Consider the following 57,671-nt stretch of genomic DNA (forward strand, 5'->3'; position numbering starts at 1 on the left):
TTCGCATTTTATTGTACAGATCCTATAATCGAGCGGAGAAGGAGGGATTTGAACCCTCGCGCCGCTTTCACGACCTGCACCCTTTCCAGGGGTGTCCCTTCGGCCAGCTTGGGTACTTCTCCGAATTGTACATCGCTCAGATCTCTCTGCCCAGGATGTATCTGTATAGGTTGTTGCGAACATCTCTGCCGCATCCGTCAAACGCAGGTCAGCACCGGATGTTCGAGCGGAGAGAGTGGGATTCGAACCCACGCGCCCTTTCGGACAAACGGTTTTCAAGACCGCCTCGTTATGACCACTTCGATATCTCTCCATTGATTTTCAAAATCGCTCGAGGAATCGAACGCAAAAATTATTATACATATCTCCCCCTGTTGTGTCAATACAAATTTTATCTTTTTTTATTTATTTCTTCCGGACACTCTTCTCTCGTTCGTAAATGAGATCCAGGCCGCATCCCGAAGCCCTGTTGTCCCGCTCTTACGCTCCGGAATGCAGCCTGGCAGTTCTTCCTGCATACAGTCAGCTATCCATTACCCTGCTGCTCCTGCTGCTTCTCCCATGCCCTTATACTATCTATTTTGCCGTCTTATAGGTACGGTATGAGAACATCGCTTCTGACAGTTTCACTTTGCTGCTGCGTCTGGCAGCTAATTCAAATGTAACCTGGTCATTTGCTTTGTCATACTCTGTAAAGATCGGACGGCTGCCCTGCCGTAAGTCCTTATAGTTGACATCAGAAATCGTTCCCTCTGGTACATAAGCTCCAATGGTATCAATGACGCCATGCAGGCCCCATCCGATGACTACTGAATTCGCGTTAAAATAATCCACGCTGCCGCAGTGGCTGGCAATATGGTACTTCTCTGTCTTCTTATTCAGATCCGTCCCGTTAATCACATCGCTGATCTGTACGGTTTTTGTCTTTTCCTGGATTTCCGCGCGGAACACACGTGTTAAAGTAGGAATCTCTGATTTCACAGCCAGGAACGGGGCGGTGCCTGTCTCATTGTCAAATACGCTGATCACCGGATTGCCGCTGATTCTGCCGTCCGCTTTTTTATTGCTGTACCGTGCGTAATGCTGGCCGAAGGTCAGGGCCTGGAAGGTTTTTCCATTATCATCGGCGCGGGTTCTCGTATAGGCATCGTATCCCTTCAGTGTGCTGGCTTTTCCGCCCAGTATCCAGTCAATCTTTCCGCTCTTTGCGTCAAACTGGTAGACCGCGGACTGATCCCGCATGGAAACCAGAAGTTTATCTATGCTTCCATCCGGATGCAGCGTATAATCCACACTGTTGACATGCACATAATCCTGCCATCCGTCCGCATAGGAGGATATGGTATCCTGTCCGACGGCTACCTCTGTCCCTTCTGCTGTGCTTCCGGCATAGTCCATCTTCTCTACTGCTGATTCATACAGAAGGGGATAGTCTGTCGTATTCAGTTCCCGTACCACTTTGCCATCCCTGACTTCCTGGATGATTCCTGCCCAGACGTAAGCTTTTTTCGCTCCCTCCAGACCTTTCACGGTATCCGGAAGATTGTTTACCAGCATCTTGGTATAACTCAGGGTGAGATAATGTCCCTTTCCCAGCATCACAAATTCGTGCTGATCCAGATACCCCTCGCCATGGGTATGATTGCGTTCTGCATTGGCATGCAGAGTCACCTGGTCAATTTCCCTGTAATTTTCATCCATTACCACATACATTCCGCTGCTGAATCCGCCGTTAGCATTTCTGAATTTTGTATTCAGCTCCGCAAAATAGCTGAAATTCTTTCCCTGCTGCTGCGGCGCAAAATTTTCCACCTGGTGTTCGCCGGCGCAGAGGAGATTTCTGTAATAGATCAGTTCCCCTTTGGTATTGACACGCAGCAGATAGTGATCCACCGCAAACGTGTACACCCCGGCGTTTTTCTCTGCCACGGCCTGCTTGACAACCGACAGCTCCGGCATGGTTTCCGGCATCGTGTGGATCCGATAAACAGCTCCATCCTCCATCGTCACTTTCAGGATCTGATCTGCCGTTTTGCCGGCATCCAGGGTATCTGGCACAAAGCTGCCCTTTTTCACTGCTTCTGTCACATCTGCAGTTTTCTCTTCTGTGGTTTTCTCTCCTTTGATGCTTTCCACACGGGAAATTTTTTCCCCCTCATCCGGTGTCAGTTTCAGGACATTGCCCGCAACATACGCATTCAGATAATAATCCGTCTGATTGCTCTGATCTGCAGAACCAATGATCTCGACCCCGGTAGCGCCCTTTTCATCTGCGGCCTGCACTTCGATGGCTGCCGCCTTCGGAACCAGGCTCAGCGCATTCTTCTGTGCTTTAATGCTCTTCTGATAGTTAAAATATACATCCGAGTAATCGATTACCTCATGGCTTTCCGGCTTTTTGACCGTGTCAGAAGATCCTGCCGGTTTGTTTCCCGCAGACGGTTTATCTGCCGGCTGATTCCCCTTGGACGGTTTTTTTGCCGGTGTTTTCGTTTTTACCTGTACCTTGATACGGGCCTTTACTTTTTTCTGTTTCGCCAGATATACGGTCACCACTGCCTTGCCGCTTCTGGTCCCGCCGGTCACTGCCTTGCCGCTTGTTTTGTTTATTTTCAGTATCTTCGTGTTGCTGCTTTTATAGTATACCTTTGCCTTCCTGCCCTTGTACTTTGCGACTGCGCGAAAACGAATCGTTTTCTTTTTTCCCTTTACCTGCGTAATGGTGTAAGTACCGGTTTTTCCGCTGTTTACTTTTTTCGGCGCGGTAATCTTCACATAGGTACTCTTCTTTCCCGCCGCATGCGCCTGCGCTGGCAGGATTCCCATTCCCATGGACATGCAAAGGGAGGCTGACAGCACGGCCGCACCTGCCCGTTTCATATTTTTTCTGTTCTGCATCATATCCCGTCCTCTCTCATTTTCTCCTGCAGATCTCCTGTGCACACCTGTCCGCGCAGGAGATTTTCTATTTTTTTGCACAAAAAAAGTGTAGCAATCGCTACACTCTTTGTAAAATATTCATTTATTATCTGAATCATAACCGGCGGTTATCTTCTATGTGTCGGAAACACCTTATCAGATTTCATGTTTCCCGTGCATATTGCTGCAGAATATCCTCCACCAGAGACGGGGAATGCTTCCACAGCGCTACGATCGGCATCACGCCCCCTGTTTCCGCCGCAAGACAAATTCCGGCCTCTGTCAGCTCTACCCGTCGGTTTTCCCGATGAAACAGCGGGACGCCCAGTTCCTTCTCCAGCAAGGCAATCTGCTTGCTCAGCGCAGGCTGGGATACATATAAGGTACGGGCTGCCGCTGTAAAATTAAGGCACTTCGCCGCCTCCAGAAAATACTCCACCTGTGTCAGATTCATACTTATCTTTCTCCCAGCTTCAAATTAGGGACCGCATTCAGATCCAGACCGCTGCGCGTGCCTGCCAGATATTCGTAATACCCCGCAGCCCCGATCATCGCTGCATTATCCGTACACAGAACAGGGGAGGGATGATAAAAGCGGATTCCGTTTTCCTCACAGGCGGCGCGCATGCCTTCCCGCAGTGCCGTATTGGAGGCCACGCCTCCCGCAATCGCAAGTTTTTCCGCGCCGAATTCTCTGGCGCCCCGGATGGCATGTTCAATCAGCACATCCACAACTGCCTTCTGAAAAGAGGCCGCGATGTCTTCCGGCACAATCTCCTGTTTTTTCATTCTGCATCCGTTAATATAATTCAAAACCGCTGATTTCACGCCGCTGAAGCTGAAATCATAGGGGCTGTCATTGACTTTCGCCCTGGGAAACGGAATGGCCTCCGCATTGCCCTGTCTGGCGGCTTTTTCAATTTTCGGGCCGCCAGGGTACCCCAGTCCGATGGCACGGGCCACTTTGTCAAATGCCTCTCCGGCCGCGTCATCCCTTGTGCGCCCCAGCACACGATAGACGCCGTAGTCCTCCACCTGTACCAGATGCGTATGCCCGCCGGAAACCACCAGACACAAGAAAGGGGGTTCCAGATCTTTATTTTCTATGTAATTCGCGCTGATATGCCCTTCAATATGATGAACCCCGACCAGGGGGATCTGTCTGGCATAACTGATGGCCTTGGCTTCTGCCACTCCCACCAGGAGGGCCCCCACAAGGCCGGGTCCGTAGGTCACCGCAATCCCGTCTATGTCATCCAGTGTCATTCCCGCCTGTTTTAAGGCTTCGCGGATCACCGGATTCATATGTTCGATATGCTTTCTGGAAGCAATCTCCGGCACAACGCCGCCGTACAGCGTGTGAAGGGCGATCTGTGAAGAGATCACATTCGAACGGACGTCCCGTCCGTTTACCACAACTGCCGCTGCCGTCTCGTCACAGGAACTTTCGATTGCCAGTATTTTTATTTCTTTTTCAGTCATTTTTCTCTTCTCCTGCCGGTTTCTGCTCCGCGGCGCAGGATTCCGGGCCCTTCGGATCCTGATCATCTGTAAAGTCCAGTTCGATCATCCGGCCGTCTTTTCCTGCTTCCGCTTTGGGAAAAATCTTCCGCACTTCGCCCATATAACGCTCTTCATGCACCAGGGACGGAGAATAATGGGTCAGCCACAAAGCCTTCACGTCTGCGTCCCTGGCAATCCTGGCCGCTTCATAAAAGGTCATATGCCGGTACTGTTTTGCTTTAGCCAGTTTTTCTTTCTCTGCATACATTCCTTCCAGAATAGCCAGATCCGCTTCTTTTGCGTGTTCCGCAATGGCCCTGGTCGGACGGGTATCGGTACAGTAAATCAAATGGATCCCCTTCCGCTGCGCTCCCAGCACCATATCCGGTGTAAGGGTTCTTCCATCTTCGGTGGCAATCGTTTCCCCATGCTGCAGCCGGTTCCAGTAGCGCTGTTCGATCTGCTGGGCCTTTGCCCGCTCCACATCAAACCGCCCTTTCCGGTCAATGTCAATCGTGTAGCCATAGCATACCACGTTATGTTTTACCCGGAAAGCAGTGATCCGATATCCATTGACTGCAATGGTTTCCTCCGGCTGGCTCAATTCATGAAATTTGATCTCAAACGGAAGTTCCGGCGCAATTACGCGCAGCGCGCTGACCACCCGCTCCAGTCCCTTCGGGCCGATCATCAGAAGGGGTTTGTGCCGTTCCGCATTTCCCAGGGTCAGCAAAAGCCCCGGCAGTCCGCCGATATGGTCCGCATGATAATGGGTAAAGCAAATGACATCCAGCGGATGCACACTCCAGCCGGCCTCTTTCACAGCCACCTGTGTCCCTTCCCCGCAGTCAATCAGAAGACTGCTTCCATTGTAGCGCGTCATCAGCGCGGTCAGCTTCCTGTGGGGCAGCGGCATCATTCCGCCGGTTCCCAGTAAACATACATCTAACATTCCAGTTCCTCCAGACAGCAGCACATCACCCGGGCGTCTTCCCGGGGATTTCGATAGAAATTCTTTCGGCATCCGCATACAGAAAACCCTGTTTTTTCATAAACGGCCTGTGCCGCCGTGTTTGATTCCCGCACTTCCAGATAAATGCTGCGGATCCCGCGGCGGGCCGCCTGTTTCTGGATTTCACGGATCAGCATTCTTCCAATACCTCTGCGGCGAAAGTCTTCCCGGACCGCGACATTTGTGATTTCACCTTCGTCCGCCGCTGTATACAGTCCGCAGTAGCCTGCCAGTCTTCCTTCTGCTTCCGCTGCGCAGAAAATCGTATTTTCGGACCGCATACCCTCCAGAAATCCCTGTTCGCTCCAGGGCATGGAAAAACAGGCGGCTTCCAGTTCCGCTGCCTGCGCCGCGTCGCTTTCTCTCATTCCGCGCAGAATCACTTCCGGTTCTGCAGAGACATTCGTATTATTTCTTTCCTGCATTCAGCTTCTCCCTGCGTTCCCGCTCGGCCTGTGACAGCCGGAGATAATCCGGCTTATGTTCATCCGCATCCATCATCCGTCCCTCACCGGCATATACCACTGCCAGCGCGCCCAGGGCCGCCGCCCGCTGCTTATTCAGATGGGCCGGCGCAAAGGAATAGGGCACGCGGCAGTTTTCTTTCAGATACGAGGAAAAAACTGCTGTCCCGTCTCCCAGAAATACGGTTTTCCGTCCGCGGGCATTAATATCCGACACAATTTCATCGATACCGACGGCACACTGGGGCCGCAGCGTCTGCATCACACCTTCCCGGAATTCGTACAGTCCGGTATAAGTCTGCTGCCGTCTGGCATCCATCAGCGGACAGATCATATCTCCGCAGCCCCACAGATTGTAAGCCAGCCCGTCCACAGTGGGTACCGCGATAATCGGCTTGTCCAGAGCCAGGGCCAGGCCTTTTGCTGTAGCGGATCCGATCCGGAGTCCGGTAAAAGATCCCGGTCCCCCTGCCACCGCGATGGCATCCAGACTGTTCAGATCCAGTTCCACCATGCGCGCCGCCTCATCCAGCATGGGAAGCAGCGTCTGCGAATGTGTTTTTTTGTAATTCATGGTGAATTCCACCAGCAGACTGTCATCTTCCACGACAGCCACACTGGCCACCAGACCCGAACTGTCAAGCGCAAGTATTTTCATAACTGCTATTTTCCTCCTCTTTCTGCAGATGAACAGAATCCGGTCTCCGGATTCCCGCAAGTCTCCATCGTAATCCGCCGGAAATCAAATCCCCGTTCCAGATCTTTTTCTATGGTTACAGACAGATACTGCTCCGGCAAAAGCTCCCGGATCAGTTCCGCCCACTCGATAATTGTGACGCCGTTTCCGTAAAAATAATCTTCATAGCCGATTTCTTCCATTTCCTCAATATCCCCGATGCGATATACATCAAAGTGGTAAAACGGAAGGCGTCCGGATTCATAGACCTGAACAATGGTAAAGGTCGGGCTGTTCACCGGTTCGGTAATTCCAAGACCCTTTGCCAGTCCCTGGGTAAAAACAGTTTTTCCGGTTCCCAGATCGCCGTTTAATGTAATCACCATGCCCGGCCATGCTTCTTTTCCGATCTTCTCTCCCAGGGCAAATGTTTCTTCCGGCCCAAATGTTTCGATCACCTGAGGATCTTTCCCTGTCTTCATATCTACTCCTGATTCTGCCCCTTCATTGTCAGGGCAATCTGCTTCTTCTTTTCATCGACAGAAAGCACTTCCACTTCCACAATATCACCCACAGATACCACATCCAGCGGATGCCGGATATACCGGTCACTCATTTGGGAAATGTGCACGAGTCCGTCCTGATGCACGCCGATATCCACAAATGCGCCAAAGTCCACCACATTGCGCACGGTGCCGGTCAGTTTCATTCCCGGTCTCAGATCCCTCATCTCCAGGACATCTGTCCTTAATATGGGCTTGGGCATGGATTCTCTGGGATCTCTTCCCGGTTTCCTTAATTCCTCCAGGATATCTTCCAGTGTCGGCATGCCGATTCCCGCGGCTGCGGCCAGCCGCTTTTTGTCCTGTTTTTCCACATGCAGCCGGGGCAGCGCTCCCTTTTTCAGATCCTCTTTTTCGTATCCCAGCGCCCGGAGCACCGACTCTGCGGCGCCATAGCTCTCCGGATGCACGCTGGTGGCATCCAGCGGATTCTTCCCGTTTCGGATTCTGAGGAATCCGGCACACTGCTCGAAGGCCTTCGGTCCCAGTTTCGGAACGTTCAGCAGTTCCCTGCGGCTGTAAAATCTTCCGTTGGTATCCCGATAGGCCACAATGTTCGCGGCGGTGGTTTTCGTCAGGCCGGAAACATACTGCAGCAGCGCGGCGGAAGCAGTATTCAAATCCACGCCCACCCGGTTGACGCAATCCTCCACCACCTGCTCCAGCGCATGGCTGAGCTTTTTCTGGTTCATATCATGCTGATACTGTCCCACACCAATGGATTCCGGCGTAATTTTCACCAGTTCCGCCAGGGGATCCTGGAGTCTGCGGGCAATCGAGGCAGCGCTGCGCTGTCCTACATCAAATTCCGGAAATTCCTCTGTGGCCAGTCTGCTGGCTGAATACACCGAAGCTCCGGCTTCATTGACAATCACATAGGAAACCGGCTGTTTCAGTTCTTTTATAAAGTCCGCAATAATGGCTTCTGACTCCCGGGATGCCGTACCGTTGCCCAGTGAAATCAATGTCACCCCATAGTTTTCAATCAGCCGGCGAAGCACTCTTTTAGCTTCCTCTGTTTTATTCTGCGGCGCGGTCGGGTAGATTACCGCTGTATCCAGAATTTTGCCGGTGGCATCCGCAACTGCCAGTTTGCATCCGGTACGGAACGCCGGGTCCCAGCCCAGCACCATCTGTCCGGCAATCGGCGGCTGCATCAGAAGCTGGCCCAGATTTTTACCGAATACACGAATGGCCCCTTCTTCTGCCCGGTCTGTCAGCTCCTTCCGCAGTTCGCGTTCGATGGCAGGCGCAGTCAGCCGATGATAGCTGTCTGCTATGACTTTCTGCAGAAACCGCGCGGATTCCGTCTGTCCTGTTTTGATGATCTGACGATTCAGATAGGTAAGAATCTCCTCTTCCGGCGCGTCGATATGTACGGTCAGATACTTTTCTTTTTCCCCCCGGTTCAGCGCCAGGATCCGATGTCCCGCCACCCTGGCTATGGGTTCCGCAAAGGAATAATAGCGTTCATAGACAGATGAGGCGTCAGAGTCTCTGGCATCCGAACGCAGGATTCCTTTGCGATAGGTTTTTTCCCGGATCCAGGCGCGGAATTCGGCCCGTTCTGAAATATCCTCAGCCAGAATATCCCCGGCCCCTGCAAGGGCTGTTTCCACATCCGGCACTTCTTTTTTCTGATTAATATAGCAGCGGGCTTCCGCTTCCGGCGAATCTCCCTTTTTCTGCCGCAGGATCTGATCCGCCAGCGGCTGCAGCCCCCGCTCCCGGGCGGCAGATGCCCGGGTTTTCCGTTTCGGGCGATACGGACGGTACAGATCCTCTGCCGCTGCCAGAGTCTCTGCCGCGAATATTTTCTTTTCTAACTCCGGCGTCAGTTTTCCCTGTTCCCGAATACTGTCCGCGATCTGCTGCTGTCTCGTCTCCAGATTGCGCAGATACTGCAGACGATCAGACAAATCCCGCAGGACTTCATCATTCAGACTGCCGGTTTTCTCTTTTCGATAGCGGGCAATAAACGGAACCGTGTTTCCCGCATCCATGAGTTCCACGGCCGCACGGGCCTGTTCCGGACGAATCTTCAGTTCCCGGGCAAGTATTCGAATGATATCCATACGATGCTTCTCTCCTTCTGTTTGCACAGCGGCCTGCGTCAAATGACGCAGCTGCTGTGCAGCCACTCTCTGCAAGACAACTATTGTATCATAATGTTGTTATTTTTTCACCTGCATGTTATGATTACACCGCTGAACATCTGAATACGCAGTAACCGGATGGCAGTAGTTCAACAGATACAGAATGGACAGTTCCGCATCTCCGCTCTTTTCTGGACTTCGGGACTGCAGATACTGGAGGTTCTATGAAACATTTTACATACAGACAGCAAAACACCGGCGACTGGAATCATCCGGATGATTTCAGCCGTCAGAACAGAACCGATCCTTACGGGCCGGAAGGCAGACGCGGCAGTGATCCTGAACTTCCCTACCGCAGCCGTCCGCCGGTAAATGCCATGACCGCTGCTTCTGTGGTCTGCGGCGTATTGGCACTGGTCACCTGTTATCTGGTCTTCACCGCCTTTCTGTTCGGATCTCTGGCTGTTCTGTTTGCCGTTCTGGGAAAAGGAAAAAACCGCCGGATGCCGCGGGCCGCGCGCATCGGACAGATTCTTGGCATTGTTTCCATTGCTGTGGGCGGTATTCTGTCCGCCATTTCGGTCTCTTTTGTCATTTCCCGTTTTGGCGGTATCGACAAAGCCATTGACCGCTATACCTATTATATCGAAAAATACGCCAATGATAACACCAAGAGCGGGCAGGATCTCTATAATGAGATCTACCAGGATATCTATGGCAAAAAAAATTCAGATTCTTCCGCGGACAGTAAATCTTCCGACCAGGAAACTGGCGGAAACAGCGGCAGCAAAGACAGTAATAATAATAATAATAATAATAGCAATAACGATAATAAAAACCGCAATGGTTCCTATTACGGTGATTCAAATCGGAGCGGAAACTACTACGGCGACAGCTCAGACGGCGGCAGCAGCTCCGGCAACAGCAATGATTATTACGGCAATGCTCGGGGATCCGCAGCATAAAGGAGGCACTCCATGCATAAAAAAATATCTGAAATCAAAGCAGTGTCCAGAGAAAATCTCCTGGGCAGCTACGGCACTCTCATTGGCGCCTATATCCTTGTCTCACTGATTGTAATGATCTGCTCTTCCCCATTTACGCCCATGCTTCGCCGGGCTTTTACGGACGGCTCCGTCTTCAGCGGAATCATCGGCTTTGTCGGCCTGATTGTTGTGGCAGTCATCGGTTCCCTGTTCTCCTGCGGCATCCTGTATATGCATTTAAAGATCGCCCGCCGGCAGCCCCTTGCCTTTCCGGATCTTTTCTTTCCGTTCCGCAGACGCCCGGACAAATTCATCGGAGTGTCTGTTCTGATGATCCTGATCAGCTTCGCATGCCTCCTTCCGGGCATCATCTGCTCCATGGCTGGCGCTGCCTTGTCCAGCTTCTCCCTGTCCGTCATCGGCGCCGTGCTGTCTGTCATCGGAAGCATTGTTCTGATCATCCTGATGCTGGCGCTGGCCCTGACCAACTATCTTCTGATTGACAGCATTGATACCATCCATGTTCTCCAGGCATTCCGGGACAGCAGAAAACTGATGCGGCACAACAAAGCACGTCTTTTTGGCCTGTGCCTTTCCTACATCGGCTGGATGCTTCTGTCTCTGCTGAGCTTCGGCCTTGCCACACTGTGGGTTTCCCAGTATTATCAGCAGAGCCTGGTCATCTTTTATGAAGACCTGACTTCCCCCGTCTGCGAGGCGGAGCCTTATGACGGACAATGAATAAACAAAAAATCCGCCAGCGGAACAAGGGTAGATAAACATCCGGATGCGCTGGGCATCATTAACATTCCATTGGGTTTTTAACTAGTAATCAATAGTCGGACGGCAGTTCTGCCGTCCGACTCAATATCGCTTCATAAAAGTTCATAATTTACAACATTCCCCATACGTTTCCGGTATAAAAAGTACAGTCAAATCACTAGATACTTCAATAGTTTCCCCTTTTTCCAAACCACATTTGAAGCATAATCTACGTACATTCCGGTTTTTGGATCTCTATCCATATTAGCCTCTGCAATGCAATTACCATCATTTCGATTACTTAATACATATCCACCATGCCCGGACACATATTTTATACAATATTTTCCAGCTTTAAGATCCTTACCAACTTTATAATACCCAGGTTTTAATTTAGTGCCAGCACTTTTATTATAGATATCTGCGATTACACGAAGAATCGATGAAACGGAACTGAATGAACGATAGACAGGTCGCCAATCCCAGCGTGTTAGTGCTCTGTTTCGGCGCTATGCAGACGAATCCGATACTCCAAATTGTGCGCATAACAAAAATCCGTCGGCAGATCAAGGTTACATTCCCCAGATGCACTGGGTTCCTTGACATGCCAACGGATTTTTTGTTCGACAGTAACCAAAGGCAGGAGTTCCGTGAGGAATGTACAGTAAACATTTTGCTCGCGCATTGCAATACGATTGCGTATGAATTACGGGATTCTCCATCAGGCAATATTGTATATGGAGAAGAAATCCAAGAGATCGCCTGTGCCCCCGCCCGCTGATTCTGCCCTTCCGCCCTACATACATAATGCCAAATCGGTCATTATCTCTCCGGCCTATATAGATTTTAACTGTTTCTCAGTTCACACGAATCATCTGAATAATCCCGTCAATCCGGCCTGCCGCCTCTGCGTAAGTCGCGCCGTCCATGATACCGGTCACAAAAGCCTGCTCGCCTTCGATCCCTTCTGCCTTGACATAGGTCACATTGCCAAACGCATCTTCAATGGCTTCCGGATCCGCAGTGGTACGTACAAAGTACGCGCATGCCATCTTTTTCTCACTGACAAGGGTCAGATTCTCCGGATCCCACTGGATCGGGGTATGTTCTTCCATATGACGGGCCGCGTCGATAATATCAGCGACCACTGCGCTTGCTGTGGGAAGCGCGCCGGCGCCGGCGCCGTAAAACATGGTTTCCCCTACCATATTGCCCCGCACAAAGACTGCGTTAAACACATCATTGACCATACTCAGGGGATGATCCGCGCCGATCAGGAAAGGAGCCACCATGACACAGTAGCTGTCCCCGGCCTTTCTGCTGGTGGCCAGCAGTTTGATCCGCCGGTTCATGGCTGCCGCGTATTTCATGTCAGCGGCCGTAATCGACGTAATGCCCTCTGTATGGATATCTGTGTAATTCACCTGCCGTCCGGCTGCCAGCGAAGTTAGAATCGCTATCTTTCTGCAGGCATCATAGCCCTCAATATCTGCTGTGGGATCTGCTTCCGCGTAGCCTTTTTCCTGGGCTTCCTTCAGTACATCCGCGAATTCCGATCCTTCTTCCGACATCTTCGTGAGCATATAGTTGGTGGTACCGTTCAGAATCCCGGTGATTTCCAGGATATCTTCCGAACTGAGGCTGGTATTTAACGGCCGCAGAATCGGTATTCCGCCGCCCACACTGGCTTCAAAAAAGACGTTCACCCGGTGTGACGCGCCCAGGGCAATCAGTTCGGCGCCGTATTCCGCGATCAGCGCCTTATTGGACGTGACAAAATGCTTTCCGGCTTCAATTGCCTGCCGGGCAAAGGTATGCGCCGGCTCCACGCCACCCATGGCTTCCACTACGATGCGGATCTCCGGATCCTGCAGAATCACGCTGTAGTCATGAATGATACGGTCTGCATTCTCGTCGTCCGGAAAATCCCGCAGATCCAGAATGTATTTGATTCCTATCTCCTCGCCAGCCTTGCGGGCAATGATTCCCCGGTTGGTCTTCAGCACTGCTGCCACACCGGATCCGATGGTTCCATACCCTAATACCGCAATATTGATCATACTTTTACTCCCTTGATAATATTTTGATGTAATGTATTCCCTGCTTGGACTCAATCGTTTCGATCAGTCCGGAAATATCTCCTGTCTGATCAGTGACTTCCACGCTGAGGGTTAATGACGCAATTCCGTTCACCGGAATACTCTGATGAATGGTCAGAATGTTCGCGTGACAGTCTGCCACCTCTTTCAGTACCGCCGAAAGCAACCCGGTCTCGTCATCCAGCTGAATGACCATGGTGATGGTTCTTCCCTTGGCATTGTCGTGAAACGGAAAAATATCATCTTTGTATTTATAAAAAGAGCTCCTGCTGATCCCAACGGCCTGAACCGCTTCATTTACGGATGACACTTTGCCGGAGTCCAGCAGGTGCTTGGCTTTTACAACCTGCAGAAGCACTTCCGGCACTGCTTTTTTTCGCAGTACATAATACTTCGCCTGTTCACTCATGGAATCCCTCTTTGTCTTTCATAGAAATACAATTGTTTTCGCGACAGAGATATATTAGCATAATAAAATCCGGTATGCAATACAGCATACCGGGTTTTTCACGCACACAAAGTCCTTACAGATCCAGATACGGCTTCAGCTGTTCCAGAAGCATGTCCGCAGATTCTTCAATATCAGACTGACTGGTATCTATGATGATCTCCGGGGACTGAGGCACTTCGTATACTGCCGAAATACCGGTAAAATTCGGGATCTCTCCCTGCCTTGCCTTTTTGTACAGACCTTTCACATCCCGGCATTCACAGACTTCCAGCGATGTGCTGACGTAGATTTCAATAAAATCATCTGCCCCCACAATCTCCCGGGCTCTCTGCCGGTCCCGCTCATAGGGAGAGACAAAGGACGCGATCACTATGAGTCCCGCGTCATTCATCAGTTTGGCGGCCTCCGCCACACGCCGGATATTTTCAATGCGGTCCGCCTCTTTAAACCCTAAATTATTATTCAGGCCCTGGCGCACATTATCCCCATCCAGCGTCATAACATGTCTGCCCATGGCAAACAGACGCTTTTCGATCTCATTGGCCAGTGTAGATTTTCCGGAACCGGACAGACCGGTGAGCCAGATGGTCTTTGCCTTCTGATTTTTCTGATTTTCCCGCAGTTCACGGGTAATTGTCATATCATAGGGCACAATATTTCCGGCGCGGCGCAGGGAATGCTGAATGACACCGCATGCCGAGGTCATATGTGTGATCCGGTCAATCAGAATCATCCCGCCGAGACTTGCGTTGTGTTCGAAAGAATCAAACACCAGATCCCTTGCGGCAGAAATATCACAAACCGCGATTTCATTTTTGCGGATCACATCCGCCGGAATCTGCTGTCCGGTATTCACATCAATCCGGTATTTGATCCGCATCACTGTGGCGACTGTCTTCTGGGTTCCAAGCTTCAGCAGGTAATTTCTGCCGTTGACCAGCGGTCTGTCATCCATCCAGAGAATTTCCGCTTCGAAAAGATTGGAGACGACGGCGCCGGCGTCCTTTGTCAGCACACAGCCTCTGGACACATCAATTTCCCGGTCCAGCCGGATGGTAACCGGCCTGCCGGCTTCCGCCCCGGATACTTTCCGGTCGCCCACATAAACCGCGGCAATCTGTGCCGTTTCCCCGGAGGGCAGCACTGTGATCCGATCCCCTTCCGCGGCGGTTCCTGTCTCCACTTCTCCCTGGAATCCGCGGAAGGTATGATCCGGCCGGCACACAAGCTGCACCGGCATGGTAAATCCCTGTTCCGCCTCTCCTTTTTCCACATCCACTGTCTCCAGATAAGACAAAAGCGGCATGCCCCGATACCAGGGCATGGCAGCGGAAGTACGGGTAATATTGTCCCCTGCGGTGGCGGAAACCGGAATAATCGCCACGGAATCATAGTCAAATTCCGCCAGCAGAATCCGAATCTCTTTTTTTATTCTGTCGAATACGGATTTGTCATATCCCACCAGATCCATCTTGTTTACCGCAAATACAAAATGGCGGATTCCCATCAGCGCGCAGATCCTGGTATGGCGCCTGGTCTGTACCAGGACGCCCTTGGACGCATCCACCAGAATCACCGCCAGATCGGCATAGGAGGCTCCCACCGCCATATTACGGGTGTATTCTTCATGCCCCGGCGTATCTGCCACGATAAAGGAACGCTTTTCCGTGGAAAAATAACGGTATGCCACATCAATGGTAATCCCCTGCTCCCGCTCTGCCATAAGGCCGTCCAGAAGAAGCGAGTAATCCACCTCACCTCCCCGGGATCCGATCCTGGAATCCAGCACCAGCGCCTTTTCCTGATCTGCGAACAACAGCTTGGCATCATACAGCATATGTCCGATCAAAGTAGATTTTCCATCATCCACACTGCCGCAGCTGATGAATTTTAGTAGCCCTTTCATATGGAGTAACCTCTCTTTTTCTCCTTTGTGCGAAAACACATCTGTCAGACAGTCTGACTGCCGTTTTTGGACAATGCCTGCCACTTCAGATAAGCATTGATAAACGGATCCAGGTTGCCGTCCATCACGCTGCTGACATTTCCGGTTTCTTCACCGGTTCTTAAATCTTTGACCATGGTATAGGGCTGCATCACATAGGACCGGATCTGGTTGCCCCAGCCGATGTCTGTGACTTCGCCCCGGATATCTGCCTGTTTTGCCGCATTTTTCTCCTGCTCCAGAAGATACAGCTTGGACTTGAGCATCTGCATGGCCTTGTCTTTGTTCATATGCTGCGACCGCTCATTCTGGCACTGCACGACAATTCCCGTAGGCAGATGCGTGATCCGAATGGCGGATGAGGTCTTGTTGATATGCTGTCCGCCGGCGCCGGAGGAACGGTAGGTATCCACACGGATATCCTCGTCTCTGATCTCAATATCGATTTCCTGGTCGATCTCCGGCATGACATCGCAGGAGGCGAAGGAGGTCTGGCGTTTGCCCGCAGCGTTAAAAGGCGAAATACGCACCAGACGGTGCACACCACGTTCGGACTTCAGCAGGCCGAAGGCATTTTCTCCATTCACCTGAAAGGTCACGGATTTGATGCCGGCTTCATCACCATCCAGATAATCCAGGACTTCCACCTGGAATCCCTTGGATTCCGCCCATCTGGTATACATACGGTACAGCATGCTGACCCAGTCACAGGCTTCTGTCCCGCCGGCGCCGGAATGCAGTGTGACAATGGCGTTGTTCCGGTCGTATTCTCCGGAAAGCAGCGTCTTGACTTTGGTTTCCTCCATGGTCTGTTTGAGGTCTTCCGCCATGGCTTCCAGTTCCGGAATCACCGAAGGGTCATTTTCTTCGTTTCCCATTTCGATCATGACCTCCATGTCTTCCATGAGGCCTTTCAGCTTCTGATACACCGCGATGTCATCTTTTTTTGATTTTAATTCCTGTGTTTTTTTGGAGGATTCTTCCGGATCATTCCAGAAGTCGGGCGCCTCCATCTCCCGTTCTAATTCTTCGATACGCTTTTCCTTGTTAGCGAGGTCAAAGTGAATCCCTTACTTCCTGCAGTGGAGTCCGGTACGCGTTCAATACTGCTTTGAACTTATCTAATTCAACCACAAAAATCACTTCCTTTTTTCATTCAAAATTATTTTTTGCTGCATCTATCCGTGAAATCAGCTGGTTATCGGCTGTATGCTGATTTCAAAAAGCCCTTTCGGGCTGTGCCGACGTTTTTTCAGATTTTCCTTACGAAATCTCCTACACCTCTTCGTGACCTTTTTCTTTGATCACCCGGATCACGTCATCTACATATTTTTCGCAGATGTCCTCTGTCTTCGCTTCCACCATGACCCGGATCACCGGTTCGGTTCCGCTTTCCCTTACCAGAATGCGCCCGGTGTCGCCCAGTGTATCGCTGACTTTCGCCACGGCTGCCTGCACGTCCGGATCGTTCTGTGCCTCCGGTTTGCTTTTGACGCGGATATTTTTCAGCACCTGGGGATAAATCATCACCGGTTCTGCCAGTTTGCTCAGCGGCTGTTTGGAAGCCAGCATGGCCTCCATCATTTTGATGGATGTCAGGATGCCGTCCCCGGTTGTGGCATATTTGCTGAAAATAATATGTCCGGACTGTTCGCCGCCGATCCGGTGTCCGTTTTTCACCATGCACTCGTAGACATATTTATCCCCGACTGCAGTCTTCTCATAAGCGATTCCCGCTTCATCAAAGGCTTTGTAAAGGCCGAAATTGGACATTACGGTAGTTACTACGGTGTTGTTGAGGAGTTTGCCTCTTTTTTTCATATAACAGCCGTAAATATACAGGATCAGATCCCCGTTGATGACATTGCCTTTCTCATCCACCGCAATACAGCGGTCCGCGTCTCCATCATAGGCAAACCCCACATCCAGATGATTGTCTTTTACATATTTCTGTAAAACTTCAATATGTGTGGATCCGGCGTTGCGGTTGATGTTGGTGCCGTCCGGCTCGTTGTTGATCACATAAGTCTTCGCCCCGAGGGCATCAAATACATGTTTGGCAATCTGCCAGGCGCTGCCGTTGGCACAGTCCAGGCCGACCCGGATGTTTTTGTAAGAAAAGGTTGCCAGGGAAATCAGGTATCCCACGTACCGGTTGCGGCCGGAGGAATAATCCACTGTGCGTCCGATTTCGTCCCGGACCGCAAACGGGATCTCTGTCATGGTTTCCCCGAACAGCTCCACCTTGCCGTCAATGTAATCCTCAATGTAGGAAATGGTGGTTTCGTCCATTTTCTCGCCATTGCTGTTGATCAGCTTGATGCCGTTGTCATAATAGGGATTGTGGCTGGCGGAAATCATAATCCCGCAGTCAAAGTCCTCTGTCCTGGTCACATAGGACACCGAAGGTGTCGTTGTCACATGCAGCAGATACGCATCCGCGCCGGATGCCGTCAGGCCGGATGCCAGGGCATATTCAAACATGTAGCTGGATCTTCTGGTATCCTTGCCGATCACTACGGTGCACTTTTTGTCCACGGCGCGGCCGTAATACCAGCCCAGAAAACGCCCGACTTTATAGGCATGCTCCACGGTCAGCGTCTTGTTCGCCTCGCCCCGGAAGCCGTCTGTTCCAAAATATCTTCCCATAATACTCTGTATTCTCCTTTGCTATTCGTCCCAGATCATCACCGTTTTGCCGATCAGTTTGTGGATATCCGTTTCAAAAGCAGCCACAATATCCTTCACATCCCGGACATGGACCTGACTGCCTACAATATTTTCCAGATAGGATAAAATGACCGGATCGGTCTGATACAGCTTCAGCAGGCCGGCGAAATCTTCCCGTCCGCTCCGGCTGCTGCCGAAGATATGCAGTCCCTTTTCCAGCACCATCCGTGTATTCACAGGTGCCAGCTCCTCTGTCACGCCCATAATGGCAATCGTCCCTTCCGGACGGATGTAATCGATGATCTGGTTGATCGCCTTGGGGGCACCGCTGCCGCCAGCGCACTCGAAGGCATGGTCCGTCAGAAAATCTTCCGGAATCTGATCCGTCATATACGTTTCATCCGCAAAGCTGAAATCATTCAGTTTGTATTCATTCCGCCCGAAAACAACAATCCTGGAATCCGGAAATGTGTGCTTCAGCAGCAGCGCGGTAATGTATCCCAGATTGCCGTCTCCCCACACAGAGATTGTGTCCCTGCGCGGATGGGAGAATCTGGCGAACCGGCAGATCGTATGATAGCTGACGCTTACCAGCTCTGTAAAAGCCGCCACACAGGGGTTGATTCCCTTAGGCAGCTCCAGCAGGCGGTCCGGCGCGGACTGAATGTATTCCTGCAGGAATCCGTCTGTGCCGCTGGCGCGGAATCGGCTGGACCGCAGATAATTCTCGGCGATAATCGGATCTTCCTCACAGGGAAGGTTGGGGATCATAACCACATCCGTTCCCACCGGGAACGTCCCGGTAGGGTCGTAAATCACTCTTCCGATCCCCTCATGAATCAGCGCCATGGGGAGTTTTTTCCGGAGAACCGCCTCGTCCCGCAGTCCCTGATAGTAGCGCTGATCCGCATTGCAGATCGACAGGTAGGTGGGCCGCACGATCACCTGATCTCCGTCCAGGGAGAGATTTTCGAAGCTCATCTCAAACTGCCGGGGGGCTTTCAGCCGGTAAACTGCGCTGATCATGACATTTCACCTCCGAGCAGGGCCTCCGCGATCTTAATGTCATACGGATAGGTAATCTTGGTGTTGCTGACTTCTCCTTCAATCATATGAACTTTTACGCCTTTCAGCACCATAATCTTGCAGGCGTCTGTCAGAATCGCCTTCTCCTCCTCCGACAGGCTCAGATACAGCTCTTTGAGCTTCTTTGCCCGGAATGTCTGGGGAGTCTGGCCCAGGAACATATGGGACCGGTCCGGGATCGAAGAAATGCTTTCTCCGTCCAGGCTCTCGGTAATGGTATCCACTGCCGGAACCGTCGTGTCACAGGCCTCATATTTCATGCCCGCATCAATATTCTCCTGAATAATCCGGTGGCTGACAAAGGGACGCACCGAATCATGGGTGACAATCACCGTATCCTCATCCAGCCCATAGGTCTCTTCAATATAGGCAATGGAATTCATGATCGTGCCGTTCCGGTCCGCTCCGCCTTCGATGACGGCAATCGGAATTCCGGACGGGATGTATTTCTTTATGAGATTCTGTGTATGGGGAATCCACTGCTTCGGTGACAGCACCAGTACAGCAGTAAATTCCGGATGAACCGCGAACTTTTCGACGGTATGGATCAGAATCGGCTTTCCGCCGATTTCCATAAACTGTTTCGGTTTTTCAATATTGCCCATGCGGGTTCCTTTTCCGCCGGCCAATACCACTGCAAAAATCTTTTTTTCCTGCATATTATCCTCTCCGCGGCACCTGGCTGTGCGCGCCTTTCTGTCAAAAACTACTCTGGATTTCCGGATTTCGCGAACCGGATCTCATGGGTGTGCCTGTCTGCCTCCGGCGGAAGCGTCATATAGTCTCCGTACACATGCCGCAGATAGGCATCTGTATCCTGGGGGCAGGCGATCATCAGATCCTCGAATTTCCGGCGGACCGGTGTACCGAACACTTCCCGGCGGACAAATTCCCTCCGGCCGTAAATCCCCACAGTATTCCCGAGAATCGGCGCGTCCGTTACGGAATATTTCCGGCAGAGCCGCTCAAACCGCGCATACATCCGCTCCGGATTAAGGAGCCGGTACAGTCCGGTCCTGAGTCCCGCCCGGATCACCAGCATCTCTTTTCTGCTTCGTTTCTTCGATGTTCCCATGTTTTTGTCCAGCAGGGACAGCGAGATCATCTGTCTGGCGGTTTTTAACCGTTTCAGATGGCGGTAGAACTGTCTGCGATCTCCCGGCATGCCGTCGATGGGCATCACATCAATCCAGGCGCAGATCGGTTTTTCCACCACTGCGTTTCTGGCATAAAATTCCCGGTAAAAAGAAACCGATGTGTTCTCGATTTTCACCATATAGGTCCGGTAGGCATCGGAAGTATGGATAGTCCGCAGACGGTAGCCTTCCGGGAGCGCCGCCGGCGCCACCTGCAGAAACTGCTCAAAATCCGGCCGGGGCATCCCGATATCCACGTCATCGTCCCAGGGAATAAATCCCTGATGTCTCACCGCGCCGATCAGTGTCCCGCCCAGCGCGTAATAGGTAAGTCCGTATCTGCCGCAGATCTCATCCAGCAGCCGGATCATGGCAAGATTAACAGCCTGAAGCTCTTTCAGGCTGTCTGTGTGATTCTCATTCATCCCTGTCTCCATATTCAATCCTGGCAATGGTATGCTTGTCCTTATTGCTGTCTGAGGGCGGGGTCATATAATCGCCGTAGAAATTTTTCAAATAAATGTCATACTTCACCGCGCCCCGCAGTTTTGTATCTTCAAACGGATATTCCCGGCCGTTCTGCAGCCATTTTCTCGGAATGATCTCCTTCTGCACATAGGCGCCGAAGAAGTTCACCACATAATCCGAGGAATCAAAGGAATATTTTCTCAGATGATGCTCAATCCGGCGCAGCAGCTTCTTGCTGTCCGAATGACGGCCTACTTTGAATATCTGCCCGAACCGTATGATGATCCGCTGGTACAGCGGGCGGCCCGGACGCATAAGGTTTACCATCTGGTCAAAGCAGGAAAAATGGTAGCGCACCCGGAGCACACAGAGCCAGAGGAACCATAAGTCCCGGTGTATTTTGTGATTCGGCGTGCCGTCAAAGGGGAAAATATCGATCCAGGCATTCTCAATCAGGGTTTCCGAATTGGAATCGTTGTATATCTTCACGCGGGTATCCACCAGACGGCTGAAATACCGCAGATAGTCCCTGTCTTTTTTATAATTCAGCAGGCGGATATGTTCCGGCACATTCTTTTGGACAATACTTAAAAATTTCTGGTAATCTCTGCGGGGCATCCCGATATCCACATCATCGTCCCAGGGGATAAACCCCTTGTGGCGAATGGCGCCCAGCATGGTACCGCCGATCATGTAATAACGCAGGTGATATCTGTCACAAATTTCAGCAAAAACCTTCAGCAAATCCAGTTCGCACAGCTGCAGTCTGCGCAGTTCTGAGTTGTCCGTTTCGTTATATGCTGCCATCGCTTACTCCTTCCTGTCTTTGCGGGACAGATCCCTTTCTTTTGTACATTCGGTTCTGTCTGCCTCGGTGCCTGTTTCCATTTGGCCGGTGTTCTGCAGTCTGCGCAGATGTTTCGGAAGTTCCGGAACCGTCAGGTCCTGCCCTTCAAGCAGCTCCTCAATGGATACCGGATGGTTTTTTTCAAAACGGGCCCAGATTTTCTCCACACTTTTCGCGCTTTTCGGGTGTCTGGCCCGGACGCGGATCAGATCGTCGAAGCTGCCGATGACCCGGGCCGGATTGCCGCCCACAATGGTGCCGGGCAGCACATCTTTGGTCACCACCGCGCCGGCTCCGACAATTGCATTCGGACCGATTCGCACCTTCGGCAGCACAATTACGTCCGCGCCGATAAATACATTGTCCATGACTTCGATGGCATCAAATCGTTTGCGGTATGGCATATCATACATCCCCGACAGGATCACATCGATACGGTCATGGGTGATGAACCGTACATTCGTTGCTATCGAAATGTTGCTGTGCAGTTTTAACAGCTTCGGGTCTGACGGAAAGATCCGGGAATAATAATACACATTATCCCCGATTCCCATGAGGATATCCTTTTTCCGCAGGAATTCCGAGCGGGCATATCCATCCTCCATCAGATTAAAGCGCAGCTTCTGCCACATCTGGCGATAGCGTTTGAATGGTTTCTTTTTTTTCATAATTCCTCTGCTCTGTCTGCCTATTTGCTGACACGGTTCAGTGCACTGAAGAATGCGCGCATCGTCGCCTTGGTAATGTTGTGGCTGTCACCGGCGCCAAAGATCACCTTGCCGGTTTTGTTGTTGCGCATCTGGATATACGCCGCGGCACGGGCATGGGAACCTTCTCCCATGGCGTGTTCGGAGTAGTCCAGTACAGAAATGTCGATATCCACCCGGGTGCGGATTGCCGCTTTGGCCGCATCCAGCGGTCCGTTTCCGGTGGCGCTGACATAGATTTCCTCTCCTTTGTAGCGGAAATCCAGCCATACGCCGACTTTTTCATCATCCACGTCATCCACCCGGATTTTCAGGAATTCGAAGGGATCGGTCAGAGCAATATATTCTTTCTTGAAGATATCGAAAATCTCCTGGGGACTGATCTCGCCGCCCTGCTTCTCGGACACGGCCTGAATCACATCCGCGAATTCCTTCTGCATTGCCTTCGGCAGTTTGAAGCCATAGAGCGATTCCATGACAAAGGCGACGCCGCCCTTGCCGGACTGGCTGTTGATTCTTACCACCGGCTCATATTTCCTTCCGATATCCGCAGGGTCAATTGGAAGATAGGGGATCTCCCAGTACGGGTCATTCCGTTCTTTTCTGGCATGCACGCCTTTATTGATGGCGTCCTGATGGGACCCGGAAAAAGCGGTGAATACCAGCTGGCCGGCATAGGGATGACGCATGTCAATCTCCATTTTGCAGCAGCGCTCGTATACGTCAATGATTTCCCGGATATTTTCGATGTGCAGTTCCGGATCCACCCCCTGGGAGAACATGTTGTACGCAACAGTCAGGATATCCACATTGCCGGTACGCTCTCCATTGCCGAAGAGGGTTCCCTCCACGCGGTCCGCCCCTGCCAGCAGAGCCAGCTCTGTGGCGGCCACGCCGCAGCCCCGGTCATTATGGGGATGCACGCTTAAGATTACCCGGTCTCTGTCCTGGAAATGGCGGTTCATCCACTCGATCTGATCGGCGTACACATTCGGCGTCGTCTGCTCCACCGTGTTCGGCAGATTGAAAATGATTTTCTCGCCGTCCGCGTAGTTCCATTCTTTCTGGACAGCAGTGCAGACTTCCATGGCAAAATCCACTTCCGTGCCGGAGAAACTCTCCGGTGAATACTGCAGTGTGATATGTCCGTCATGGTCTTTGAGGCATTCTTTCACCATGCGGGTCCCGTCCACGGCAATCTGTTTGATTTCCTCCCGGTTCATATGGAACACCACATCCCGCTGAAGGGTAGATGTTGAGTTGTAGATATGGACAATTGTATTCTTGATGCCGCGGATTGCTTCAAAGGTGCGCTTGATCAGATGTTCTCTGCACTGGGTCAGCACCTGTACCGTCACATCATCCGGGATCATGTCCCGTTTCACCAGTTCTCTGAGGAAATCATACTCAATCTGGGATGCTGCCGGAAATCCGATCTCGATTTCCTTGAACCCGAGTTTGACCAGCAGCTGAAACATCTCCATTTTTTCGTCAACGTTCATGGGCTGGATCAGGGCCTGGTTGCCGTCCCGCAGATCCACGCTGCACCAGATCGGCGCTTTTGTAATAATATGTTCCGGCCACTGGCGGTCTTTCAGATCCACCACCGGCATTCTTTTGTATTTCTTATAATTCACTGTTGTTTCCCTCCACTTCTTGGTCTATTCAAATCCGCGCTGAACCACATCAACGATTGCCTGCAGCGCTTCTTCCTCATCATCTCCGGAGCAGATGAACTCTACTTCATCCCCGCATTTGATGCACGCTCCCAGCACTCCCAGGAGGCTTTTCGCATTGCCAAACGTAGTGCCGTGATGATACTTGATTTCTGCCTGATATCTCACCGCCAGTTCACACAGCTTGCCCGCCGGCTGCAGATGCAGTCCGGTAGGGTTCGTAATCGTTACTTTTCTGCTTACCATTGTCATCTCCATCTGTTTACTGTTCGATGTGTTCTGTCTGTTTCCGTGTGGATCACCCGTCACTTCCGGATTTTTTCTCCAGCGTAACTGCCGCGGTGATCTTATCCTGTTCGCCCTCCGCAAGGGACACTCCGGAAGGCAGATATTTCTTTAAGCTGATTTTGGCGGAAAAATTCTGCGTTCTTCCCGTCAGATCCAGCTCATCCGGCTGAATCGTCAGTTCTGTCAGGTCTTCCAGTCTGGCTGTTTTTCCCTCGACCGTAACATCCGAGGGGGAAAGACTGATGTTCTTCAGGGTATATCCATCCGCCGGTTTTCCGGTGGTTTTTACATTAAGCGCCAGTTTTTTTGACATCAGAACGACTGCTGTCGCTTTCGCCTTTGTTTTGCTTAATGTAAGGTCCTTCGCTGTGACCTCCTTGCCGTCCTTATCCAGCAGGACTATGCTGCCGGTATCGCTTGTCATATTATAGGCACCGGATACATCCAGGGACACGGCTGCCGTATCCACCTGTGACACATCGGATTCCGGTCCTGAGATTTTAATTCCTGCCGGGCTGACCGAAGTGCTTTTGATAAAACAGCCGTTATAAGGATCTCCGGAAGTAATCACCGTGACCGGCAGGGTGACCGTTTTTAATTTTTCCACGGATACCTGCAGATACTGATCCCTGTCCACAAATTTCAGACTGCCGCTGTAACGCTTCGCGGACACATGAATTGGCACCTGTGTTCCGTCACTGCTGATATCTTTCATGCTGGCAGCTGCCACAAAATCGTTTTTGTCCAGTTCTTCCACGATCGAGCGTCTGCCGGATACGGTAAAGGAGATCTCATCCGTATCATTTTTTATCTCATACGTCAGTCCCTTCTTCGTCAGGTAGGAGGTATCCGTCACCGTCACCGGGATAGTATAGACTTTGCTTTTTTCCGGATCTTCTATATTCACAATTACCAGCCAGATAATCACCGCCAGCACTGCTGCCAGAATCTTGTATCCCAGATTTTTGGTAATAATATCAGCTGCTTTTTTCACGACTGGTCCTCCTTCGCCTTTTTTTCTGCTTTCCGGAGGCTGATTCTGTCAGACCGGCAGCCTTCTTAAGTTCCTCCCGGACAAAGGCTTCATCCTTATTCAGATAAAGGCGTCCGTCCATGGCCACCGATACCGCACCGGTCTCCTCCGATACAATCAGCGTGACGGAGTCACTGACCTCGCTGATGCCCAGTGCCGCTCTGTGTCTGGTTCCCAGGTCTTTGCTCAGAAACATGCTGTCTGACAGCGGCAGATAGCAGGTGGCTGCCACCAGCCGGTCCCCGCGCATAATCACGGCCCCGTCATGCAGCGGTGTGTTTTTTTCAAATATATTCAGAAGCAGCTGGCTGGATATGGCCGCGTCCAGGTTGATGCCTGTGCGGACATATTCATTCAGTTTTACACTGCGTTCAATCACAATCAGGGCGCCGGTCTTGTCCTTGCCCATTTCAAAACAGCCCCGCACCAGTTCATTGATGGAGCGAGAAGAGAACAGGCTGTCTTCGTTTTTTCCGATATCCAGATTGCTTAAAAGCGCCAGGGGATTTCTGCGTCCCAGACGTTCCAGTGCGCGGCGCAGCTCCGGCTGAAAGATAACCACCAGAGCGATGACCGCAAAATTCAGCAGTTTGCCGAACAGCCAGAGTATCGTGTTCATCTGAAACACTGCCGCGATCAGAAGAAACAGGAGCAGTACCAGGATCCCCTTGAACAGTGTCCACGCCCGGGTGCTGCGCACCCACATGATGACATAATACAGGAGCAGCGCAATAATAATGATCTCCACCACATCGATCACGCCCAGACGCGGGATATGCAGCCAGTACATATATTTATCTACAAACGCATACAAGGTTGCCACCAGCTGACGCATAGGATCCGTTGCTCCTTTCCTGCAGTATTTCTTCTATTCCTGTTCGGTTCCCCTTTTATTCCTGTTCCGAAGTATGCTCCTGCGCTTCGGAATCCGCGGGCTTCTTTTCTGACACATCTCCCGGAAGCTGTCCGTTTTCATCCGGCCACTGTACTTCCGATTCATCCGGTTCCTCGCTGTCCGCGGAACTGATCCGCGTCATCTGCTTATCCGCCACCGTCACGGACACCTTCGGTACCGCACGGACATAGTAAAAATATTCATCATCCTCAAACTGAACATTTTCCGTCCTGGAATAATCCAGACTGAGGGTAAATACCGATACCACATACGCGATCGGCATGGAAATCACACATCCCACCAACAGGCCCGGCAGCGCGGCCGCGTTCTGCAGATACAGCTCCCCGCCGCCGATCACAAGCAGCTGAATCACGATCCCCAGCACAAGGGACACTTCCCTGGCATGGTTGATGCCTCTGCGGCTGATCATGTATACCAGAATCGCTGCAGCCGCGTAAGCCGCCTGGATCAGGTAAATCTCCGGGCTGCCGAAAATCTGGTGGGCTGCCTGTGTCAGCATGGAAATATGATCCACACCCTCTGCCTGCATAAACAGTGCCGCATTGACTTTGACATTTTCACAGATACAGTAGGCCACGGAACCGCAGATTACGGAAATCACATGCTGGGGACGTTCTCTGAGCCCCACTGCCACCGGCATGACATAGGGGATCCCGATGAAACTGAGAAGCCCTGTCAGCATGGCGTACATGCCTTTCCGGTTGGAAAAGCGGAAATAGAGAAAAAACATCACCGCAAAAAGCAGCAGCGTCAGCAGCGCCAGCTCCGGTGACAGCTGCAGAAAATGGAAAAAGATCAGGACACAGCTGATAAAAAGCATAAATCCGGAGGGAAGAAACGCGCTGGCTGCCGCCAGCACCACAAGCACAACCGGCGAAGTGAGGATACCCATAAAGCCGATATTCGCGCCGATCATGCCAAAAGTCGCCAGGGCAATCAGAAAACGGATTGCCGCATAGACATAGATCTCATGTCTGCTGACAAACTGCATTATCTGTTCTTTTATTTTTAATAACTGAGCCATACGTCTGTCACCTGTTCTTATTCTCTGGTTCTCCGGAAGCCGACGGCTGTGCCGCTTCGGCCGGATCTTCCTCTGTCTCTCCGCTCTCTCCTCCGGCGGAAGATTCTCCGGATTCCGAAGGCTCTTCCTGCTCAGGTCTTCTGGAGGTCTGCTCCTCTTCCTCGTAAGACGCCTCCAGGCGGTCCAGTTCTGACAGATACTGTTCTGTCACTGTGCTGGCTGTCTGATACCGGTAATTCGCCACCAGAAAAGACAGCAGCAGATACAGCCCAAGAAATATAAGATACGCTACAGCAATCATGGCCGCCACCCGGCGAAAGCCGTGGGCAGCAATCTGTCGGTTGACAAATTCCCAGCTCATGCTGAGCCACAGGATAAAGGCGGCAATGAAGCACAGGGTGCCTGAAACAGCGGACAGCGCCACCTGAATGGTCAGGTAATCCGAATAGGTATGTCTGGCAATGCTGATCTGTGCGCCGATATCGCCGCTTTCCTTCATGGACATATGGGTCATCTGTCTGACGCGGTCTGTATTAATCATTCATCTGCTCCCGTAAAATCTCCGCAGCCGGACCGCCGCCTGTCTTACTGAAAAAGACACAATACGCTACGGTACCATGCTGTTTTAAGATTATAGCATAAACAGCAAGAAGCCTTCAACCGCCAATCGCCGCTGTAATCACATAGACCCTCCGCGCTCCCGCCTGCCGCAGTGCCGCTGCAGCCGCGTCCGCCGTGGCGCCTGTCGTGTAAATATCATCAATCAGCAGGATCCTTTCTTCCGGCTGAATCTTCCTGCCGGCCTGGAACGCGCGGTCCAGATTGGATTTTCGCTGGCAGCCGCTTAACTGCTTCTGCGGTACGGTGGATTTGATCCGGGTCAGAAGCCGGTCTTCCACCGGGATCCCCAGTTCCGCCCCGATACGTTCCGCCAGAAGCGCCGCCTGATTATATCCCCGCTGCTTCTGTCTGGCGGGATGCAGCGGAACCGATGCAAGCACAGTGATTTCCCGTGTCTGAATAAACTCTCCCAGACGGCTGCAGATCCCGGCTGCGTAAAACCGGGCATATTCTCTGCAGTTGGCATACTTGAAACGGTACAGGGACTGCCGCACCGCACCCTGATAGGACAGAAGTGACCTGCCCTGATCAAATGCATGCCGGATTTTCTCACAGTCCCCGCAGTACTCTGCCCGGCCATCTTCCAGCGGTCTTCCGCACTTCATACAGTACTGTCTGTCCACATAGCGGAGGGTGTCCGCGCAGGCCCTGCAGATCAGTCCGCGGTCCGGGATCCTTCCGCAGATCGGACAGCGGGGCGGATAAAACAGATCCAGTATCCGGTCACGAATCAGCACGCTCCGGCCAGTCCGCCGTTTCTGCCCCGTCGGGACAGCTGCTCCATTTTTCCATCGGATTCTCCCCCTCATGCATTTCCTCCTTCAGTCTGCTGAGCAGTCCGCTGTAACGCTTCTGTTCGCTTGCATTCGCGATCATTCCCTGAAAAACCTGTTCATCCCCCACCAGCACCACACAGTTTTTCGCTCTTGTAACGGCCGTATAGAGCAGGTTGCGGTTCATCAGCATCCGCGGGCCGCTCAGCAGCGGGATCACCACCGCCGGATATTCCGATCCCTGGGACTTGTGAATGGTCACCGCGTATGCCAGTTCCAGCTCATCCAGCTGTCCGAATTCATAATCCACTTTCCGCCGGTCCTCATACTCCACGGTCACCGTCTGGGAAAACTCGTCAATGCAGCGGATCACGCCGGTGTCTCCGTTGAATACTCCCACACCCCGGTCAATAGGGATGCCGTATTTGCTGGAAACCGTCCACTCCAGCTGATAATTGTTCCGGATCTGCATGACCTTGTCCCCTTCCCGGAACAGATCACTGCCCTGCTGCCGCTCTGCCCTGGATGGATCCGGCGGATTCAGATACTGCTGCATGATTTTATTGAGACGTTCCACGCCCAGCATTCCTTTCCGCATGGGCGTCAGCAGCTGAATTTCCCTGGAATCCGCCTGGATGTACTTCGGCAGGCTGTCGCGGATCAGCTTAATGCAGAGGCCGATGATCTCATTGGCGTCATAACGCTTCAGGAAGAAAAAGTCCCGGCTTTTGTTGTTTACCGTAATGGCCTCACCGGCATTGATCCTGTGGGCATTCACAATAATATCACTGCTGGAGGCCTGACGGAAAATCCGGTTCAGCCGTACCGTATGGCAGATTCCGGAGTCAATAATATCCTTCAGCACCGTTCCCGGCCCTACGCTGGGCAGCTGATTAATATCTCCCACAAGGATCAGACGCGTCCCGGGAAGCACCGCCTTCAGGAGGGCATACATCAGAGAAATATCCACCATGGACATCTCGTCGATAATAATGACATCCGCCTCCAGCGGGTTCTCCGCATTTCGTTCAAACCCCGCATTTCCCTCGATTCCACCGGATAGTTCCAGCATCCGGTGAATGGTCTTTGCTTCGTAGCCTGTGGCCTCGCTCATACGCTTGGCTGCTCTGCCGGTCGGGGCTGCCAGAAGGATATCGCAGCCTTCCTGGTCAAAATACCGAAGGATCATGTTAATAATGGTGGTTTTACCGGTGCCGGGACCGCCGGTGATCACAAGGAGGCCGTTCCGGATCGCCGCCTTGACTGCTTCCATCTGTCTCTCTTCCGGCTCCAGTCCGCTTTCTTTTTCGATTTTTCGTACCTGCTCTTCAATCTCCCGCTCCGGTACGTCATATTCCGCATTCAGCTGCCCCAGCATATATGCGGTATTTTCCTCCATGTAATAGTAAGCGGTCGCGTACACCCACAGATCCTTCTCCGTTTCTTTCAGGACCACCTTTCGGTCAATCGCCAGGTCCATATAATGCCGGCGGACCGCCTCTTCATCCACTTCCAGCATCTGCGCCGTCTGCTCGGTCAGCATGCGGGCAGGCAGGCAGGTATTTCCCTGCAAAGCGGCCTGCTGCAGCATGTAAAGGATCCCGCTTCGGATCCGGAAATCCGAATCCCGGTGTATTCCCGCCCTGCGCGCGATTTCGTCCGCTGTGCGAAATCCCACCCCGGTCATGTCATCTGCCAGTTTGTAAGGATTGGTGCGGATCATATCATACAGCTCCGCCCCATAGGTCTGATAAATCTTCACTGCCAGGTTCATGGCGATCCCGTACTTCTGCAGATACATCATCGCGCTGCGCATCTCCCGTTTCCGGGAAACCTGCTCAGCAATCTCCCTGGCCTTACGTTCACTGATTCCCTTGATCTCTGCCAGGCGTTCCGGTTCCTCCTCGATGATGCGAAAGGTATCCTCGCCGAAGCGTTTTACGATACGTGCCGCCAGTGCCGCGCCGATTCCGCGGATCGCCCCGGAACTCAGATACCGTTCTGCAGAAACCGCGTCCTGAAGCATGGTTTCTTCATACTCACGAATCCGGAACTGCTGCCCGTAAGAGGGATGTGTCGTGTACTCTCCCCGGGCCACCATGCTCATCCCCTCATCCACAGAAGGGAAGGTGCCGACACAGGTCTGTTCTTCCCCGTCACTGATCAGATTCAGTACGGTATATCCGTTTTCCTGATTTCTGAATATGATATGGTCCACATATCCGCGGATTTCTTCCATTTCTGCTCCTTTATCCCACTGCACTGCAGGCGCAGCACGCAAAACAGGGCTGTCATCCGACAGCCCTGCAAATATCATTTCCTGTTACTTTTCTACTTCTCTGTGGCCGGTAAGGAATTCGACATATTTACCGGTTCCGATTGCTACGCAAGTCATCGGATCGTCTGCTGTCATGGTATTAATTCCAGTATGAGACTCCAGCAGTTCCTCGAGTCCGCGCAGCAAAGCGCCGCCGCCGGTCAGAACGATTCCTCTGTCCGCAACGTCCGCTGCCAGCTCCGGCGGTGTTTTTTCCAGTACACTATGCACAGCTTCCACGATCTGCATCGTAGACTCTCTCAACGCCTCTTCGGTCTCTTCGGAATTGACCGTAACAGTCTTCGGAAGTCCTGTCACCAGGTTGCGTCCGCGGATATCCAATGTCATCGGCTCTGCCAGCGGATAGCAGGTTCCGATCTTGATCTTGATGTCTTCCGCCGTACGTTCGCCGATCAGCAAGTTGTGTTTTTTGCGCATGTACCGTACGATTGCCTCGTCAAAATCATCTCCGGCGATCTTGATAGATGTGCTGACTACCGTGCCGCCCAGTGAAATAATCGCGATATCCGTGGTGCCGCCTCCGATATCGACGATCATATTGCCGCATGGCTTCGCAATATCGATCCCTGCTCCGATTGCGGCTGCAATCGGCTCTTCGATGATTCTCACATCACGCGCGCCGGCCTGAAAGGTGGCATCTTCCACTGCCTTTTTCTCTACTTCTGTTACTCCGCTCGGCACACACACACTGATCAGCGGCTTGCGGAAGCCCTTCTTTCCGGCTGCCTTGCGGATAAAATAACGCATCATCTTCTCGGTGACTGTATAATCGGAAATGACGCCCTGGCGCAGCGGGCGGACCGCCACAATATTGCCCGGTGTACGCCCCAGCATCTCACGGGCTTCTTCTCCGATGGCCTTGATCTTATTTGTATCCCGATCAAAAGCCACAACTGACGGCTCCTTCAGTACCACGCCCTTTCCCTTTACATAGACGAGTATACTGGCCGTCCCCAAATCTATTCCAATATCACTTGCTGCCATAGTGCGACTCCTTTCAAGTGTTCTGCGCATATGTATTTATTATATACAAGTGCTGTCATTTTTCAAAGTACTTTTTGATTACAAATATTAATATTTTTTTTCAAAAGAAATGCAGAAAACGCAACATTTTCAACAGTCTTCGGGACAGGTGCGCGGCTCGGCCAATATCTTTTTCAGGTACTGTCCGGTGTAGCTTTCGGATACTTCTGCCACCTGTTCCGGTGTGCCGCACGCTACCACAGTGCCGCCGCCGTCTCCGCCTTCCGGCCCCATATCGATAATATAGTCCGCAGTTTTTATCACTTCCAGGTTGTGCTCTATGACAATCACCGTATTGCCTTCTTCCGTCAGGCGCTGCAGGATTTCCACCAGCTTATGCACATCCGCGAAATGCAGACCTGTGGTGGGTTCATCCAGGATGTACACCGTCCGCCCGGTGCTTTGGCGGCTCAGTTCCGTGGCCAGCTTGATTCTCTGGGCCTCTCCGCCGGACAGTTCCGTCGAGGGCTGCCCCAGCCGGATATAGGAGAGTCCCACGTCATACAGGGTCTGGATCTTATTGCGGATCTGTTTGACCGGCTGGAAAAACTCCAGGGCCTCCTCCACCGTCATATTCAGCACGTCATAAATAGTTTTTCCCTTGTAATGCACATCCAGGGTTTCCCGGTTGTACCGTTTGCCGTGGCAGACTTCGCAGGGCACATAAACATCCGGAAGGAAATGCATCTCAATTCGGATGATTCCGTCTCCGTGGCAGGCTTCGCAGCGGCCGCCCTTCACATTAAAACTAAACCGCCCTTTCTTATATCCCCGTGCCTTTGCCTCCGGTGTGGCCGCAAAAAGATCCCGGATTTTGTCAAAAACACCGGTATATGTGGCCGGATTGGACCGGGGCGTTCTGCCGATGGGGGACTGGTCAATGCAGATCACCTTATCCAGCTGCTCCAGGCCGTCGATTCCCTTATGTTTTCCCGGAATGCATCTGGCACGATTCAGATCCCGCTCCAGGTGTTTGTACAGAATCTCATTCACCAGCGAGCTCTTGCCGGAACCGGAAACACCGGTCACACAGGTGAGCACGCCCAGCGGAAACTTCACATCCACATTTTTGAGGTTGTTTTCCTTCGCGCCGCGCACCGTGAGCCAGCCTGCAGGCTTCCTGCGGGTATCCGGAACCGGAATTTTTTTCCGGCCGCTCAGATAGGCTCCGGTCACAGAATCCGGATTGTTCATAATATCCCGGGCGGTACCGGCCGCCACAACACGGCCTCCGTGTTCGCCGGCTCCCGGCCCGATATCCACGATATAATCCGCTTCCAGCATCGTCTCTTCATCATGTTCCACAACAATCAGTGTATTGCCCAGATCCTTCAGATGCTTCAATGCCGCCAGCAGCCGTCCGTTGTCCCTCTGATGGAGTCCGATGCTGGGTTCATCCAAAATGTATGTGACGCCCACCAGGCCGGATCCGATCTGGGTGGCAAGCCGGATTCTCTGGGCTTCTCCGCCGGACAGGGTCCCGGTAGACCGCGCCAGCGACAGGTAATCCAGTCCAACCTGCACCAGGAAGCCTACCCGTCCCCGGATTTCTTTTAATATCTGATCCGCAATCAGATGCTGCTGCGGCGTCAGGGAAATATTTCCCAGGAACTCATAGAGATCCCGGACTGACATGGCGGTCACTTCGTAGATATTCCTGTCTGACACGGTGACTGCCAGAGATTCCGGTTTCAGCCGGCGCCCGCCGCAGGCTTTGCATGGGGTAATCCGCATAAAAGACTCGTATTCCTGCTTCACCGTCTCAGACCCGGTTTCCCGGTATCTGCGCTCCTCATTTCGGATCAGTCCTTCAAACGCGATATCGTAGTCACCGACTCCGCGCTGGCCGACATAATGGACTTTTACCTTTTTTCCATCAGTACCGTATAAAATCACATTCTGCGCCTCTTCGGACAGCTGTTCAAAGGGCGTATCCAGAGAGAAGCCATAGGTATCCGCCAAAGCCTTCAGCACCGCGTAAGTAAAGCTCCCTTCCTTCGCGGAGGACTGCCAGCCCATGGCCACAATGGCTCCCTGGGATAAGGACAGGCTTCTGTCCGGAATCATCAGATCCGGGTCAAATTCCATCTTATACCCAAGACCCGCGCAGACCGGGCAGGCGCCGAAGGGATTATTAAAGGAAAAGCTGCGGGGTTCGATTTCATCAATGCTGATCCCGCAGTCCGGGCAGGAAAAATTCTGGGAAAACTGCAGCGGTTCCCCGCCGATCACATCCACGGTCAGCAGGCCGTCAGACAGCTGCAGCACATTTTCGATGGAATCTGCCATACGGGTCTCGATGCCCTCCCGGATCACCAGCCGGTCCACCACGATGTCAATGCTATGCTTGATGTTTTTATCCAGCACAATATCTTCGGACAGATCATAGTTACTGCCGTCAATCCGCACCCGCACATATCCGCTTTTTCTGGCCTGGGCCAGTAATTTCTCGTGCCGTCCTTTGCGTCCGCGCACCACCGGCGCCAGGAGCTGAATCTTTGTCCGTTCCGGAAGCTTCATCAGGGCGTCCACCATCTGATCCACGGTTTGGCGGCTGATTTCCCTGCCGCATTTCGGGCAGTGGGGAATCCCGGCCCGGGCATACAGGAGACGGAAATAGTCGTAGATTTCCGTGACCGTTCCCACGGTAGACCGGGGATTCCGGTTGGTGGATTTCTGGTCGATGGAAATCGCCGGAGACAGTCCTTCGATCTTTTCTACGTCCGGTTTTTCCATCTGGCCGAGGAACTGACGGGCATAGGAAGACAGGGATTCCATATACCGGCGCTGTCCTTCCGCGTAAATTGTGTCAAAGGCCAGGGAGGATTTGCCGGAGCCGGACAGTCCCGTCAGTACAATCAGTTCATCCCTGGGAATGTCCAGGTCAATGTGTTTCAGGTTATGCTCATTGGCACCCCGGATTTTAATCAGTTTCTTTTCTTTCATATTATTATCTATTACCTGTGGTTCTGTGTTTTCTTCTCACGGTCCGCATCAGCCTGCTTCCTGCAGATGCTTCTTTAATTCGATCATCTGATCCCGCAGCACGGCTGCCGTCTCGAAATCCAGATCGGCTGCTGCTTTCTTCATTTTTTCGGTAATTTTGCGGATCATCTGTTCCAGTTCTTTCCTGTTCATGGATTCCGGATCTTTTTTCAGCTCAGTATCCGCAGATGCCGCCTTTTTGGATATACTGATCAGGTCCCGGACTTCCTTGTGAATCGTCTGCGGCGTAATCCCATGGGCTTCGTTATATTCCATCTGAATCCTGCGTCTGCGCTCCGTTTCATCCAGAGCCGCGCGCATGGAATCCGTTATCACATCCGCGTACATAATCACATGCCCCCGGTCATTGCGGGCCGCACGGCCGATGGTCTGGATCAGGGATGTTTCCGAACGGAGAAATCCCTCCTTGTCCGCGTCCAGAATGACTACCAGGGAAATCTCAGGAATATCCAGGCCTTCCCGCAGCAGGTTGATGCCCACCAGCACATCAAACACATCCAGACGCATATCCCGGATGATTTCCGCCCGCTCCAGGGTGTCAATATCCGAGTGCAGATACCGGACCCGTATTCCGATTTCTTTCATATAACCGGTCAGATCTTCTGCCATGCGCTTGGTCAGAGTGGTAATCAGGATCTTGCTGCCCCGCTGGGTTTCCTTGCGGACCTCCCCGACCAGATCGTCGATCTGTCCCTCCACAGGACGCACTTCCACTGCGGGATCCAGCAGACCGGTTGGGCGGATAATCTGTTCGGTGCGCAGCAGCTCATGCTCCTCTTCGTAGGTATTCGGTGTCGCGGACACAAACAGCATCTGATTGATTTTTCCTTCAAATTCCTCAAAATTCAGGGGCCGGTTGTCCTTGGCGGAAGGCAGGCGGAACCCGTAATCCACCAGAGTGGTTTTTCTGGACTGGTCTCCGAAATACATTCCCCGGATCTGGGGAATCGTGATATGGGACTCATCGACCATGATCATAAAATCATCCGGGAAATAATCGATCAGTGTATAAGGCGGCGTACCCGGCGCCAGTCCCGCCAGATGCCGGGAATAATTCTCAATACCGGAACAGAACCCGGTTTCCCGCAGCATCTCAATGTCAAAATTGGTGCGTTCCGCTATTCTCTGGGCTTCCAGGAGTTTGTCCTCACGTTTGAAATAATTCACCCGTTCCTTCAGTTCTTCCTCAATTCCAATGACCGCCTCATTGATTTTCTCCTGGGGAACTACATAATGGGAGGCCGGAAATACCGCGATATGCTTCAGCTCGCTGCGGATCTCCCCGGTCAGCACATCAATCTCCGTGATCCGGTCCACTTCATCGCCGAAGAACTCCACCCGGACGGCAGTTTCCCCTTTGTCTGCCGGAAAAATCTCCAGCACATCTCCCCGCACCCGGAACGTGCCGCGCTGAAAGTCCATATCATTTCGGGAATACTGCATTTCCACCAGTTTGCGGATGACTTCATCTCTGTCCTTTTCCATACCCGGCCGCAGGGACACACACATATTCTGATAATCCACCGGGCTTCCGAGGCCGTAGATACAGGAAACGGACGCGACGATAATGACATCCCTGCGCTCGGACAGGGCGGCTGTGGCTGACAGGCGCAGTTTGTCGATTTCGTCATTGATCGCGCTGTCTTTTTCAATATAGGTATCCGTGGACGGCACATAGGCTTCCGGCTGATAGTAATCATAATAGGAGACAAAATACTCCACTGCGTTTTCCGGGAAAAATTCCTTGAATTCTCCGTACAGCTGCGCAGCCAGCGTCTTATTATGGGAAATGATCAGTGTGGGGCGGTTCAGTCTGGCAATCACATTTGCCATGGTAAATGTCTTGCCGGATCCGGTAACCCCAAGAAGTGTCTGAAACTGATTGCCTTCCTGAAATCCCCTGACCAGATCTTCAATTGCCGCCGGCTGATCCCCGGTCGGCTGATACTTGGAATGAAGCACAAAATGATCCATGACCCTCTCCTTTCTGACTGCTGCAATTGGTTTATTAGTATAACACCGGAAAAAGAAAAATTCCACATCCTTTGATGTGGAATTCTCTTTCTATAAATCGATACTTCTTAACTTCTTAGTAATATACTTTTACATTCACGTAACGCACGCCCCAGCGGTCTGCCTTGGCATGGGAGGAAAACAGGATATCAATCCGGTTGCCTTTGATGGCCCCGCCGGTATCTTCCGCCCGGTATACGTGGCCGTTGATTTCAACATTGCTGCGCAGGGGAATCACCCGGGGATCCACGGCGATCGTGCGGCCCGGTCTCAGTCTGGTGCCCAGTGCGGTGATTCCGGAATTGGAACCGTTGCAGCAGGCTCCCGGACAGTATCCGGTGGTCTTGACACGGATGACTTTATAGCGTTTCACCGTAACGGTGCAGCTGGCGGAAGCATTGGTGCCCAGCACTTTCACACGGATAGTAGCCTTGCCGTTCTTTTTGCCTTTGACCACGCCTTTTTTTGTGACAGAAGCCACCCGGCTGTTGCTGGATGTCCATTTGACTGCCTTTCCGTTCGCGTTCGTAACCACGGCTTTGATCTGTTTCTGTGTACCGGATTTCACGGTAGCCTTTTTTGTCTTTAATACAACAGCGGTTTTCGCTGGTTTAGCGGCAGCCGCCTCTGCCTGTATGTTATTGGTTCCAAATACTGCCACAGCCGCAAAAAGAGAAATTCCGCATCCTGCCAGTACTTTTACTAATTTCTTTTTCAAAACGTACCTCCAAAAAATATTACAATTATTTCATCGGCAGGAACTATTCTAACGCATTTGTTGCATTTTGTTAAGCGGTTTTAATATATTTGTAACATTTATGAAAAAAGAAAACCTCGCAATCCCTTGTCATCAGCGGGACTGCGAGGTTTGTATTTTTTTGTATTTTTTTCTGCACAGTGGTTTTTTCACGGATTTTCAGGATTCTTTCCGCTGTTCCCGGGTCTTTCCCTTCGCTGCGAAAATGCCGGCTGCCACGCCAAACATTCCCATCATTGCCATAATTCCGATCATCCATCCCTGTGTCATACTGAGTGCTGCTGCCGCCATCGTCTCACCTAATCCTCTCTTTCTGCCTCTTTAAACAGTTTCCCGATAAAATAACCCGCAATCGTAATACCAAATACAAGGATTGCTGCTTCGATCACAATATGCCATACCATCATACTGCCGGTCACTCCTTTCTTCTGCTTCTGTCACCGCGTCTGCACGCGCTTAGATCTCATGGGTTGCCTTCATGGCCGCTGTCGCTTCCTGTTCTTTCCGGCTCAGCTTAAAATATCCCGGCTGCGATCCCGGCATCAGGCCGAAGGTAAGGAAACCAACTACCAGCGTTATGATCAGGCACAGGTATACCTGATGGAAATTCGGCATATGCAGGGCCGTCTGCAGTCCGCAGGTAATCCATATCACATTGGCAATCCAGGATACCACGCAGGTAATCACCATGGCCTTTGTGTTTCTCTTCCAGCACAGGCCGAAGATCAGTGTAGTAAAAATCGGCACCGCCCAGGTAAAGATCCAGTTAATCGTAGTCACAACCGTAGGCTGGAACTGGCACAGCACAATGGCCGCGATTCCCACGATCACAATCATAATCCGCATCACGCGGGTCTTCTGCTTTTCTGTGGCATCCGGCCGATACAGTCCGCCGTACAGATCATAGGCAAAAATAGTTGCCGGACACAGCGACGTCATGGCGAAGGTGGAAAGCAGTGCTCCCAGGAAAGACGCGCAGATCAGGGCAATGACCCATTTCGGAAGAACTGCCAGCATCATGGCCGGTGTCATCATCATCGCGCTTCCGCCGACTTTTAAGTAGCCCAGTGCCAGCGCTGCCAGTCCCAGAAGAGTAGGGATAATACAGAACATTCCATTCACCGGGCCGGCCAGCCAGATGGATTTTTTAATCGAAGTGGTATCTTTTGCCGCGATGCAGGTCTGCAGTCCCATCTGGGATACGCCCTGGAACATGGTACAGGTGAAAATCGTCGGAATCGCGAATCCGATGATGATATCTTTGTTGCCGAAGATATCCAGCATCCAGCCATTGCCGGAAGTCTGCAGATTCTTCGCCACATCATCCCAGCCCTGGCCGGGCAGGCACACAAACATTGCGATCAGCGCTACGATCAGCGCGCCGTACATGAATACCGCGTTGATCATATTCAGCCAGGACACTTCCTTCATGCCTGCCAGCAGCACGTAGAAAATACCAAACGCGCCTCCCACCAGTGCGCCGACCATATAAGGCCATCCGGTACATACCACAAAAGTGACTGCCACACACTGGGTTTCCAGACACAGACACCCGAATACCAGCGGTCCCATGACACAGGCAATGAGAATCCGTACCTTTTTTCCATACAGTCTGCCGAAAAGATCCGGAATCGTATCGGTTCCGATTTTCCGGACCCAGGGACCGGTAATCTGTGTAATCACCACCATCATCACTGTACAGGCGATTCCAAACCAGACAGCAATGGAACCCATGGTCGCGCTGTTTTCACAGGTACCCCAGATATGGGCGGATCCCAGCATCGTCAGCGCCAGTGTAATGCCTACCTGGGCTGTGGGCAGCCCTTTTCCCGCCAAAGCAAAACTTCCCTCTTCCGAGGCCATCTTCCGCCCTTTCCGGGCAATGACAAATCCCACACCGAATATGGTTGCGAATTCGTACAGCAATACAAAAATCAATACACCCCAATTCATACAGCACCATCCTGTTCTTTATTCATCAGTAATCATCAGTTTCTGCCGGCTTTTCTTTGTCAGTTATCATTATAAATTTTTTATAAACTATGCGACAATTCTCTATTACTATCTCATCATTCCTTTTGGTTATCGCTCCAAAACTATATGATTTTCATCCACATCCTGTTTGTTTATTTTTCACTGTTTTTCCTCGGTATTTCCAAGATTTTATTGGTAATAATGGTCAAAAAAAGCAGGAGATCCCCGTCTCCTGCTTTTATTATCTGTCTGATTATAACCATTCTGCATTGTGCCATGCAGTATTGTAATAGTGAAACGTTTTTCTCGCCTTTGCAGGAATTTTCCCGCTATTCCTCTATCTCTTCCGGCGGCACATCCTGTGTCAGAAAGTTTTCGATGAATACCTTTTTCATCGGATTGTAGTGCTCCTCATTCCATGCCATGGTCAGGCTGGGATCACTGATGGGATCCGTATCCAGAAACCGGACCGACGGATTGCTGTACAGCAGATTTCTGCCGTCTAAAATGCAGACCCCCACCCCCGCCTCTACCCAGAGCATTTCCTCTGACAGTGAAGAGGCAAACTTTACTTTCGGTGTAAATCCGGCGGTTTTGCAGGCATCCAGGATCAGCCGGGGAGACTCTTCCGAATCTTCCGTTGAAACCATGATAATGGTATCATCCTTAAAATCCGACAGCTTTACATAACGGGCATTGGCCAGCCGGTGGTCCTTATGCACCACCACATAGTCCCTGGTTTTCTCGATAACCTGATACTGCAGCATGGAACGTTCCTTCAAGTCAAAGAGAAGCGTAAAGATAATATCCAGCTCATTTTCATACAGCTTCCGGATCAGTTCATTGAAACTGTAAGTATGCAGATTGATCTTGACCTGGGGATAGAATTCTGCCAGATAATTCAGGATTCCCGGAAAAAGATCGCCCAGGTAAGCGCCTTCCAGCACACCGATATTCAGTTCTCCGGACAGCCCCTGAAAGCTGTTTCTGGCATTGGCAACTGCCAGGTTATAATCATTGTAGATTTTTTCAAATTCCGGAAGCAGCACGGCCGCCGGCGGCGTCAGACGGACATAGCGGTTGCTCCGCACAAAGAGCTGCATATTCAGTTCATTTTCAATCGCAGAAATCTGTCTGCTCAGCGCCGGCTGCGTAATAAAAAGAATCTCCGCCGCCTTGGTAAAATTCAAACACTTTGCCACAGTAATAAAGTATTTCATCTGCGTAATATTCATGCTGCCTCCTTAAAAACTGTCGTAAAAAAAGCTGTTCCGGCGAAAGATCACTCCCGCCGAAACAGCTGACTGCCTGCTGTTTTTATTTCTGTGGATGATGTTCCAGATATTCATGGGCTGCCCGGGACATGGCCAGAACATTCTCCGGCTTCGCATCCGAAGGGATATCGCATCCGGAGGCTACCATTACGCCCCAGGGTCCGATATCGTCCAGCACTGCCGTCACATAATCATAGACTTCCTGTGCTGTGCCGAATGTGAGCATCTCGCAGGGCACATCCCCCAGGATACATACATTGGGTCCCAGAACCTGTCTGCACTTGCGGATATCTGTCTTGGAATCCAGAGCCATGACATAGGTCTTTTCCGGAAGCTGTTTGAAGCGATCCAGCAGAAGATCCCAGTTGGAATCCAGATGGAACATGGGGATGACATTCATCTCGATGCACAGATCATAATATCCTTTAAAGTACGGCCATACAAATTCATCAAACATGTCCGGTGAGATCAGATCCGGGCCGGTGCGCCAGCCGCCGATCCATACGCCGATGGCATGGGTGTCTTCGATCTGTTTCCGATAGGTTTTCAGATTGGACTCCATGACCAGATCAAAAATCTCATGCATCAGCTCCGGTTCATCAAACAGATCATCCACCAGAAAGGCTTCCAGGGAACGTCCGCCGCAGAAATATTCAAAGGGTGTAATCATCAGGAAATCACAGATACACGGGATTCCTGCCTCGTAAAACTTTTTGTAGCTGCGTGGATTGGCTTCAAAAAACGGTTTCAGGTTGTTCCAGTTATCGTTGCATTTCTCATGAATAAACTGTGCCTGCCAGGCCTCCCAGCCCATGTCCTTGATTTTCTGGTAGTCTTCGAATTTCATGTTTTCCGGAATCTCCGTAATCTGCCACATGGCATCATCATCCAGGTCCACGCCCGGTATGGCTGTCTTGGAAAGCCACTGGGTACCCAGCAGATACGGGGAGAAAATCACATTCTGCGTGCCGTCCGCGTCGATCCGTTTCAGTTCCTTAATATTCGCGTCGCAGGCCAGATCAAAATCCGTTATGTAGTCTTTCATCCGGATATGATTGGCTCTGGCCATATAGGCATTGCCGCAGGGCACAAACGGAACACGGTCTGTTGACTCGCAGCGCACGGTTTTTCTCAACAATTCCAGATTATCTTCGTATTTTCCCATAGTAATTACCTCCTGTGCATGATGCTGTCTGCTCTCTGCATTAAGCATAGCAGAAACCGCCGGATGCATCTAAGTTTGAATTTGCATCCCATCATGCACTTTGGTAATTATACGTATCGTTCCTGTTATTTAAAATATTCCACGCCGGCTGCAAACAGCTTCATGTCCTGTTCGCCCCAGGTATTGATCGCGATATGATCGCCCCGGCGCTCCGCATGGCACATCTTTCCGAGGCATCTGCCGTCCGGGCTGGTAATGCCTTCCACCGCCAGATAGGAGCCGTTGATGTTCCATGTTTCATCCATGGTCGGCGTGCCCTCCAGGTTGACATACTGGGTCGCCACCTGACCGTTTTCAAAGAGTTTTTTCAGCCATTCTTCATTTGCCACAAAACGGCCCTCTCCGTGCGAAGCCGGATTGGAATATACACCGCCCAGTTCCGCATTGGCCAGCCACGGGGATTTGTTGGACACTACTTTGATCGTCGCCATCTTGGAAATATGACGGTCGATGGTATTGTAGGTCAGGGTCGGCGCGTCCGCGGTGGGTACCTGACGGATTTCGCCGTAGGGCACCAGTCCCAGTTTGATCAGTGCCTGGAAGCCGTTGCAGATCCCCAGACACAGGCCGTCCCTCTCATCCAGCAGCTTCCGGACTGCTTCACTGATCTTCTCATTGCGGAAGGCAGCGGCAAAGAACTTGGCGGAGCCTTCCGGTTCATCACCGGCAGAAAAGCCGCCCGGGAACATCACAATCTGAGCCTGGCCGATGGCGTCCTCAAAGGCTTCTACGGATTCTTCAATGTCCCGGGGACTCAGATTCCGGAACACCTTGGTGATCACCCGGGCACCCTGCTCCTCAAACGCGCGGGCAGAATCGTATTCGCAGTTCGTCCCCGGGAAAACAGGGATGAATACGGTGGGTTTCGCGATTTTGTTTCTGCAGATATATACATTTCCTGTCTGATACAGCCCGGTCTTTACCTCGGTCTGATCCTTTACGGCAACTGTAGGATATACGCTTTCCAGAGTACCGGTCCATGCAGCCAGTGCCTCCTCCATGGAAATCACACTGCCCTCCAGCGCAAATTCTGCCTGTTCGGTTACTGTACCCACCAGCTTCACCTGGGCGCCCAGTCCCGCTTCTTCCATTGCTTTCAGAATGGAATTGACTTCCGCAGGGGCCGCTTCCGCCACCAGACTGCCAAAGCCCGGCGCGCAGGCCTCCCGCAGGCTGATGTTTTCCATGGATACACCCAGCTGATTGCCGAAGGCCATCTTGCTGACTGCTGCCAGCAGGCCTTTTCCGTCTAACGCGTAGACAGATTCCAGTTTTTTCTTCTGGTTCAGCCCGTAAACCACATCATATACCTTCATAATATTGGCATAGTCCGGCATCTGATCTTTGTCCCTGCCTGTGGTAAAGAGAATCAGGCGGCTGCCCGGATGCTTCAGTTCCGGTGTGATCACATCATGTTCGTCTGCCACATCCACCGCAAAGGATACCAACGTGGGCGGCACGTCGATATCATTGAAGGTGCCGGACATGGAATCTTTGCCGCCGATACTCGGCAGGCCGAATCCCATCTGGGCGCTGTATGCGCCTAACAGTGCGGTAAATGGCTGGCTCCAGCGTGCGGGATCTTCACTCATTCTGCGGAAGTACTCCTGGAAGGTAAAGCGGATCTTATGATAATCTCCGCCGGCGGCAACAATTTTTGCCACAGATTCCGTCACTGCGTACGCTGCGCCATGATACGGGCTCCAGCTGGTCAGATACGGATCAAAGCCATAGCTCATCATCGTCACTGCGTCGCATTTTCCCTTCAGAACCGGCACTTTTGCCACCATACTCTGGGTTTCCGTAAGTTGATATTTCCCTCCGAAAGGCATGTACACACTGCCGGCGCCGATGGACGCGTCAAACCGCTCCACCAGTCCCTTCTGGGAGCATACATTCAGATCCTTCAGAGTATCCAGCCATGCGGCTTTCACGTCGCCGGCAGCTACATCCTTTTCCACGGATTCCAGTGCCAGGCGGTCAAAATATCCGTTCTCTTCGCTGGGCAGTTCCACATGCACCGATGCTTCCTGATGGGCGCCGTTTGTATTCAGGAACGCCCGGGACAGGTTCACAATCTCCTTCTCTCTCCAGCGGAGAATCAGACGGGGTTCCTCGGTTACGACCGCCACTTTCACTGCTTCGAGATTTTCCTCTGCTGCGTAAGCCAGGAACTGTTCGGCGTCTTTCGGAGCCACTACCACGGCCATCCGTTCCTGGGATTCTGAAATCGCCAGCTCTGTTCCGTCCAGACCCGCGTATTTCTTGGGTACGCGATCCAGGTCAATGTCCAGGCCGTCTGCCAGCTCACCGATTGCCACCGATACTCCGCCGGCTCCAAAGTCATTGCATTTCTTAATCAGGCGGGTTACTTCTTCCCTGCGGAACAGGCGCTGGATCTTGCGCTCTGTAGGCGGATTGCCCTTCTGTACTTCCGCGCCGCAGGTATCAATGGATTCCGTCGTATGAGCTTTCGATGAACCGGTTGCGCCGCCGCATCCGTCACGTCCGGTACGGCCGCCCAGAAGAATGATGATATCACCGGGATCCGAGGTCAGACGCTGGACTGCCCGCCGCGGAGCAGCTCCTAATACCGCGCCGATTTCCATTCGTTTGGCTACATAATTCGGATGATAGATTTCTTTCACCAGACCGGTAGCCAGACCGATCTGGTTGCCGTAGGAGCTGTAGCCTGCCGCTGCGCCGGTGACGATCTTTTTCTGGGGAAGTTTTCCCTCCAGGGTATCTTTCACCGACACGGTAGGGTCTGCTGCTCCCGTGACACGCATTGCCTGGTATACATACGTACGCCCGGAAAGAGGATCGCGGATTGCGCCGCCCAGGCAGGTGGCCGCGCCGCCGAAGGGTTCGATTTCCGTCGGATGGTTGTGGGTCTCGTTTTTGAAATTAATCAGCCACTCTTCTTCTTTTCCGTCTACCAGCAGCGGCACTACGATACTGCAGGCATTGATCTCATCGGATTCTTCCTGGTCATCCAGCTTGCCCTGCTGTTTCAGCAGTTTGGCGGCAAGTGTGCCCAGATCCATCAGACAGATGTACTTGTCGTCTCTGTCTTTATAATAAATTTCATGGTCTTTTCTGTAGGATTCGAATGTATTGCGGATCGGTTCCTGATATCTGCCTTCCTCGAAGGTAATATCCTTCAGTTCTGTGGAAAATGTGGTATGGCGGCAGTGGTCGGACCAGTAGGTGTCCAGCACGCGGATTTCTGTCATCGTCGGATCCCGCTGTTCCTCATCGGCAAAGTAGTGCTGAATGTGCAGAAAATCCCGGAATGTCATCGCCAGTCCCAGAGAATCATACAGCTGCTGAAGAGGTTCCTCCGGCATATCTTTGAATCCCGTAAGAATCTGCACATCTGCGGGCTCCTCAAAGTTCTGCACCAGGGTCTGAGGCTTTTCCATGCCCGTTTCCCTGGAATCCACCGGATTGATGCAGTGATGCTTGATCGCTTCCATCTCTTCCTCGGTCACATCTCCCTCGATCACATAGGTCATCGCTGTGCGGATAATGGCCTCGGATTCCTTATAGAGGAGCTTGATGCACTGTTCCGCGGAATCTGCGCGCTGATCAAACTGTCCCGGCAGGAATTCCACGCTGAATACCCTGCCGCCTGCCGCGTCAAAGGTCTCTTCATACAGGTCATCTACCGGCGGCTCCGCAAATACGATATGAAGTGCCTTCTGATAGATCTCTTCCGGAATGTTCTCCACATCATAGCGAACCAACGCCCTGACGCCGGTTACACTGTGTATTCCCAGATATCCGCTGATTTCAGATAAAAGTTCGGATGCCTTGACTGCAAAATCCTTTTTCTTTTCTACATATACTCTGCGCACGCCGCCCATGTATAATCCTCCTTCATGAAAACGCAATTAAACTCAAATTACAGTATAAAATATCTCCCCCGTGAATGGAAGTGTCTATCTTCGCTTTCTTGAAAATATTTTCCGGCAGAATCCCCGGTGCCGGGCAAACCCGGCCCGGTCCAACTCATTACAGCCAAATCCATCGCAGACAAATCTGCCGCAGACAAATCCGCCGCAAATAGAAAAACGGAACCGCACAGCAACTGTGCGGTTCCGGATTCTGTCTTACACTCGCGAAAACGAAAGTGTCACTTATTTGGTTTTGCCCATCCAGCCGGCGATAACCATTCTCTGAACTTCAGAAGTTCCTTCGTAGATCTCTGTGATCTTAGCATCACGCATATGACGCTCGAACGGATAATCTCTGGTGTAACCATAACCACCAACTAACTGTACGCAGCGGCGTGTAATGTCAGAAGCAGCCTCGGATGCCTGCAGTTTGCCCATAGCAGCCAGATGAGAGTAAGGCTCGCCATCCTGCTTAGCCTGAGCTGCACGGTAGATCAGCAGTCTTGCGCCGTCTAATCTTGCCTGCATGCTTGCCAGCTCGAACTGAGTGTTCTGGAATTTCCAGATCGGTCTGCCAAACTGGATACGCTCTTTGGTGTAAGCTACGGTCTCATCAATAGCAGCCTGTGCGATACCAAGTGCCTGTGCGCCGATACCGATACGTCCGCCGTCCAGTGTCATCATAGCTACTTTGAAGCCCTTGCCAAGCTCGCCCAGCAGGTTCTCTTTCGGAACGATGCAGTCATCAAAGATCAGCTCGGATGTGGAAGAGCCGCGGATACCCATCTTCTTCTCATGTCCGCCAACAGAGAATCCCGGGAAGTCACGCTCAACGATAAATGCGGAAATGCCGTGGTTTCCCTTTTCTTTATCGGTCATAGCGAATACTACGAATACATCTGCAAAGCCTGCATTTGTGATGAATACTTTGGATCCGTTTAATACAAAGTGATCGCCCTTGTCCACTGCAACAGTCTTCTGCATAGCTGCATCTGTACCTGCGCCCGGCTCAGTCAGACCGAAAGCGCCAAGCTTCTCACCGCTTAACAGTCCCGGCAAATATTTCTTTTTCTGCTCTTCGGTACCGAAAGTAAAGATCGGCCAGCAGCAAAGGGAAGTATGTGCGGAAACCATTACGGAAGTAGTAGCGCAGTACTCTGCTAATTTCTCACATACGCCGATGTATGTAACGTAGGACAGTCCGGCTCCGCCGTACTCTTCCGGGAAAGGAACGCCCATCATACCCATCTCAGCCAGTGCATGCCAGGTATCTTCCGGGAACTTCTCCTCTTCGTCAACTTCTGCTGCCTTAGGACCTACCTCGTTCTTTGCGAAATCGTCGAGCATGTCGATGATTTCCTGCTCTTCCTCATTAAAATGGAAATTCATACAATTCTCCTCCTGTCTTGTTGTTGAGTACTTTTTATGCTGCAGCGGAGAGCGACAGATTCCCGCTGCAGGGCAGTACCCATGTGGTCACCTGTCACTATCCACTTTACACGTTTCCCTATTTGTTTGCAATAACCTTTTTCACTTCTTCAATGAAAATCGGAAGGATCTTCTTCGCATCGCCGACAATGCCTACATCAGCCACTTCAAAAATCGGAGCGTCTTCGTCTTTGTTAATGGCAACCACATACTTGGAGCTGCTCATACCGGATACGTGCTGTGTAGCGCCGGATACGCCTGCGCAGATATAAAGCTGGGGAGCAACGATTTTTCCGGACTGGCCTACCTGGTGCTGACGGCCGATCCAGCCTTCTTCGATTACCGGACGGGTAGCTCCTACCACACCGCCAAGTACATCTGCCAGCTCCTCGATCAGCGCGAAATCTTCCTTGGAGCCCATGCCGCGGCCGCCGGAAACGATTACCTGCGCGTCTTCCAGGTTGACTGCTTCGCCTGCTTCTGCGATCAGGTCCACAATTTTGGAACGAAGGACATCATCAGATACTGTAATATCGGATGCGGCAATCGGAGCTGCTGCTGTTTCTGCCGGTTTTTCATAGCTTCCGCCGCGAACATTCGCAACGGCTATAGTGCCTTTGACTTTGCGATCTTCCAGAATCGTGCCGCCGAATGCCGGACGAGTGAAGATCAGCGCGTCGCCGTCTGCCGCGATGGATAATACATCGGTAACAGAACCGGTATCCAGAAGTGTGGCAATACGAGGAGTAACGACTTTGCCTACCGGAGTAGCGCTCAGAAGTACGGCTGCGTAATCGCCGGCCTTCGCCTGCTGTACCAGTGCATGTGTAATATAATCTTCTGTCGGTGCTTCCGGTCCGTTGATCACAATAACGGATGCAACGCCTGCCTTGGCTGTGGCAGCTGCTGCCTCATCCAGGCCGGTTCCGATCAGGACTGCGTCTGCCTCTGCCTGTACGGAAGCAGCAGCAGAGATAAGTTCAAGGCTGGCGCCTGTGGGCATGCCTTCTTTTGTCTCGATATATACCAGAAATTTCATACTAATACTACCCCTTCCTACAGTGCTTTTGCGGCCAGCATCGTTTCAATGGCCTTGCTTACAGCTGTCGCGTCTTCTTCTTCCTGGATCTTGATGCCGGCTGCTTTCTTAGCAGGCTCTTTGTATCCAAGGTATTCTACCTTTGCTTCGGAAGCTGCTGCGGCGATCACAGGCACTTCTGCCTTACGTGCTGCAAGTTTGCTCTTGATGGTCGGGTAACGCGGATCGTAGTCCGGTTTGGATACGGTCATGATTGCCGGAAGTGCGCTTTCCACAACCTGATATCCCTCATCGGTCTCTTTCTTTGACTGCACGCCTGCGTCAACAGGATTGACTTCTACGATATTGGATACATAAGGAAGGCCCAGTTTTTCAGCCAGGATACCGCCTACTTCGCCATCAATGTAGTCTGTGGATTCCTTGCCTACAAGGATCAGATCGAATTTGGCGCCGTTGGCCTCTTCCATCTGGGGAATTGCCTGTGCAATTGCCTCTGCTACCACATTGGAATCTGCGCCGGCAAGCTCTGCGTCATTGATCAGATATGCTTTTTTCGCGCCTACGGCCAGACAACTCTTTAAGCTTGTGTTGTTCTCTTCCGGTCCTACCGACACAACCGTTACTGTGCCTTCATGGGCTTCCACATAGCGAACTGCAAGCTCCAGGGCATATGTATCAAATGCGCTGGCCTGCGGGTCTGCTTTCGACAGATCCGGTGTATTGGTAGCCGGATCCAGATGGATTTCAATGGAGTCATCCGGAACCTGTTTAATACATACAAGAATTTCCATAAAAACTTTCCTCCGATATATTCGTTCTTTAACGCAATGAGAAATGCGGATCCGCATTTCTCATCGCATCACAATATCGTATTATAGCACTTGTTAAATAATATACAATACTGCGTCATTTTTCATTTGTGCACATGTCCGCGTCTTCTGCCGCTTACAGGCTGTAGCATACCTTGCCCGGATTCAGGATCATGTTCGGGTCAAATACTTTCTTGATGCCTTCCATCAGGGCCATGTTGGTTTCGCCAACAGACTCTTTTAAGTATTTCACTTTGCCGCGGCCGATTCCGTGCTCGCCGGAAACCAGTCCGCCGCAAGCGGTAGCTTCTGCGTAAAGTTTCTCGAAGTATTTGTCTACACGGCTCTTGAACTCTTCCTCCGGAAGGTCATTGCTGCACTGATAAATATGCAGGTTGCCGTCGCCGGCATGGCCGAAGCTCTTGATGGTAAGACCGCATTCCTCGCCCAGATCTTTGGAGTATTTTACAAAACGTGCAATCTCGTTGACCGGTACTACCACGTCGCACTCGTCAAGCAGCTTTGTCTCTGCTTCGATTGCTTCCAGGAAGGAAGAACGTGCAGCCCACGCGTCTTTGATCTTTGCCGGGCTGTCTGCCACCAGGATATCGATTGCGCCTGCCTCCAGAAGCAGTTCGCTGATTCTCTCCAGCTGATCTTCCAGATCCTCTTCATCTTTGCCTTCCAGAGTTACCAGCAGATAAGCGCCTGCTTCCTGGCCTTCGATGGTCTGCGGGAATACGGAACGTCCGATATAACGCTCAGAAGAAAGGACAATCTCTCTCTCCATGAACTCCAGTGCCTGAGGATCAAAGTTTGCCATTTTGATCTTCGGTACTGTGGAAATGGCAGTATCAATATCTTCGAAGGGTACGATCAGGCTCCATACTTTGCCCGGTGCCGGAACTACTTTTAAGGTAAGCTCTGTGATGATGCCAAGAGTACCCTCAGAACCGATCATTAAGTTCAGCAGGGAATACCCGGAAGAAGTCTTGGATACGGTAGCGCCGAGATGTGTGATTTCGCCGGTAGGAAGAACGACGGTCATCGCACGTACATAGTCTCTGGTCGCGCCGTATTTTACAGCTCTCATGCCGCCTGCGTTTGTCGATACGTTGCCGCCGACAGTCGCGAATTTTTCGCCCGGATCCGGCGGATACAGAAGGCCTTTGGATACGCAGTCCTCAGCCAGGTCATTCAGCAGCACACCTGCCTGAATGGTTACGCCGAAATTCTCCATATCATAGCTGAGAATCTTATTCATCTTGGTGGTATCAATGATCAGGCCGCCAAGAATCGGAACCGCGCCGCCTACAAGACCGGTACCGGCACCACGGGGAGTTACAGGGATCTTATTCTCGTTGCAGATCTTCATAACTGCTGCGATCTCTTCTGTAGATGTGGCCATCAGCAGTGCATCCGGCATCTTTCTGCCGTAGATCGGCATTTCGTCATGTTCGTAATCCTCGTTGATCTCATCTCCCACAAGAAGATGACCCGGAGCTGCTGCTTTCAGCTGTTCAATGATTTCCGGTGTTAATGCATTGTAATTTGGCATGTTTATCCTCCTTTTACGTTTGCGGTAAACACATTTACCCTTGGAATAAATATGCCACATTTTAAGTTTTTTTGCAAGATGAACGACAGCCGCCCGAAATCCGCTCCATAAACTGGTAATTTTTCATAAGACATTTTTTTATTTTTCAGCCATAGTCCCTAAATCCGCTGATAGCAAGGGTTTCCGGAATTGTGATTATATATTTTATAAAATATCCCTTTTTTCCCTTTCCTACGCAAGGCGAAAATCTAATCAGACCCGCAAATTTGTTTGCAACAAAATACATAGAATTCCCACTGTTTTCAACGTATACCGTGATTGTGAAAATATAAGAATCTTCTCAAACAAAAGAATCCTTTCCTCCACTGTCGCCTCTCTGGTCCTGACTGCTAAAATACAGAAATATTTCATGAATTTTCAATTGAATTTTTTTCACATTATTGTTACAATTGTATGAGTAACTTGGTTACCATTCCATCACTTAATAACTAATACTCTGGTACATCTGCGCAAGGAGGCCTAATCCCGCAATGAAAACAGTCAATCCTTATCACTATGTCACCAACTGCATTTCCGGCAAATGGAAAATGACGCTTCTTCATCATATCCACCATTATGGAAAGATCCGTTTCAACGAAACGAAGAAGACCCTGGGTGTCAGTGAAAAAGTATTGAGCCAGCAGCTGAAGGAACTGGCCCGGGACGGACTGGTGGAGCGCATCCAGTATAATACTATCCCCCTGAAAGTGGAATATATTCTCACGCCGGCGGGAGAGGATCTGATCCCGGCCCTGGACATTCTTTACATCTGGAGTGTACGGCGGCTGGCTGCCCTGAATATGCCCATTGATCCGGATGCCTTTAAAGTCCATACCGAGTTAAAGTATGAAGACCAGCTGATGGACATCATGGATACTTACATGAAAAAACATGTCTCTGAGGATGGCGATGCTTCTGAAAAAGAGCCGGATTCCGGTTCCGACGGCACATCTGCTTCCCACTGATAGCTCTGCCAGCACAGGGACCCTGTTCGTTTCCGAACAGGGTCCCTTTCAGTCATTCTGTATTTTTTCCTGTCAGTCATACGGCCGGCTCCGGGCTGCGGTCAGCTGCGGCTTTTGACTGTTTCGAGATTTTTGATGATATAGGCCCTGGACCAGAGCTGATGCTGTTCCAGTCCATCACAGATTCCGGAAAAATCTTCCGCGATTACCGCTTTATGAATATCCTCAAAATAAGTGATTCCGGAGTGGTAGCCGGTGCCGCTGCCGCCCTTTTCTCTGGGCATGGCGAATAATTCATGGAGGATTTCATCCAGTCCCGTCATGGAAGTGATCTTTGACAGCAGTACCTCATTATTCGCGTTGCGGTAAAACACGTCCATAATATTCCGGATGCACCGGCAGCTTTCCACGACTCCGTTGGAATTGCGGTATTCCTCTATATATCCCCCGATCTGGGCTGCCATCTGACTGCTGTCCCCGTAGCGCAGCGCGTTTCGTGCCGCCAGCATCTGATAGGCAAAGCTGATCTCCTGAATCTGACGTACGTCATTTTCCGTGATATCGATCACCCGGGCGCCTACGTTGTTTTCGAATTCAATGAGTCCCTCATTCAGCAGACGGTTCAATGCCTCCCGCACCGGGGTGGAACTTACTCCGTATTCTTCCTGAAGCTTGCTCACATTCAGCTTGCTTCCGAACGGAATCTTAAGAGACACAATCCGTTCTCTCAGTTTTTCATAAACCTGGTCCACCAGGGATACTCGTTTAATAACTGCCATACTTCTCCATTCTCTTTCTCTGCCGGGGCAGAACTTCATATATTATATTTTGCAAAATAACAAATATTTGTATTATTATCGCACAGCCTGCGGGTTTTTTCAAGTATACCGTACACCATTTTTCCATTCCCTTCCACATCACACAGCGGTCCCTTCCGTCTGCATGAAAAAAGAGAAGGCTCTGACCGAACCTTCTCTTCCACTTTTTTATTGATTTCTCAGAATTGTTCTGATTTACTCAACTTCGAAATAATCCGCATCATCTACCGTACGGGCGCCGTCTTTTTCATATACCCCCATCACCTTGCATTTCGGGCAGAATCCGAATTCATCGCCGAATTCTGTCATCAGGTCGGTGGCATACTCAAATTTCAGGCCGCATTTCGGGCAGTGATAATACATCATCTGCGGTCCCCAGGTCATAGAATCAACCTCCGATTATTTCTTCAGACCAAGCATCTCACGAGCTTCGTCCGGAGTAGCAACATCGTTGCCGAACTCGCGGATTACGCGGGCAGCTCTCTCTACGAACTGACGGTTGGACTCAGCAAGCTGGCCTTTTGCGTACATAACGTTGTCTTCCATACCTACACGAACATGTCCGCCCAGTGCAACTGCGCCGTACAGCATCTCCATAGCGCTGTGGCCTACACCGAAGCAGGACCAGGTGTTGTCTTTGCCGCACAGGGATTCCATGGTCTCTTTCATGAATACCAGGTTCTTCATGGTGCCGGCGATACCATTTGCGCAGCCCATGCAGAACTGGAAGTGCTGCGGTCCTACCAGGACACCTTTCTTCAGATAGTATGCTGCATTGCCGATCATACCCGGATCAAATACTTCGATCTCCGGTTTTGTACCGCACTCCTGGAATAATTTTCCGCAGTCTTCCAGGAATTTCGGGCTGTTTAAGAACAGGCCGCTGTTCAGCCAGTTCATGGAACCGCAGTCATAGGAAGCCATTTCCGGATGCAGATCTTTGACATGCTGTACACGGATCTGATCATCTGCGTGGATATCACCGGATGTGGTCATGTTAACGATGATGTCGCAGTCCGGATGATTTGTCTTAAGCAGCTCTGCTGTCTTGGCGAATCTGGCCGGATCCATAACACCGTTGCCGTTGTCATCTCTCATATGGATATGAGCGATTGCAGCGCCTGCTTTCCAGCAGTCATATACGTCTTCTGCGATCTCTTCCGGTGTCATCGGAACGTTAGGGTTGTTCTCTTTTTTCGGCCATGCGCCTGTTACTGCAGCTGTGATAATTGTTTTTTTCTTTGCCATTGGAAATTACCTCTCTCTGTTAAATGAAATCATTCAAGCAAGGACAGCCGCCGCAAGCATCGCCTGCAGCGGCTGATCTGCTACCATAACAGTATATTACAGTATATTTTGCGAATCAACAGTTTCTGTTATTTTCTTACAGCTCTGTTACCATTCTGGAAGGATTCTCTAATGCTCTGTCTTTGGTGAACTTGTGGTTTAAGAATACTTCTCTGTCCTGTGCGCCGGTACCAGCATATTTGTATGTTCTGGTCGGTACATCTTTGTTGATATCATCTTCGTCAATGTAAGCCACGCAGCGAGCCATAGAACCGTCGCCCATGTACCATCTCAGAGGGAAGCAGAAGAATTTGAATTTTTTGCCTTTTACTTTCTCGATGTCACCGCCAAGGTTCTCAACACCTACGATACCATGGCCAAGCATTGTCTTGTGGCAAGGCTCCCAGGTACCCCAGCATCCGATTGCTTCCAGAGCACCAAACTTCTTGTCGTATGCTTCCTGGCCGTGCAGTCTGATGTACTCGAATTTATCGAACTCAGCGTATGCTTCCTCACCGAACAGCTCTTTGTACTCTTCTGTGATGGGTTTTCCGGATGCGCCAAGAAGGTTCATTCTGGTCATACCGTTGTTGCCCATAGCGGTGTGCAGCGGATGATCCAGTGCCTGCATATCCATAGCTACGCATTTTACTTTGTGGTCTACGAACCACTGGCCAGCTTCTACGCCGGTACCGCAGGAATAATGATAATACTCTTTGGTATCGTCAAACAGCTGGTTCATGCCGGTTACCAGACATACAACCTTGTTCTCCAGCTCGCCTTTTGCAGGATCCGGATCAATGCCCATACGACGGCATGCGTCATCCAGATGTTTGCCTGTGATCAGGCCCCAGCGCTCGATCTGGATATCCAGAGCTACTGCGTCGCCTGTGTAAGCGTCGATCGGCATCTCATGTGTGTAACGAGCTCTCTTGCCGTCAAACTCAACTTCCATAACGTGACGCGGTGCATCACAATGTGTACCTGTATGCATTGTGCATCCGATGTACTGTGTTAAAACGCCGCCTTTAGCCATGGAATGCTTGGAATCGATGACCGGTTTGTCAAAGTACGGCCAACGCGGAATCTCAGCGCCAAACGGATGTGTCAGATCAACATATACCATATTTCCCATTTTAATTTTCCTCCTTAAAAAAGATATCTTGAAATTTATATCTTACAGGGGCCGCACAGGCAGCCCCTGCAATGGGCAGTGTGTCCGGAATCTTATTTTCCGTAGATCATCTTGATCAGGTATTCATTCAGGCCGTCTTTGGAAGCCTGTACGCTCTCTGCATCCCATTTCAGGAAGCCTTCGCCTGATTTGAATCCTTCTTTGCCTTCTTTGATCATCTCGGACAGAAGCGGTGAAGGCTCATGGTTGTCTGCCAGATACTGCAGAACATAGTTGTGAATATTGTAAGTCAGAGTTGTGCTGACCATATCGGAGTTCTCGATGGGGCCAAGCTGCGGGAGTCTGAGTCCGAAGCTGTATTTTACCGCGTCATCCACGGTCTTCGGATCAGCGATTCCCTGCTCTACGATGGAAATAGCCTCACGCCAGAGCGCATGCTGCATTCTGTTGGCAACAAAGCCCGGAACGTCCTTCTTGCAGTAGATCGGCTTTTTGCCTGCTTTGGTCATGATATCCATGACTGCCTGCATCACTTCCTCTGTGGTATCTTTTGTTTTTACCACTTCTACCAGCGGGATCAGGAAGCCGGGGTTCCAGAAATGGGTGCCGCAGATTCTCTCTTTGTGCTGGCATTTCTCGGAAATCTCTGTCGGGCTCATAACGGAAGTGTTGGTGCAGTAAATGCAGTCCTCAGAGGTGATGGACTCCAGATCTCTGAACAGATTCTGTTTGGTTTCCATAACTTCCGGTACGCACTCAACTACCAGATCAGCGGCTTTTACACGGTCATGGTTCAGGTCGGTAACCAGAACCACGCGCTCTACTACGCTGTCCACATCTGCTTCTGTTACTACGCCGTGGGCCACCAGTTCCTTCATGTTCTGGCGAATCATGCCGGCGATGTCTTTTTCACGATGGTTCCAGATGGTAACCTGTGCATCCGGAATCGTGCAGAATACCTGAGCAATGGCGCAGCCCATCATGCCGCCGCCGCAGATCACAAAATTCTTAATCTCTTTCATTCTTCGCTTATCTCCAATTCTAATGTTCTTGTTTGCTTACCGCACGGTTGCCGTCAGGCAGATCTTAGCAGGTAAGGTAACCGCCGGAGCAGTCGCATGCAGAACCTGTGATGAAGTTGGAAGCATCAGAAGAAAGGAACATTGCGTATCCGACGAAATCTTCCGGCTCAGCCAGACGTCCGATCGGCTCACGTTTCATGAAGTTCTTGTATACTTCTGAGTTTTTATCAAACATCCACTCGGTTAACTCAGACCGGAATACGGTCGGGCAGATGGAGTTTACGTTGATGCCGTATTTTGCGGATAAATCGCAGGCCATGGAAGCGATCATCAGATCAGCGCCGCCCTTGGAAGTGCAGTAGCCTGTGTATCCTGCCATACCGCGTTTGGATCTCTGGGAGGTAACAACCACGATCTTGCCGCCCTGGCCGGAAGCAACTTCTTCTGCGCCGTTTAACTGTTTTACCATCTGCTCTGCTACATATTTCAGAACGATATATACGGATTTGCAGTCAGCGTCCATGATGTACTGCCAGTCAGCAACAGACTGCTCCAGAATATTCTGCGGTTTGTTGAAGCCGTGAGCAATAGCCAGAATGTTAATCTCGCCGTAAGCATCTACTGCCTTTTTGATGACAGCCTGTACATCTTCTTCTTTTGCCGGATCGCCGGCAGCGAGGATGCAGTCAATGCCTTCTGCTTTGAACTCGTCAACCAGTGCCTGTAATTTTGCTTCATTACGGCCGGACAGAACTACTTTCGCGCCTGCATAGCCATAGCCTTTTGCCAGGACTTTGCCTAAAGCACCTGTAGCGCCTGTAACCAGTGCAACTTTACCTTTTACAGAGAACATGTTGTCGACAAAATCTTTTTTTAAGTTTACCATTTTGACTATTCCTCCTTAAGAAATAATTGATTAAATTAAGATAAATCCCTTTGTAGATTTTCTCCGTAAATAGTATATGATAACGTCAATTTTTATGCAATACATACAATGTTGTTACCGAGACACCAAACGGTAACCCTATTTTTTTGTCAATTAGCTCAAAAGAATCCGGTCATCATCCAGCTGTCTGCCCACGCCTTCCCGGAACCGTTCCAGCAGATCCTGCACGGTCAGACCTTCTCTCTCTTTCCCCTTCAGGTCCAGCACAATTTCGCCGGCATTCATCATCAGGGTCCGGTTGCCCATTGCCAGCGCCGACTCCATATTGTGCGTAATCATCAGGCAGGCCAGATTGTTCTCTTTGACGATGCGTTTTGTTAAATCCAGCACTTTTTCCGCTGTGGCCGGATCCAGGGCTGCCGTATGCTCATCCAGCAGAAGGATCTTCGGTGTCA

General features: G+C 51.3%; 49 protein-coding genes and 2 tRNA genes (1 of these 51 cut by a window edge). 3 read left to right on the plus strand and 48 right to left on the minus strand.

The window, feature by feature from the left end:
* Positions 1-33: 33 nt before the first annotated feature.
* From CXIVA_RS01040 to CXIVA_RS01085, 10 genes are all read right to left on the minus strand, one after another.
* Positions 34-122, minus strand: a tRNA-Ser gene (locus CXIVA_RS01040).
* Between the two features lie 105 nt (positions 123-227).
* Positions 228-313, minus strand: a tRNA-Ser gene (locus CXIVA_RS01045).
* 263 nt (positions 314-576) lie between these two features.
* Complete coding sequence (locus tag CXIVA_RS01050) at positions 577-2,901, minus strand: aryl-sulfate sulfotransferase (protein WP_041727523.1); 2,325 nt, start codon at positions 2,899-2,901, stop codon at positions 577-579.
* A gap of 181 nt (positions 2,902-3,082) precedes the next feature.
* Positions 3,083-3,373 (minus strand): LysR family transcriptional regulator, encoded by a 291-nt coding sequence (locus CXIVA_RS13625; protein ID WP_013976148.1) that lies wholly within the window; start codon positions 3,371-3,373, stop codon positions 3,083-3,085.
* A 2-nt stretch (positions 3,374-3,375) separates the two neighbouring features.
* Positions 3,376-4,401 carry a tRNA (adenosine(37)-N6)-threonylcarbamoyltransferase complex transferase subunit TsaD gene (tsaD, locus tag CXIVA_RS01060; protein ID WP_013976149.1) on the minus strand — a complete coding sequence of 342 codons (1,026 nt, stop codon included), beginning with the start codon at positions 4,399-4,401 and terminating at the stop codon, positions 3,376-3,378.
* Positions 4,394-5,374: a ribonuclease Z gene (locus CXIVA_RS01065; protein ID WP_013976150.1), complete on the minus strand. Its 981-nt coding sequence runs from the start codon at positions 5,372-5,374 to the stop codon at positions 4,394-4,396. The genes tsaD and CXIVA_RS01065 overlap by 8 nt, the downstream gene beginning before the upstream one ends.
* Entirely contained in the window at positions 5,368-5,859 is a 492-nt protein-coding gene (gene rimI, locus CXIVA_RS01070) for a ribosomal protein S18-alanine N-acetyltransferase (RefSeq protein WP_013976151.1), read from the minus strand. Before rimI ends, CXIVA_RS01065 begins: the two co-directional genes overlap by 7 nt.
* Positions 5,843-6,556 carry a tRNA (adenosine(37)-N6)-threonylcarbamoyltransferase complex dimerization subunit type 1 TsaB gene (gene tsaB, locus CXIVA_RS01075; protein WP_013976152.1) on the minus strand — a complete coding sequence of 238 codons (714 nt, stop codon included), beginning with the start codon at positions 6,554-6,556 and terminating at the stop codon, positions 5,843-5,845. Before tsaB ends, rimI begins: the two co-directional genes overlap by 17 nt.
* A gap of 5 nt (positions 6,557-6,561) precedes the next feature.
* Positions 6,562-7,056: a tRNA (adenosine(37)-N6)-threonylcarbamoyltransferase complex ATPase subunit type 1 TsaE gene (gene tsaE, locus CXIVA_RS01080; protein ID WP_013976153.1), complete on the minus strand. Its 495-nt coding sequence runs from the start codon at positions 7,054-7,056 to the stop codon at positions 6,562-6,564.
* 2 nt (positions 7,057-7,058) lie between these two features.
* Positions 7,059-9,212, minus strand: a complete 2,154-nt coding sequence (locus tag CXIVA_RS01085; RefSeq protein WP_013976154.1) for a Tex family protein — start codon at positions 9,210-9,212, stop codon at positions 7,059-7,061.
* Between the two features lie 245 nt (positions 9,213-9,457).
* On the opposite strand from CXIVA_RS01085, the gene CXIVA_RS01090 reads away from it, so the two are divergent.
* Together CXIVA_RS01090 and CXIVA_RS01095 are read left to right on the plus strand one after the other, a co-directional pair.
* Positions 9,458-10,198 (plus strand): hypothetical protein, encoded by a 741-nt coding sequence (locus CXIVA_RS01090; RefSeq protein ID WP_013976155.1) that lies wholly within the window; start codon positions 9,458-9,460, stop codon positions 10,196-10,198.
* A 12-nt stretch (positions 10,199-10,210) separates the two neighbouring features.
* Positions 10,211-10,960: a DUF975 family protein gene (locus CXIVA_RS01095; protein WP_013976156.1), complete on the plus strand. Its 750-nt coding sequence runs from the start codon at positions 10,211-10,213 to the stop codon at positions 10,958-10,960.
* Between the two features lie 878 nt (positions 10,961-11,838).
* On the opposite strand, the gene CXIVA_RS01105 is transcribed toward CXIVA_RS01095, so the two are convergent.
* The 31 genes from CXIVA_RS01105 to CXIVA_RS01250 all read right to left on the minus strand — a co-directional run bounded on the left by CXIVA_RS01105 (position 11,839) and on the right by CXIVA_RS01250 (position 51,064).
* Positions 11,839-13,041: a homoserine dehydrogenase gene (locus CXIVA_RS01105; RefSeq protein WP_013976157.1), complete on the minus strand. Its 1,203-nt coding sequence runs from the start codon at positions 13,039-13,041 to the stop codon at positions 11,839-11,841.
* Between the two features lie 4 nt (positions 13,042-13,045).
* Positions 13,046-13,489 (minus strand): ACT domain-containing protein, encoded by a 444-nt coding sequence (locus CXIVA_RS01110; protein ID WP_013976158.1) that lies wholly within the window; start codon positions 13,487-13,489, stop codon positions 13,046-13,048.
* Between the two features lie 115 nt (positions 13,490-13,604).
* Entirely contained in the window at positions 13,605-15,437 is a 1,833-nt protein-coding gene (gene cysC / locus CXIVA_RS01115) for an adenylyl-sulfate kinase (RefSeq protein WP_013976159.1), read from the minus strand.
* Between the two features lie 44 nt (positions 15,438-15,481).
* Positions 15,482-16,610, minus strand: a protein-coding gene (prfB, locus tag CXIVA_RS01120; protein ID WP_148267768.1) for a peptide chain release factor 2 whose coding sequence is annotated in 2 segments (ribosomal slippage) — positions 15,482-16,534 and positions 16,536-16,610 — 1,128 coding nt in all. Because the reading frame shifts where the segments join, the coding sequence is not laid out codon by codon here.
* A gap of 141 nt (positions 16,611-16,751) precedes the next feature.
* Positions 16,752-18,125, minus strand: a complete 1,374-nt coding sequence (gene glmM, locus CXIVA_RS01125) for a phosphoglucosamine mutase (protein WP_013976161.1) — start codon at positions 18,123-18,125, stop codon at positions 16,752-16,754.
* A gap of 21 nt (positions 18,126-18,146) precedes the next feature.
* Positions 18,147-19,172: a zinc-binding dehydrogenase gene (locus CXIVA_RS01130; RefSeq protein ID WP_013976162.1), complete on the minus strand. Its 1,026-nt coding sequence runs from the start codon at positions 19,170-19,172 to the stop codon at positions 18,147-18,149.
* Entirely contained in the window at positions 19,169-19,891 is a 723-nt protein-coding gene (locus CXIVA_RS01135) for a 2-C-methyl-D-erythritol 4-phosphate cytidylyltransferase (protein ID WP_013976163.1), read from the minus strand. Before CXIVA_RS01135 ends, CXIVA_RS01130 begins: the two co-directional genes overlap by 4 nt.
* Positions 19,892-19,938: 47 nt before the next feature.
* Positions 19,939-20,793: a LicD family protein gene (locus tag CXIVA_RS01140; protein ID WP_013976164.1), complete on the minus strand. Its 855-nt coding sequence runs from the start codon at positions 20,791-20,793 to the stop codon at positions 19,939-19,941.
* A complete protein-coding gene (locus tag CXIVA_RS01145) occupies positions 20,786-21,643 on the minus strand; it encodes a LicD family protein (RefSeq protein WP_013976165.1) in 858 nt (285 codons plus the stop codon). Before CXIVA_RS01145 ends, CXIVA_RS01140 begins: the two co-directional genes overlap by 8 nt.
* A gap of 3 nt (positions 21,644-21,646) precedes the next feature.
* Positions 21,647-22,351, minus strand: coding sequence for an acyltransferase (locus tag CXIVA_RS13230; protein ID WP_013976166.1), 705 nt, complete (start codon positions 22,349-22,351; stop codon positions 21,647-21,649).
* Positions 22,352-22,371: 20 nt separating this feature from the next.
* Complete coding sequence (leuA, locus tag CXIVA_RS01155) at positions 22,372-24,027, minus strand: 2-isopropylmalate synthase (protein ID WP_013976167.1); 1,656 nt, start codon at positions 24,025-24,027, stop codon at positions 22,372-22,374.
* A 24-nt stretch (positions 24,028-24,051) separates the two neighbouring features.
* The gene (locus CXIVA_RS01160) at positions 24,052-24,312 is read right to left on the minus strand and encodes an HPr family phosphocarrier protein (RefSeq protein WP_013976168.1); all 261 of its coding nucleotides are present in this window, start codon (positions 24,310-24,312) and stop codon (positions 24,052-24,054) included.
* Positions 24,313-24,364: 52 nt separating this feature from the next.
* On the minus strand, positions 24,365-25,348 hold the full coding sequence (locus CXIVA_RS01165; RefSeq protein ID WP_013976169.1) for a CdaR family protein: 984 nt from the start codon (positions 25,346-25,348) through the stop codon (positions 24,365-24,367).
* Positions 25,332-26,222, minus strand: a complete 891-nt coding sequence (cdaA, locus tag CXIVA_RS01170) for a diadenylate cyclase CdaA (protein ID WP_013976170.1) — start codon at positions 26,220-26,222, stop codon at positions 25,332-25,334. Before cdaA ends, CXIVA_RS01165 begins: the two co-directional genes overlap by 17 nt.
* Positions 26,223-26,277: 55 nt before the next feature.
* Entirely contained in the window at positions 26,278-27,327 is a 1,050-nt protein-coding gene (locus tag CXIVA_RS01175) for a hypothetical protein (RefSeq protein WP_041727528.1), read from the minus strand.
* A gap of 7 nt (positions 27,328-27,334) precedes the next feature.
* Positions 27,335-27,868: a hypothetical protein gene (locus CXIVA_RS01180; RefSeq protein ID WP_013976172.1), complete on the minus strand. Its 534-nt coding sequence runs from the start codon at positions 27,866-27,868 to the stop codon at positions 27,335-27,337.
* A 115-nt stretch (positions 27,869-27,983) separates the two neighbouring features.
* A complete protein-coding gene (locus CXIVA_RS01185) occupies positions 27,984-28,757 on the minus strand; it encodes a double zinc ribbon domain-containing protein (RefSeq protein ID WP_148267769.1) in 774 nt (257 codons plus the stop codon).
* Entirely contained in the window at positions 28,672-30,960 is a 2,289-nt protein-coding gene (locus CXIVA_RS01190) for an ATP-dependent RecD-like DNA helicase (protein ID WP_013976174.1), read from the minus strand. The genes CXIVA_RS01185 and CXIVA_RS01190 overlap by 86 nt, the downstream gene beginning before the upstream one ends.
* Before the next feature lie 84 nt (positions 30,961-31,044).
* The gene (locus tag CXIVA_RS01195) at positions 31,045-32,043 is read right to left on the minus strand and encodes a rod shape-determining protein (RefSeq protein ID WP_013976175.1); all 999 of its coding nucleotides are present in this window, start codon (positions 32,041-32,043) and stop codon (positions 31,045-31,047) included.
* A gap of 129 nt (positions 32,044-32,172) precedes the next feature.
* A complete protein-coding gene (gene uvrA / locus CXIVA_RS01200; protein ID WP_013976176.1) occupies positions 32,173-35,028 on the minus strand; it encodes an excinuclease ABC subunit UvrA in 2,856 nt (951 codons plus the stop codon).
* 48 nt (positions 35,029-35,076) lie between these two features.
* The gene (gene uvrB, locus CXIVA_RS01205; RefSeq protein ID WP_013976177.1) at positions 35,077-37,062 is read right to left on the minus strand and encodes an excinuclease ABC subunit UvrB; all 1,986 of its coding nucleotides are present in this window, start codon (positions 37,060-37,062) and stop codon (positions 35,077-35,079) included.
* 115 nt (positions 37,063-37,177) lie between these two features.
* Positions 37,178-37,819 (minus strand): 3D domain-containing protein, encoded by a 642-nt coding sequence (locus CXIVA_RS14250; protein ID WP_013976178.1) that lies wholly within the window; start codon positions 37,817-37,819, stop codon positions 37,178-37,180.
* Between the two features lie 198 nt (positions 37,820-38,017).
* Entirely contained in the window at positions 38,018-38,149 is a 132-nt protein-coding gene (locus CXIVA_RS14440) for a hypothetical protein (RefSeq protein ID WP_013976179.1), read from the minus strand.
* Between the two features lie 165 nt (positions 38,150-38,314).
* Positions 38,315-39,811 carry a sodium:solute symporter family protein gene (locus CXIVA_RS01215; protein WP_013976181.1) on the minus strand — a complete coding sequence of 499 codons (1,497 nt, stop codon included), beginning with the start codon at positions 39,809-39,811 and terminating at the stop codon, positions 38,315-38,317.
* A 350-nt stretch (positions 39,812-40,161) separates the two neighbouring features.
* On the minus strand, positions 40,162-41,067 hold the full coding sequence (locus tag CXIVA_RS01220) for a LysR family transcriptional regulator (protein WP_013976182.1): 906 nt from the start codon (positions 41,065-41,067) through the stop codon (positions 40,162-40,164).
* 82 nt (positions 41,068-41,149) lie between these two features.
* Complete coding sequence (locus tag CXIVA_RS13240) at positions 41,150-42,271, minus strand: uroporphyrinogen decarboxylase family protein (RefSeq protein WP_013976183.1); 1,122 nt, start codon at positions 42,269-42,271, stop codon at positions 41,150-41,152.
* 125 nt (positions 42,272-42,396) lie between these two features.
* On the minus strand, positions 42,397-46,200 hold the full coding sequence (locus CXIVA_RS01230) for a phosphoribosylformylglycinamidine synthase (protein WP_013976184.1): 3,804 nt from the start codon (positions 46,198-46,200) through the stop codon (positions 42,397-42,399).
* 273 nt (positions 46,201-46,473) lie between these two features.
* Positions 46,474-47,619, minus strand: a complete 1,146-nt coding sequence (locus tag CXIVA_RS01235) for an acyl-CoA dehydrogenase (RefSeq protein ID WP_013976185.1) — start codon at positions 47,617-47,619, stop codon at positions 46,474-46,476.
* Positions 47,620-47,737: 118 nt separating this feature from the next.
* On the minus strand, positions 47,738-48,697 hold the full coding sequence (locus CXIVA_RS01240) for an electron transfer flavoprotein subunit alpha/FixB family protein (RefSeq protein ID WP_013976186.1): 960 nt from the start codon (positions 48,695-48,697) through the stop codon (positions 47,738-47,740).
* Positions 48,698-48,714: 17 nt separating this feature from the next.
* The gene (locus CXIVA_RS01245) at positions 48,715-49,488 is read right to left on the minus strand and encodes an electron transfer flavoprotein subunit beta/FixA family protein (RefSeq protein ID WP_013976187.1); all 774 of its coding nucleotides are present in this window, start codon (positions 49,486-49,488) and stop codon (positions 48,715-48,717) included.
* A 154-nt stretch (positions 49,489-49,642) separates the two neighbouring features.
* Positions 49,643-51,064: an FAD-binding oxidoreductase gene (locus CXIVA_RS01250; RefSeq protein WP_013976188.1), complete on the minus strand. Its 1,422-nt coding sequence runs from the start codon at positions 51,062-51,064 to the stop codon at positions 49,643-49,645.
* A gap of 530 nt (positions 51,065-51,594) precedes the next feature.
* On the opposite strand from CXIVA_RS01250, the gene CXIVA_RS01255 reads away from it, so the two are divergent.
* The gene (locus CXIVA_RS01255) at positions 51,595-52,068 is read left to right on the plus strand and encodes a helix-turn-helix domain-containing protein (protein ID WP_013976189.1); all 474 of its coding nucleotides are present in this window, start codon (positions 51,595-51,597) and stop codon (positions 52,066-52,068) included.
* Between the two features lie 101 nt (positions 52,069-52,169).
* Here the strand turns inward: CXIVA_RS01255 and CXIVA_RS13245 are convergent, their stop codons facing one another.
* The 7 genes from CXIVA_RS13245 to CXIVA_RS01290 form a co-directional block, all read right to left on the minus strand.
* On the minus strand, positions 52,170-52,847 hold the full coding sequence (locus tag CXIVA_RS13245) for a GntR family transcriptional regulator (RefSeq protein WP_013976190.1): 678 nt from the start codon (positions 52,845-52,847) through the stop codon (positions 52,170-52,172).
* 234 nt (positions 52,848-53,081) lie between these two features.
* A complete protein-coding gene (locus tag CXIVA_RS01265; RefSeq protein ID WP_013976191.1) occupies positions 53,082-53,270 on the minus strand; it encodes an excinuclease ATPase subunit in 189 nt (62 codons plus the stop codon).
* Between the two features lie 15 nt (positions 53,271-53,285).
* Positions 53,286-54,134: a 3-keto-5-aminohexanoate cleavage protein gene (locus CXIVA_RS01270; protein WP_013976192.1), complete on the minus strand. Its 849-nt coding sequence runs from the start codon at positions 54,132-54,134 to the stop codon at positions 53,286-53,288.
* Between the two features lie 136 nt (positions 54,135-54,270).
* The gene (locus tag CXIVA_RS01275) at positions 54,271-55,308 is read right to left on the minus strand and encodes a cyclase family protein (RefSeq protein ID WP_013976193.1); all 1,038 of its coding nucleotides are present in this window, start codon (positions 55,306-55,308) and stop codon (positions 54,271-54,273) included.
* Between the two features lie 92 nt (positions 55,309-55,400).
* Positions 55,401-56,330, minus strand: coding sequence for a 3-hydroxyacyl-CoA dehydrogenase family protein (locus CXIVA_RS01280; RefSeq protein ID WP_013976194.1), 930 nt, complete (start codon positions 56,328-56,330; stop codon positions 55,401-55,403).
* 64 nt (positions 56,331-56,394) lie between these two features.
* Complete coding sequence (locus CXIVA_RS01285) at positions 56,395-57,216, minus strand: SDR family oxidoreductase (RefSeq protein WP_013976195.1); 822 nt, start codon at positions 57,214-57,216, stop codon at positions 56,395-56,397.
* Between the two features lie 153 nt (positions 57,217-57,369).
* Positions 57,370-57,671: the 3' portion of an ATP-binding cassette domain-containing protein gene (locus CXIVA_RS01290; protein ID WP_013976196.1), read on the minus strand. Its footprint extends 499 nt past the window's final position; 302 of the gene's 801 nt are visible here — the last part of the coding sequence; its start codon lies beyond the right edge, outside the window; its stop codon occupies positions 57,370-57,372.

Source organism: Clostridium sp. SY8519 (genome assembly GCF_000270305.1).
Lineage (GTDB): Bacteria > Bacillota > Clostridia > Lachnospirales > Lachnospiraceae > SY8519.

Coding starts and splice junctions, on each gene's coding strand:
- CXIVA_RS01280 (WP_013976194.1), bottom strand. CDS start 56,330: ATGAAAGAGATTAAGAATTTTGTGATCTGCGGCGGCGGCATGATGGGC.
- CXIVA_RS01230 (WP_013976184.1), bottom strand. CDS start 46,200: ATGGGCGGCGTGCGCAGAGTATATGTAGAAAAGAAAAAGGATTTTGCA.
- CXIVA_RS01255 (WP_013976189.1), top strand. CDS start 51,595: ATGAAAACAGTCAATCCTTATCACTATGTCACCAACTGCATTTCCGGC.
- CXIVA_RS01270 (WP_013976192.1), bottom strand. CDS start 54,134: ATGGCAAAGAAAAAAACAATTATCACAGCTGCAGTAACAGGCGCATGG.
- rimI (WP_013976151.1), bottom strand. CDS start 5,859: ATGCAGGAAAGAAATAATACGAATGTCTCTGCAGAACCGGAAGTGATT.
- CXIVA_RS13240 (WP_013976183.1), bottom strand. CDS start 42,271: ATGGGAAAATACGAAGATAATCTGGAATTGTTGAGAAAAACCGTGCGC.
- CXIVA_RS01220 (WP_013976182.1), bottom strand. CDS start 41,067: ATGAATATTACGCAGATGAAATACTTTATTACTGTGGCAAAGTGTTTG.
- CXIVA_RS01195 (WP_013976175.1), bottom strand. CDS start 32,043: ATGGCAGCAAGTGATATTGGAATAGATTTGGGGACGGCCAGTATACTC.
- cysC (WP_013976159.1), bottom strand. CDS start 15,437: ATGAAAGGGCTACTAAAATTCATCAGCTGCGGCAGTGTGGATGATGGA.
- CXIVA_RS13230 (WP_013976166.1), bottom strand. CDS start 22,351: ATGAAAAAAAAGAAACCATTCAAACGCTATCGCCAGATGTGGCAGAAG.
- CXIVA_RS01065 (WP_013976150.1), bottom strand. CDS start 5,374: ATGTTAGATGTATGTTTACTGGGAACCGGCGGAATGATGCCGCTGCCC.
- CXIVA_RS01090 (WP_013976155.1), top strand. CDS start 9,458: ATGAAACATTTTACATACAGACAGCAAAACACCGGCGACTGGAATCAT.
- CXIVA_RS01140 (WP_013976164.1), bottom strand. CDS start 20,793: ATGAATGAGAATCACACAGACAGCCTGAAAGAGCTTCAGGCTGTTAAT.
- CXIVA_RS01190 (WP_013976174.1), bottom strand. CDS start 30,960: ATGGAAGAAATCCGCGGATATGTGGACCATATCATATTCAGAAATCAG.
- CXIVA_RS01185 (WP_148267769.1), bottom strand. CDS start 28,757: ATGAGGGGGAGAATCCGATGGAAAAATGGAGCAGCTGTCCCGACGGGG.
- CXIVA_RS01235 (WP_013976185.1), bottom strand. CDS start 47,619: ATGAATTTCCATTTTAATGAGGAAGAGCAGGAAATCATCGACATGCTC.
- uvrB (WP_013976177.1), bottom strand. CDS start 37,062: ATGGATCATTTTGTGCTTCATTCCAAGTATCAGCCGACCGGGGATCAG.
- tsaE (WP_013976153.1), bottom strand. CDS start 7,056: ATGAAGACAGGGAAAGATCCTCAGGTGATCGAAACATTTGGGCCGGAA.
- CXIVA_RS01085 (WP_013976154.1), bottom strand. CDS start 9,212: ATGGATATCATTCGAATACTTGCCCGGGAACTGAAGATTCGTCCGGAA.
- CXIVA_RS01240 (WP_013976186.1), bottom strand. CDS start 48,697: ATGAAATTTCTGGTATATATCGAGACAAAAGAAGGCATGCCCACAGGC.
- CXIVA_RS01145 (WP_013976165.1), bottom strand. CDS start 21,643: ATGGCAGCATATAACGAAACGGACAACTCAGAACTGCGCAGACTGCAG.
- cdaA (WP_013976170.1), bottom strand. CDS start 26,222: ATGCGTCAGCTGGTGGCAACCTTGTATGCGTTTGTAGATAAATATATG.
- CXIVA_RS13245 (WP_013976190.1), bottom strand. CDS start 52,847: ATGGCAGTTATTAAACGAGTATCCCTGGTGGACCAGGTTTATGAAAAA.
- glmM (WP_013976161.1), bottom strand. CDS start 18,125: ATGGGAAGATATTTTGGAACAGACGGCTTCCGGGGCGAGGCGAACAAG.
- CXIVA_RS01245 (WP_013976187.1), bottom strand. CDS start 49,488: ATGGAAATTCTTGTATGTATTAAACAGGTTCCGGATGACTCCATTGAA.
- CXIVA_RS01175 (WP_041727528.1), bottom strand. CDS start 27,327: ATGGCTCAGTTATTAAAAATAAAAGAACAGATAATGCAGTTTGTCAGC.
- CXIVA_RS01250 (WP_013976188.1), bottom strand. CDS start 51,064: ATGCCAAATTACAATGCATTAACACCGGAAATCATTGAACAGCTGAAA.
- CXIVA_RS01095 (WP_013976156.1), top strand. CDS start 10,211: ATGCATAAAAAAATATCTGAAATCAAAGCAGTGTCCAGAGAAAATCTC.
- CXIVA_RS01130 (WP_013976162.1), bottom strand. CDS start 19,172: ATGATCAGCGCAGTTTACCGGCTGAAAGCCCCCCGGCAGTTTGAGATG.
- tsaD (WP_013976149.1), bottom strand. CDS start 4,401: ATGACTGAAAAAGAAATAAAAATACTGGCAATCGAAAGTTCCTGTGAC.
- CXIVA_RS01050 (WP_041727523.1), bottom strand. CDS start 2,901: ATGATGCAGAACAGAAAAAATATGAAACGGGCAGGTGCGGCCGTGCTG.
- CXIVA_RS01180 (WP_013976172.1), bottom strand. CDS start 27,868: ATGATTAATACAGACCGCGTCAGACAGATGACCCATATGTCCATGAAG.
- CXIVA_RS01265 (WP_013976191.1), bottom strand. CDS start 53,270: ATGACCTGGGGACCGCAGATGATGTATTATCACTGCCCGAAATGCGGC.
- CXIVA_RS01275 (WP_013976193.1), bottom strand. CDS start 55,308: ATGGGAAATATGGTATATGTTGATCTGACACATCCGTTTGGCGCTGAG.
- CXIVA_RS01215 (WP_013976181.1), bottom strand. CDS start 39,811: ATGAATTGGGGTGTATTGATTTTTGTATTGCTGTACGAATTCGCAACC.
- uvrA (WP_013976176.1), bottom strand. CDS start 35,028: ATGAAAGAAAAGAAACTGATTAAAATCCGGGGTGCCAATGAGCATAAC.
- CXIVA_RS01110 (WP_013976158.1), bottom strand. CDS start 13,489: ATGAGTGAACAGGCGAAGTATTATGTACTGCGAAAAAAAGCAGTGCCG.
- tsaB (WP_013976152.1), bottom strand. CDS start 6,556: ATGAAAATACTTGCGCTTGACAGTTCGGGTCTGGTGGCCAGTGTGGCT.
- CXIVA_RS01135 (WP_013976163.1), bottom strand. CDS start 19,891: ATGCAGGAAAAAAAGATTTTTGCAGTGGTATTGGCCGGCGGAAAAGGA.
- CXIVA_RS01160 (WP_013976168.1), bottom strand. CDS start 24,312: ATGGTAAGCAGAAAAGTAACGATTACGAACCCTACCGGACTGCATCTG.
- CXIVA_RS13625 (WP_013976148.1), bottom strand. CDS start 3,373: ATGAATCTGACACAGGTGGAGTATTTTCTGGAGGCGGCGAAGTGCCTT.
- CXIVA_RS01285 (WP_013976195.1), bottom strand. CDS start 57,216: ATGGTAAACTTAAAAAAAGATTTTGTCGACAACATGTTCTCTGTAAAA.
- CXIVA_RS14440 (WP_013976179.1), bottom strand. CDS start 38,149: ATGGCGGCAGCAGCACTCAGTATGACACAGGGATGGATGATCGGAATT.
- CXIVA_RS01105 (WP_013976157.1), bottom strand. CDS start 13,041: ATGATCAATATTGCGGTATTAGGGTATGGAACCATCGGATCCGGTGTG.